This window comes from Brachybacterium fresconis, from assembly GCF_017876515.1.
GTDB classification, from domain to species: Bacteria; Actinomycetota; Actinomycetes; order Actinomycetales; family Dermabacteraceae; genus Brachybacterium; species Brachybacterium fresconis.
Genome location: NZ_JAGIOC010000002.1, coordinates 1 through 57,057, shown reverse-complemented (window position 1 = coordinate 57,057; position 57,057 = coordinate 1). Strand labels below are relative to the sequence as shown.

Sequence of the window (57,057 nt, the reverse complement as noted above, 5' to 3'; positions counted from 1 at the left end):
CGAGTACATCGCCGCTGCAACCTCCCAGGGCGTGCGCATCTCGATCGGCCACTGTACTCCCACCCCCGAGCAGGTACGCGTCGCCGTCGACGCCGGCGCTGGCCTGAGCACCCACCTAGGCAACGGCACCCACGCCCGGCTGCCGCGCCACCCAAATCACCTGTGGACCCAGCTCGCCGAGGACCGCCTGACCGCGATGCTGATCGCCGACGGCCACCATCTGCCGGCCGAGACCCTCACCGTCATGATCCGCGCCAAAACGCCCGCGCGTTGCGTGCTCACCTCCGATTCGGCCGCGCTCGCGGGAAGCGAGCCCGGTCTGTATACCACCCCCGTTGGGGGCAGCGTCGAGGTGCGGCCCGACGGGAGCCTGAGGCTTCCCGACACCGAGCTGCTGGCCGGCTCCGGCAGCTCCCTGCACGACTGCCTCGCCTGGGCCACCGCCCACCTGCCCCTCAGCTCCGCCGAGCTGCTGGCGATGGCGACCACCCATCCCGCAGAGCTGATGGGACTGGGGGAGCGGGTCACCGGCGGCCAGGACCGGGTGGAGCTGGTCGGGGACCGGGTGCTGGCCACCACGGTGGCAGGAGCGCTCGTCCACAGCACCTGATCACTGCCACGCGATTCGGGTCCCTGAATAAGCTCGGAGGAGGTGGGGCGGCTGCAGCAGCTCAGCGCCACCGTGCGTGCCAAGGAGCACCTCGACCCGTTGCTTTACCACGCCCTCACAGGCCAGTTCGTCGTCGTCGAGCTCATCCGATCCGAGACCAGCGCTCACGATCTTCCGAGCCCCGACCCACCGGGGCTGGAGGGTTGCTTGTTGCTGCCGTGGCGCAGGAATTGGCCCCGTTGGTCAAGAGCGTTCCTCGGCCACGGCCATGCCGCAACCAAGAAGCCTTGGTGGTCCTTCCTGGTTGGCGGTGAAGGAGGGGCCGCGCCGTCCGCGATATTCGGCAGCGCTTACCCGATATGGCACATCGGCCCGACGGGACCGTGGACCTCCAATCCGAGCGCCGCGAGCTCGGTGTCCGCATCGCAGCGGAGCGGGCCGTCGATCTGGACTTCCGTCATCTGAATGCCGAGCGGACCTGTCTGATCCTGCTTCAGGTACACCGGGCCCTGCACGGTGGTGTCCTGCAGGGTCAGCGCTCTCGTGGTGCCCTGCAGCTGAAGTGGACCGCGCAACTGGCTGTCCTTGACGTGTACGCTCTCCGCACTCTGGGAGGTCACAGGCCCCCGGATCGTCGTGTCGAGGACCAGCACCCGTGCCGCTTCACCGATTCGCACCGGCCCATTCACCGTGGCGCCCTCAAGACAGGTAGTGCCGGCGCCGATCTCGAGAGGGTCGGAATGCTCGCCCGTCACCGTGGTGTCGCAGGTCGTTTCGGCCTGAGCGGGGACGACGCTGTACGTCCCATAAGCGATGCTCCCCTGCGGGCTCTCCAGCGTGACGGAGATCCACGGGGCCGACGAATCGATATCTTCGACATCCAGACGGAAGCGCACCGCCTGCAGAGCGGCCGGATGCGCGGCGGGACGCGACGACCCGTAATCAGGGAAACTCACGCTGGCCTCAGGCGAGATCTCAGCACCCTGCTCGCTGCCGTCGCTACCTCTCCAGGACACGGTGCCGGCCACTCCGTCGAGCTGGTAGCCGGTCATCAGCGCAGTGCCGCCCGGCTCGAGGGTCACACCGGTGGGAACGGGACGCTCCTCGTCAGCGGCGAGCTGTTCCACGAGGGCGTCCTTGCCTGGGACCTCACAGAGCATCGCGTTGTCCCAGTCGTAGCCGATCAGCTTGGTCACCGTATCGCCAGCAACCGAGACCTGCGTGGCGATGCGTGCCGAGTCCGCCTGGCCGCGGTTCACACCGGGGATACACACCGGCTCTCCCTCCAGTGGCGAGGGCTCCATGAGCTCGATGTTCGCCCACAGTTCGAAGGCATCGCCTCCTGCGGCCTTGCCACTCTCCAGAGCGGCCGTGTAGTAATCATGGGAGGTCGCGCCGCCAAACGCCTCGTCGTACGTCATCGCGCCTCCAACCACATCCTGCAACCGTTCGAGCACGATGTCGTCGGCCTGGTCCGGGAAGTAGACGCCGCCCTTACCGGTCCCTCGGCCGTCCTGCGGTGCGAGAATCAGATGAGCCCCGTCTGCGGAGTCGACCAGCCGCTGGGTGAAGAGTTCAACGGCCTCGACCGGACTCCCCATGTGAGGGCGCCCATCGATGTAAGGACTGACGAGGATCGAACGGCCGGGTGCATTCCGGGCGACGACGCTATGCTGGGCGTCGTACAGCGCGAACTGGGCATCCCAAGCGTCGTTCCCCTTCATCGGCATCTCGGAGCTTTGATACAGGCCGCCATAGGACTCCAGATCGCCGTACCGCGATTCCCAGTCCTGCACGGTGCGCTCGGTGAACCGGGTCACCGTGTCGAGGTAGGAAGTGTCGATGAGCCACGGCTCGTCTGCGTCCTGCCCGGGTCGCGGTAGTCCCAGATGGAAGTCGATACCGAAGGTGTCTGCCGCAACAAGGACGGTGGCGACATCAGTGTTCGCGTCGAGCGCGCCATTCGCGATCAGCACGAGGTCGTACTGGTCTGCGTCGCACCCCTCCCTGTCCACGGGCAGGAGCACACGCTGGAATCTTCTGTCCCCGGAGATAATCTCCGCGTCCAACTCTTCACAGGCCAGCATCTCGGAGCCGAAGCGCTCGGCCCCTGAGTAGGTCAGGACCCGGCGGATTTCGGCGTCGCCGGCGTCCTGCCGAGCCGTCTCCACGCACGGAACTCCCCCCTCGAGGCAGTCGAAGCGCTCGTCGACTACGCCGTCGGCCGTGAGGATCCGGTCGGACTCGTCGAGATCACGCAACTGGAGGCGGTATCCGAAGGTGATGAGTGTGTCGCCACCCGACTCGTAGACGTCCTGCATCGTCGAGAGCGCTCGGCACATGTCGGTCGTGTAGAAGGTGAAAAAGCCGGAAATCAACCCGCCCCCAGGGTCCGAGAGATCCGGTGTCGGACATTCACCGGGATCTCCGACACGCAATCCGTGAGTGTCGACGAGCGATGACTCCGTCGGCGCCTCTGCGGGCGCTGTTGCGGGTGGCGCCGTGGACGGCTCTGCGGTGGCTGACGCGGCACCCCCGAGCATCAGCAGTGCAGCCGCTGTCAGACCGATGACTCGACGGGCCCAACCCATATGCAACTCCTTCGTCGGGCGGCTTCCCGAGAGGCTGCCCTGATCGAGATCACTCCGCGCTGTGATCGTCGAACGTAACCGACCCGCTCAACAACCGCAACCGATTGCATCAAGTCGGCCGAAGTTGTCGCCGGGCGCCTTGCACCCCGCCTTCCGCTCCGCAGGTACGCACGCCTCCCTGCACGCCAAGTCGTTTGATCTCGTAGTCCTCGCGGCCGCGTACAGCGCCATCACCGCAGGCCACGATGCCGTAACCAAACTGCGACCCGGGGATTGTTGACTCGCTCACACGGGTGACATACGGTTATTCAACCGGTTGCAAACAATGGCGTACCGACTCGAGCGTCGGCGAGGTCCAGCCCTGAAAACAACGCGATACAGGAGCGCTCAATGCGACAGAACCAACCCAGAAAGACCCTCTCCCCTTCCCGCAGATCCTTCTTCGGACTGCTCGGAGCGGGCGCCGGGGCTGCCGCTCTAACCAGCTGCGGGGACTCCTCTTCCGGCGACAGCTCGGCGGCGAGCGGTTCCAGCGAGTACCTGCCGACCTACAAGGAGCTCGAGATCGTGGAGCCGGATTATCCGGCCGTCAACGGTTCGACGCCGGGGTTCCTGACGATCCCCGCGGAGCTTCAGGAGACCTATCCGGATCCGATCGGTGACGGCTCGGAGGCGACCGCTATGGTGCCGCTGTGGAGCGCCATCCCCGACCTCTCGGGCAACAGCTACATCGACGCCCTCCGCGCCAAGACCGGCTACGACTTCGCCTTCCAGATGACCGAAGGATCCTCCTATGGCGACAAGCTCGCCACCGTCCTGGCGTCTCCAGACAACGTCCCGGACTGGGTGGCGATGCCAGCGTGGAACATCCGCTCCAACTTCCACCAGGCGATCGAGGGTGTCTTCCAGGATCTGTCGCCATACCTCGGCGGCGATGCGGTGCTCGACTACCCGCACCTGGCGAACCTGCCGACCTCGTCCTGGCAGTTCTCGAGCTTCGGACAGAAGCTCTACGGGCTGCCGAAGCCGGGCGGCGTCGTGACCAACGCTCTATTCACCCGTGGGGATCTCCTCGACGAGATGGGCATCACCCCAGAGATCACCGACGGCCAGGAGCTCATCGATCTCGCCGTCGAACTGACGGACGCGAAGACGAACCGTTGGGGCGCGAATGATCTCGGCGTCCTGGCCTACCTGATCTTCCATGTTCCTGAGAAGTGGAAGCTGGATGACTCCGGCGAGCTCATCAACCGCGTCGAGACCGAGGAATTCAAGCAGGCGCTGGACTGGCTGAAGAAGCTGTTCGACTCCGGCGCGGTCCATCCGGACGCTGTCGCCGGCAACGTCGCCGCGGCCAAGCAGCGCTTCGAGTCGGGCAACGTGTTGCTCACCGTCGATGGCCTGGGCGGCTGGGCAGAGGCATACAACCGACAGCGCCCCTCGAATCCCGAATACCGCCAGGACGCCGTGAAGTGGTTCTCGGGCGATGGCGGGGACCCCTGGGTCTACGTCAACCGTCCCGCCGAGATGGTCACGTTCATCAAGCGCACGGACGACGAGGAGAAGATCAAGAACTTCCTGCGGGTCGCAGACCTCCTCGCCTCACCGTTCGGGACGACCGAGTACCAACTCATCGAACGCGGCGTGGAGGGCGAGCACTTCACCCTGGCCGATTCGGGCGAGGAGATGCCGACCGAGCTCGGGCAGTCCGAGGTGATCACCACGTTCCGGAGCCTCTGTGCACCTCCGCAGACGAACGCGATCGTCTCCATGCCGGACTACGTCGAGGCGTTCTGCACCTGGCAGGCCGATGCCGCGAAGAACGCGGTCGAGCCACCACTACACGGTGTCCAGATCGCCGAACCGCCCCAGCTCGCGCAGCTCAGCCAGCCCTTCTCCGACCTCCAGGCAGATGTTCCGCGGGGCCGCCAGAGCCTGGCGGACGTCGATGCCGCCGTCGAGGAGTGGCGCAAGAACGGAGGCGAAGAGCTGCGCGCGCTGTACCAGGAAGCTCTCGACTCGGGGAACTACTGATGGCTCAGGCCGACGTCACGGAGCGCGAGATGCAGCCGGACAGCAGCACCGGAGACTCCTCCGCCGCGACACCGCCGGTGCGACGCGCCAAGGCGTCCTTCGCCAGTCGGCTCCGGCGCGACCGCTCGCTGCTGCTGATGGTCCTGCCGGCGGTAGCGCTCGCGCTTGTGTTCAAGTACGTGCCGATGCTCGGCAACATCGTGGCGTGGCAGCAGTACTCTCCCTACGTCGGCATCACCGAGAGCCCCTGGGCGGGCTGGGAGAACTTCCAGCGGCTGCTGACGGACTCCAACTTCCACAGCGCCGTCATCAACACGATTTCCATCACGACGTTCCAACTCTTCTTTTATTTCCCGATCCCGATCGTGATGGCGCTGCTGCTGAACTCCGTACTGACCCCGTGGATCCGCTCGACCATCCAGTCGATCGTCTACCTGCCGCACTTCTTCTCGTGGGTGCTCGTGGTGACGGTCTTCCAACAGATGCTCGGCGGCGCAGGCCTCCTGAACCGGGTGCTGCGGGACAACGACGTGGCCCCTGTCGACATCATGACCAATCCGGACACCTTCCTCCTCTTGATCACCAGTGAAGCAGTCTGGAAGGACGCCGGCTGGGGCATGATCATCTTCCTCGCAGCCCTGGCCGCGATCGACCCGACGCAGTACGAAGCCGCTGCGGTCGACGGAGCTAGCGGGTGGCAGCGGATGTGGCACGTTACGCTCCCGGCGCTCAAACCAGTCATCATCCTGCTGCTCATCCTGCGCCTCGGGGATGCCCTGACCGTCGGCTTCGAACAGATCCTCCTGCATCGCGATGCCATCGGCACAGCACGCGCCGAAGTCGTGGACACCTACGTGTACTACCAGGGCGTCCTCTTCGGGGACTGGAGCTTCGCCGCCGCGGCAGGCCTGGTCACAGGCATCATTAGCCTCCTTCTCGTGCTCGGAGCGAACAAGCTGGCCCATGTGTTCGGCGAGGCCGGCATCTACCAGAAATCAGACTCATGACACACACCGGATTCGACGGCAAGCCGGGCTTGACATCGGCGGCTCCGATTGTCGCACCACCGCCCAAAGACCACCCTGAGAAGCGACGGACTACGAAGCGGCGCTCCCGTCACCGGCCCGCGTGGCAGGAGCCCCCGTCCCTCCCCAGCCGGATCGGGAAGACCGCTGCGCTGGTCGTCATCACCCTGGTGGTCTTGTACCCGATGTACACCGTCATGCTCACGAGCATCTCGCCGCAGGGGTCCGTGAACAAGTCCGGCGGGATGGTGACCGTGCCTCGCGGCATCACGTTCCAGGCGTACGCGCAGATCCTCACCGGCGGCGTGGTGACTCAGTCGGTCCTGGTCTCGATCTTCGTGACTGGCGTCGGCACGCTGCTGGCCACCGGGGTGTCGATCATGGCGGCCTATGGACTGTCTCGACCCGGGTCACTATTCCACCGCGGGCTGCTGCTGTTCTTCGTGATCACCATGTTCTTCGGCGCCGGGATGATCCCCACCTACCTGTTGGTATCGAACCTCGGACTGATCGATTCCCTATGGTCGCTGATCCTTCCCAGCACCGTCTCAGCATTCAACCTACTGATCCTGCGCAACTTCTTCATGGGGATTGACCGCAGCATCACCGAAGCGGCGCGCATCGACGGGGCGAGTGACTGGCGGATCCTCAGAAGCATCATCATCCCCATGTCGAAGGCGGTGATCGCCGTCATCACACTGTTCTACGGCGTGATGTACTGGAACAGCTTCTTCAACGCGATGCTCTACCTCAACGACAGTTCGAAGTGGCCGCTCCAACTGGTGCTCCGCTCGTACGTGCTCCAGGGACAGCCTGTCCCCGGAGCGGATGCCGTTGACACCGGTGGCGCGGAGGTCGCCGGGCTGCCGATCAAGATGGCGATCACGGTGGTCGCGGTGATCCCGATTCTCCTGGTGTACCCGTTCATCCAGCGGCACTTCACCAAGGGCGTCATCTTCGGTGCAATCAAGGGGTGAGCCGACGGCGGGCAACCCAGCTCAGCTAGCTGCCTGCCACCTTCACGGTGCCACCAGCAGCACCGTGAACGCCTTGAGGGTCTCCTGCCGCCGCGCGATGCTCTTGGAGCAGGAACCGGCCCGACGGATGCGGACGCGAGGCGGCGGCCAACGGCGCGGGAGCGTCAGCCTTTATAAGGGTGGGCCGACGAAACCTCTCCGGTGGGCTCGACCATGCTTTCCTCGGCGTTTGTGACGCCATTGCGCCCTTTAACCGAACCGTTCACTCCAAAAGCCTCCGACCAGTGGGATCACTTTTTCGCTTACTCTCGCGCATCCGTGCGATGCGACCCGCCCTCTGACGACGACGTACGAAAGCAGGTCTCCCGTGGTATTGCCCATCGCCTCCATCCAGCTCTACACGCTGGCCGCCGAGTTCTCGGCGGACATGAACGCCTCCCTCGACAAGCTCGCCGGGATCGGCCTGCGCACCGTCGAGGCCTTCGACTTCGTGGGCCGTCCGACCCAGATCCGAGCGGCTCTGGACCGGGCCGGCCTGAGCTCCCCGACCGGTCACGCGCCCCTGCTCTCGGACGAGCTGTGGACCCCGGACGGCTCGATCCCCACCCCGGCCAACGAGGTCGTGTTCGAGGCCGCCGCCGAGATCGGCATGAAGACCGTCATCGAGCCGATGGTCGCCGCGGACCGGTGGCTCACCGAGGACGGCGTGAAGGATATCGCCGAGCGCCTCAACGCCGCCTCCGAGAAGGCGAAGGAGTACGGACTGAGCGTCGGGTACCACAACCATGCGCAGGAGTTCGTGGCCTCGTTCGACGGTCAGACGGCCTATGAGCGCTTCCTCGATCTGGTCGACCCCTCCGTCGTGATCGAGCTGGATCTGTTCTGGGCGCTGGCCGGCCAGCAGGACGTCGTCGGCCTCGTCAAGAAGCTCGGTGACCGCCTCGCCGCGATCCACGTCAAGGACGGCATCGCGCCGGCCTCGAACCCCTTCGCCCCCGACGCCCCCGCCTTCGACTCCTCGAGCCTGGACCAGCGTCACGCCGGGGAGGGCGAGGTGCCCACCCTCGACGCGATGCGGGCGGCGACCGCCGTGCAGTACGCCGTCATCGAGTACGACAAGGCACCCGGCGACGTCTTCGAGGACATCGCCGACAGCTACACCTTCCTGATCGAGAAGGGCCTGGCCGCATGAGCACCTCCACCCCCGTCGGCGTCGGATTCATCGGCGTCGGCGTCATCTCCGACACCTACCTCGAGAACCTCGGCTCCTTCCCGGACGTCGACGTCCTGATCCTCGGCGACCTCGACACCGAGCGCGCCGCCTCGCAGGCCGCCAAGCACGGCGTGCCCGCCTCCGGCACCGCGCAGGATGTGCTGGACCACCCGGACGTGCAGGTCATCATCAACCTCACGATCCCCGCCGTGCACGCCGAGATCTCTTCGGCCGCCGTGGCCGCCGGCAAGCACGTGTGGACCGAGAAGCCCCTGGGCCTGGACCGCGAGTCCACCTCCTCCCTGCTGGCCCTGGCCGAGCAGAACGGGGTGCGGGTCGGCTGCGCCCCCGACACCGTCCTCGGCCCCGGCGTCCAGACCGCCAAGCGCGAGATCGCCAAGGGCACCATCGGCCGCCCGCTGTTCGCCCAGACCTCCATGCAGTACCAGGGCCCCGAGGTCTTCCATCCGAACCCCGGCTTCCTGTTCGCGAAGGGCGCGGGCCCGCTGCTGGACATCGGCCCGTACTACTTCACCACCCTGGTGAGCCTGTTCGGCACCGTCTCGGCGGTCGCCGCGATGGGCGTGACGGCCCAGGAGGAGCGCACCATCCAGGTGGGCGACAGGGCCGGGGAGACCTTCCCCGTCGAGGTCCCCTCGACCATCTCGGTGCTCACCCAGTTCGAGGCCGGCCAGACCGGCACCTCGCTGGTCAGCTTCGATTCGCCGCTGGCCCGCCAGGGCGTCGTGGAGATCCACGGCACCGAGGGTTCGCTCGTGGTCCCGGATCCGAACATGTTCGAGGGCCGCATCGCCTACGTGCGCCCCTTCGAGTCCTTCGGCGAGCAGCCTCCGGAGCAGGAGTGGATCGAGGTCCCCCAGGAGGGCATCGTCACCGGGCGCGGCCTGGGCCTGCTGGACATGGTCCGCGCGATCGCCGAAGGTCGCCCGCACGTGGCCAGCGGAGAGCTCGGCTACCACGTGCTGGACGTGATGCTCTCGGCCGAGGAGTCCGCGGCCTCCGGCGAGTTCGTGACCGTGGACAGCTCGGTCGCCGATGTGCCGCTGCTGCCCGAGGGCTTCGACCCCTTCGCCCGCACGATCTGAGCGTCCGCAGCACGAGGCCTCCATCTTCTCGAACTGTCAGGATGTCGTGACCCGCGGCGGTCATAAGCTCGGCAGAGGATCACCAGCGGCAGTCCATGGCCGTCGACGAGCTGGTGTGTCTTCGTCGAGAGCCCGCCGCGGGAGCGGCAGGCACAAGCTTAGAAGGCACGCCCCAGGCGAAGGTTGAGCGAAGGCTGTCGAGAACGGCTTCATGGACAGTGAGATTTACGGCGACGTGAAACAGCGCCGGCTTTCCGCAGACCGCGTGAGCGATGTGACTGGCCGTCTCACGGGAACCTCTCCGGAACCGTCCTTCTGATCAAGTCACGGCAGGAGCGAAATACGAGGAGCGCCAACCGTTCTAATGCTCATAATAGAAGGTATGCGGACTGGCGCAGGAGGTTGAGCATCCTCGACGGTACGGAGCGATGCCAGCGGCGGGCACCTGCGCTGTGCGCCGGGGGCATAGCGCGGCCCGGGGGAGGGGCGTAGACTGGGGGTTACAACGGGCCGGCTACCGGAACGTTGCCAGCCTAGGGCCCCGCTTCGGTGGGGCCCTAGTTTTATGGCCGCCACACCCACCGGTGGACCGTAGCCGGGTAGATCAGACTGGTGAGCCGGTCCGTCGTCGCCTGCGCCCTGGGGTGCTGATTGACGACGGTCTCAGCGCGGCGGTGGATGTACGTGGCCATGTCAACGGCCTGCAGACCTGGCGACAAGCGGGAGTCGGCGAAGTTGATGGGCGAGGAGATGTTCGCCAGGGTGCTGGATCGGTAGCCGTCGGTGCCAATGCGCTGGTAGTCCTCAAACTGTGCTTGGTGCTGTTCCTGGGTCGCGATCTGGTCGGCGACCACGATGGTCTGCTGACCGCCGCCGTGAGCCCTGCTGTAGTCATTCAGGCGCTCGAGAAGATGGCTCAGGACAATCGAGTGCGGCGGACGTGGATAGGCATAGCGGGCGTTCAGGCGGCGAACGTCGACGCCGCGGAAGAGATATCGAACGCCCGCGTCGAGACTTGCTTGGAGGGCAGCTGCGTAGATGCCAGCCGCCTCACGGTGCTTCCCTCGCAGGGCACGCCAGTCGCCGCGTCCACCCATGAGTTCGTGGCCATGGAACTCGGCGTTGGCGGGCACCGAGTGTCGTGGAGTCGTGCGCTGACGCACAGCCTCGAAGCCTTCGGCAACGAGCTCCCAGGTTGCCTCGTCGGCCACGGCGGCACCGATGAAGTAGGTGTCGTGGTCGTAGGACTCATCGACGTAGGCGATCAACACACAGGCCATCCTGCCAGTGCTCCGGGACGTCAGCGTACAGCCCGGCTGCAGGGGAGGGAGGCGTCTAGTGCGCATAATCAAGATTATGCGCACTCGATGGAGTGTTGCCGCGGCGGTGGGGCTGGCTGCGGCCTAGCTGTTGCGGGTCATGACGTTGTGGACGCCGCGTAGGGGATGAAGGAACGGGCCCCTGGACTGCACGATGGGTGGTGCTGAAGCCAAACGTCGAGCAGGAGGAGACCCGTTCCATGCACCACCGTAATGCCCCGCTGACCGTCGTTGGGAGGCAGCGAGCCGTTGCCCAGGTCGTCGACTCCGGTCGTCCGATCGCCCATGTCGCCGCCGAGTTCCGCATCGCGCGGACGACGCTGTCGAAGTGGACGGCCCGCTACCGCGAGCACGGCGATGCCGGCCTGGAGGACCACTCCAGCGCACCTGCGAACCGCCCCTCACGGCTGCCGGCCTGGGTGCTGGAGAAGATCGAGTTCTGGCGGCGTCAGCACAAGTGGTCCGCCCGGCGGATCGCCCGCGAGCTCGCCGACGCGCACGGCTTCGCATGCTGCGTCAGGACGGTGACCCGGTGGCTGGACCGCCTCGGGCTCAACCGCCTGCGCGACATCACCCCCGACGGCGAGAACCTGCGCTCACCAGGAAAGATCACTGCCCGCTATCCAGGACACATGGTCCACATGGACGTCAAGAAGGTCGGACAGATCCCCGACGGCGGTGGCTGGTGGATCCACGGGCGCGGCAGCGAGCAGGTCCTCGCCGGCAAGCGTGCCCGCAAACAGCAAAAGGTCGGCTACACCTATCTCCACTCCATGGAGGACGGCTTCTCCCGCCTGTCCTACACCGAGCCGCTCGAGGACGAGAAAGCCACCACGACGATCGGGTTCTTCCACCGCGCGAGGGTGTTCTTCGCCGAGCACGGCATCACGCGGATCACGCGCCTGGTCACCGACAACGGCAGCAACTACACAGCCTCTGCGTTTCGTCGCTCGACCTGCGCGTTCATCGGCAGGCACCAGCGGACCAGGGTCTACACGCCCCGGCACAACGGGAAGATTGAGCGCTACCAGCGGATCCTCGCCGAGGAGTGCCTCTACGCCCGTCCCTACGCCTCCGAGGCCGAGCGGCGCGAAGCGATCGCGGTCTGGGTCCATCACTACAACTACCATCGGCCCCACACCGCCTGCGGCGACCAGCCTCCGGCCTCACGCCTTCACGCCGGCGTCGACAACGTCATGACCAACTACACCTAGCGTGGCGGGATGAGCGAACTCTTCGTCGATGCGGCCCGGGACTGGATCGCGGAACGCCGCGCGGTCGGACGCACCATCAGTACCGAGACGGCCAAGGCCTACCGTGGCGATATCGCTTCGTGGCAGCGCTACCTAGAGGCCCAAACGGGTGCCTCTGTGAGGGTGCAGGACCTCACGAGCCCCGTCATCAAGGCCGCGCTGGCCGAGATGAACAACGCTGGCCTCGCGCCGGCCAGCCGCCGCCGCCTGGTGACAACGCTGCGCGGGCTATGCCGGTACCTCGTCCTCGAGTCCCGGCTGCCCACCGACCCTACGGCCGCGATCCAGGCGCCCCGCGCCCCCGCGCGCCTGCCCGTGGCGTTCACCGACGGCCAGATCTCCGCTCTCCTGGAGACAGCGAAGACGGAAGACCCCCAGGCGCGCCCAGCAGCGCCGTTGCTGGACGTCGCGATCGTGCTGATCCTCGCAGCCGGAGGACTTCGTGCCAGCGAAGCCGCCGGCCTGCGGGCCCTCGATTACCGGCCCGGTGATGAGCCCTCGCTCCGCGTCGTCGGCAAAGGACGCAAGGCCCGTACTGTGCCGCTGGATCCTGGCGTCGCCGCGCAGATCGACACCTACCTGCCCTGGCGCGCCGAGCGGCTGCCCGAGCAGAGCGACTCGTCTCCCCTGCTCATCCGCCCAGACGGCCGAGCGCTGACCCGCGACACGATCTCCTACCGCGTCAACCGCCTCTACGCCCGGGCCGGTATCGCCAAGCCCGAGGGCGAAGCAGCTCACGCCCTGCGCCACACCTACGCCGTCTCCATGGTGGATGTCGGTGTCCCGATCTCCGAGGTGCAACAGCTGCTGGGTCACGAAAGCATCGCCACCACCGGCATCTACCTCAAAGCCTCAGCCACCCACCTCAGGGCTGCCTCCGCCGCGCCCTCAGCCGCCCGCCTGCTTGCCAGCAAGCTGACATGACAGCTCCGTAGTAGAGTTCCCGAATCTCTCGCGCGGGACTCGCGAGGAGCAGCTGCGTTCCCGGGTCAGCGCGCCGCGGCGTACGCCTCGCGGATCTCCTTCGGGATTCGCCCCCGTTCGCTGACCTCGTAGCCATGTTCGTTCGCCCAGGCGCGAATCTTGCCGGCGTCGCTTGGAGAGCCTGCGCTCTGGGTGCCACTGATACGCCGACCTCCGACACGGCGGGCTTTACCGGCCCACTCGCCGAGCTGATCGCGCATCCGCTGGGCGTTGTCATCATTGAGATCGATCTCGTACGCGACGCCATCAAGACCGAAGCTCACCGTGCTGGTGGCTTCCGAGCCGTCAATATCGTCGGTGAGGATTACCTGAGTCTTACGCGCCATTCTTGTACTCCCTGCATAGCTTTGACCTGACGAGCGTGATCGTAGCGAAGAGATCTCCGAGAATCCTGCTGTGCCGCCGTAGACTTCCTGCATCGCCCCGACGGAGGTTCAACAATGTGTGGACGATTCACGCTGGCATTCGGTCTGAGCATCGTTCACTGGATGCAACCGTGGGTCTCTGCTGGCCGTGATCAGTCGAAGTGTGCCGGTTCGGGGTTCTGCCAGTGGCGGTGCAGCATCTGGATCTGCTCGGGCAGTACGCGTGCGATGGAGAGTTCAGGCAGGTCGTCGACGGGGTGCCAGGCCACTTCGCTGGTCTCGTTGCTCACGAAGTCGGGATCTACGTCGCCTAGTTGATCGCAGACGAAGAAGAGCTTGTAGACGTGTCGGTCATAGGGCGGGTGGTGTGGCCACGCTTCCCGGTCGAGGAGGCCGGCTAAGTGGATCGCGCGGACCCTGATGCCAGCTTCTTCGAGGATCTCTCGCTCTACGGCCTCACGAGGCGTCTCGAGGACGTCGCACCAACCTCCGGGCAGCGTCCATTGGTCGTCCGAGACCTCACGGACGAGCAGCACCCTGCCGTCCGGGGCGAACACGCCCCCACGGACATCCAGTTTCGGAGTGGTGTAGCCAGCAACTGAGGCGACCGCGCGCTCGTAAACGGGTAGGTCCTCGGAGGAGACGTGATGCATGAGCTCTCGGGCGATAGTGCCGAGGCGGTGGAAGCGCTCGATGTCGAACTGATCGCGGCAGTAGGCGAGACCGGACTCCGCGAGAGCGGTCAGCTCCATAGCGGTGCGGCGGACTTCGTCGGCGGGGCGCTCCGTCGTCATCAGGACAGGGTAGAAGCATGACGCCACTCAGACAGCAAGATCGTTCATGTACCGCATCATTGTTGCGATAGATGCAATACTGGGTCGATGGCCCAGGACTCGCGTGGCGTCTCGCCACTTCAACAGCTCCGCAACGTGAGGGCGCTGGACGAGGGGCGCTTCGTGTTCGAGGCGATGCTCTCGGGTTGGGGTGATCAGCAGAGCAGCCGGGGCTTGGCCGAGCGGACCATCGGGAGTCGCGAGCTCGTCGTCCGGAGGTTCGAGGAGTTCGCCGGCCGCTACCCATGGGAATGGTCACCGGGCGACTTGGAGGACTTCACGACGCAGGCGAAGTCTCGGCAGCGCCCGGCGACGCCCTCGACGATCCGGGGATATCACTCCATCATCCGCCTGTTCTGCGATTACCTCACCGATCCCCGGTACCGGTGGACAGTCGACTGCGAAGAGCGCTTCGGAACCGCACCGCAGCAGATCTGCCACGAGTGGAACACGCTCGCGCACCTGGTCGACTATGAAGGCCGCCCACAACGGCGAGCACTCACCTACGACGAGCTCGAGCAGCTCTTCGCGGTGGCTGACCGCCGCGTCGAGGCGATCCTTCAGCATGGCAGGAAGGGAGCCCTCGCCGCGCTGCGGGACTCCCAGATCTTCAAGACCATCTACGCCTACGGACTGCGCCGGGCCGAGGCAGCCGGTCTCGATGTCGCTGATCTGCGACCCAACGGTGCTGCCCCGCGGTTCGGACGCTTCGGGGCGGTCGACGTGCGCTGGGGCAAGGGCTCTCACGGATCGGGACCGCGTCGCCGTTCCGTGCTCACGCTCCCCGAGCTGGACTGGATCACAGAAGGGTTGGCGCAGTGGGTCGACCAGGTGACTCTGTCGGGCTCATCCGACAGCGTTAGTCGGCTTCGTTCGACACCGTTCCTGGCTGGGTCCAGATGAGTGTCGGTGAGTCGTGACACCACCTGGCCTCGGTGGAGTGGAGTCGACACCGTATTGGCGCGGCAGCTGGGCTGCCCGTGGTGACACGGCCCGGCTTGACGCGTAGGTTTTTTCCTACCTATAATTTCGGCATGGCTATCAACACAGTGAAGACAGTGACCGTGTTCGTCTCCGACCAGGACCGTGCCCGCGACTTCTACGTAGGCGCGCTCGGGCTCGAGGTGAAGGACGACCAGACATTCGGCGAGAACCGCTGGCTCGAGGTCGGCGCGCAGAGCGGTACGACCCTGGTCCTGCACAAACCGTTCCCCGGCATGAGCGCCGGTGGCGGGCAAGGCACTCTGTTCGAGAGCTCCGACCTCGATGCTGACGTCGCAGGCCTGCAGGAGGCCGGGGTGGTCGTGGATGGACCGAACGACATGCCGTGGGGTCGGCAGGCCACCTTTTCCGACCCGGATGGCAACGGCTTCGTACTGCAGGGCTAAGGCGACGCACTGTGCCTCGGCGACTTAAGAGCGGACCGCTGGACGAGGTGTTCGGCGCATTGTCCAACCCCACTCGTCGGGACATCCTCGATGCGCTGCTCGGTGGTGAGCACACCGTCGGGGAGCTCGCCGGGAAGTTCGACATGGCCCGACCCAGCGTCTCAGAACATCTTCGTGCATTGCGCGAGTCCGGACTCGTGGACGAGCGACAGGAGGGCCGGCACCGCTTCTACCGTGTCACGGGCGAACCGTTGGTCGAGCTGATCGACTGGCTCACACCGTATGAGCGCTTCTGGCGTGGCCGCATGACTGCGCTGAGCAACGTCCTCGACGGAATGGACAACGATGACCAAGCATGAAGACCTGTCCCGGATCGAGGTCGATCAGTACTTCCAGCATCCGTCATCCAAGGTGTGGCGTGCGCTCACGACCCCGGAGCTCATGGCCCAGTGGCTGATGCCCAACGACTTCGAACCCATCGTGGGCCACCGGTTCACCTTCTGGGCGCGACCGGTCGCGAAAACCGGGTTCTCCGGACAGATCTCATGCCAGGTGCTCGATCTACGGCCCCAGAAGATGCTGCGGATCAGCTGGGCCGACGCCGACAACACCGACGGGATGGCGACCACGGTCACCTGGATGCTGCAGCCCGAAGGGAAGGGCACTCGCCTGTTCCTCGAGCACGCCGGGTTCGACCTCGATGACCCCACGCAGCAACTCGCCCGCAAGTTCATGAACGGCGGCTGGCGAAGCCACGTCCTGCGCCGATTGAGCGAACTGCTCCAGCACCTGCGGTGACCGGACCGAATCGACCCGCACCACCCGACCACGGCTGACACATTTCAGCGAACGGATAAGAACAAGGAAGGCCAACCATGGCACGCACTATCGCGGAGAAGCTCCAGATCAAGCCCGGTACCGAGCTGCTGCTCGGCCATTCCTCGCCCGAGCAGCGAGGGCTACTCGACCCCCTCCCCGAGGATGTCACCGTCATCGACGGGATAGACCGCGACACCACCGACGTCGTGGTGACGTTCGCCCACGATGGCGACGAACTCGACACGCTGCTGAACAGCGTGTTTCCGCTGCTCTCGTCGCCGAAGGCCGTGTGGATCGGCTACCCCAAGGGCAACAAGGCCGATATCAACCGCGACAGCATCTGGAAGCGCGCCGAGGAGTCCGGATGGACTCTCAACGGCAACATCTCGCTCTCGGACACTTGGTCGTCGGTTCGCCTCAAGCCCATGAAATGACCGGGGCACGACATGACGATAGGACGGACGGAACCGACGCCGAGCGCGGACATCGCGATCCAGGCGCGAGGTCTACGGATTGAGTACCCCAAGCGCACGGTGTTCGAGACATTGGACATGAGCGCTCCCGCCGGAAGGATCACAGCGGTCCTGGGACGCAACGGGTCGGGGAAGACCACGCTGGTGCGTGCACTCGCGACCCTCCAGCCTTACCAGGCTGGGTCGTTGTGCGTCCTTGGTCACGAAGTGAAGGATTCGGCCCAGACGGTCCGGGGGATCGTCGGACTGGCAGGACAACACGCCGCCGTCGTGGCCGAGCTGACCGGAGTTGAGAACCTCCGCATGGTCGCACGCCTCTACGGGCTATCCCCGAAAGAGGCAAGCCGAGCCGCGGCCGTGGTGATCGACGAGTTCGCACTCAGCGAGTTCGTCGACCGGCGCGTCGCCACCTACTCCGGCGGACAGCGACGACGCCTCGACCTCGCGGCGACATTCGTGAACAGGCCGGCAGTGTTGCTGCTCGACGAGCCGACCACTGGACTGGACCCTCACAGCCGCAACAGCCTCTGGGAGTCCATCCGGACCTTGCCCGCGAACGGCACGTCAGTGCTGCTGACCACCCAGTACCTGGAGGAGGCACAGGTCCTCGCCGACGAAGTGGTGATCATCGACGACGGCCACGTCATCCAGGCCGGGACGCCCCACCAGCTGCGCCGCACGATGGCCAACACGAGACTGCGCCTCGTCACCCACGAACCGCTGTCCGACGACGAGTCCACCGCGCTGGCCGCACGACTGCTCGGCGAGGTCAGCGAACTGCGGGACAACGAGCTAACGGTGACCGGACAATTCGACCTTGACGCCGCGCATCGCGCGGTGACCGAGCAAGGGATCTCCTCCGATATCGCTGAGTTCTCCGTGTCGCCGCCGACGCTCGACGATGTCTTCCTCTCCATGACCGGAAGCGAGGCAAGCCCATGATCGCCACCGTCCCCACGACATCGGCGACCCCGCCCATCTCAGCGGGCCCTGCTGCGACCAGCGCCACGATCGCATTGAAGACTCTGAAGGTGTTCCTCCGCGACCCGCAGGTCGTGTTCCCCACCCTGCTGCAGGGCGTGCTCTTCCTGCTCGTTTTCCGGTACGTCTTTGCCGGCGCGATCGACTCCGCTCCGCTGGCGTACGTGGACTACATGACGCCCGGCATCATCACCACCACGCTGCTGTTCGGCTCGTCCCAGGCAGCGGTCACCGTCGCCAGGGAACGCTCCGCCGGGTTCACCGACCGCGTGCTGTCACTGCCGGTGGCCCGCGTCGGGATCACGATGGGACGGCTCGCCGCCCAGTCGACGATCGTGGTCGCCGCAGCCCTCACAACGCTCCTCGCAGCCGTCATCACCGGGTTCCGGCTCCACGCGGGCGTGACTGAGATCGTCGCGGCGCTGGCGATGCTGGTGCTCTACTCGGTCACGTTCGCCGCGCTGTTCCTCGCGCTCGGGGCAGCAGCCTCCAGCCCGGAGGCTGCCCAGGGGCTGGCGTTCATCGCGATTCCGCTCACCTTCATCTCCAGCGCGATCGTCCCCACGGCCTCGATGCCCGGGTGGCTGGCAGCGGTCGCCGACTTCCAGCCGCTCACCCCGATGATCGACGCACTGCGTGGCCTCACCCAGACCGACCTGATCGGCGTCGACCAAACCTCGCTGATGGCCGCCATCGCCTGGTCGGCCGGGATCCAGCTGGTCTCGGTGATCATGGCCGTCCGTCTCGCGCCGCGGACCAAGGCGCTCAACTAGCAGCGCCAATCCCGACACCGATGTCATGGCTCGTGATGCACGAACGTCCCGTGTCGACCTGTACGCAGCAATTCGACGCGATGCCAAGGCGGGCCTGTCGAAGCGGGCACTGCAACGCAAGCACGGGGTCGGATACCGCACTGTCACCGCAGCCCTGGCCTCAGTGTGGCCCAAGGAGCCCAAGCCGCCACCGAAGCGCGGGTCGCGCCTCGACGAATACAAGTCGGTGATCGACGGTTGGCTGCGTGACGATCTCGACGCGCCGAGGAAGCAGCGGCACACCGCGAAACGGATCTTCGACCGGCTCCTGGACGAGCACGACGCCGCTGGGGTCGTGTCGTACGGGATGGTGCGCGACTACGTCGCGACTCGTCGACGCGAGATCCGCATCGACGCCGGGCGGGACCCCGTCAACACGTTCATCCCGCAGACCCACCTGCCCGGCCGTGAGGCCGAGGTCGACTTCGGCGAGGTCGTCGTCCGGCTGCGCGGAGAGTTGGTGACCTGCACGCTGTTCAGCCTGCGACTGTCCTACTCCGGGAAGGGCGTCCACAGGATCAGCGCCTCAGCCGGACAGGAGGCGTTCTTCGAAGGCCACGCCCATGCCTTCCGGGTCCTCGGCGGGGTGCCGACGGGGAAGATCCGTTACGACAACCTGAAGGCCGCCGTCGCGTCCGTGATCGGGTTCTCCCGTCAGCGGGTCGAGGCGGATCGGTGGACTGCGTTCCGCTCCCACTACGGGATCGAGGCGTTCTACTGCCAACCCGGGATCACAGGTGCGCACGAGAAGGGCGGCGTCGAGGGCGACATCGGCTGGTTTCGCCGCAACCACCTCGTCCCCCTCCCAGAGGCCGACTCGATCGAGGAGCTCAACGCGATGGTCGACGTCTGGGACCGCGGCGACGACGATCGTCGGATTTCGTCGCGTGCGCACACCATCGGCGAGCACTTCGCCACTGAACAACCACTCCTCGCACCGCTCGCGACAGAGGAGTTTGAGACCGGCCGGTGGTTCACCCCGCGGGTCGACAGGTTCGCTCAGGTGAGCGTGAGGATGAACAAGTACTCCGTGCCCGCCCGTTACGTCGGTCGCCACGTCAGGGTCCTGCTGCATGCCAGCGAGCTGGTCGTCTACGACGGCCAGACAGTGGTGGCGCGCCACGAGCGGCTGATGACCAAGGGCGGTGTCCAGCTCGACCTGGACCACTACCTCGAGGTCCTCCTCCGCAAGCCCGGGGCACTCCCCGGCGCGACCGCCCTCGAGCAAGCCCGGAAGGCCGGCCGGTTCACCCCGATCCACGACGAGTGGTGGGGCGCGGCCTGCAAGACCCACGGCGATGCCGAAGGCACCCGCGCCCTGATCGAGGTTCTGCTCCTGCACCGACACCTCGCGCACGAGCATGTCGTCGCCGGACTCGCCGCCGCACTGCGAGCCGGTGGCCACACCGCGGACGTCGTCGCCCTGGAAGCCCGCAAGGCCGAAGACAGCACCCATGACAACGGCGACATACCCAGCGCAGGCGACCCCGCGGACTCGACTCGCAGCAACACCACTGGGATCGCGTCGCTCACCGAGCGACGACTGCGCAAGCCGTTGCCCGTCGACACCCGACCGCCGCCGACCGTCGACCAATACGACCAACTGCTACACAGCCGATCACGCGCCCAGGAATGAAGGAGCCCCGCATGAGCACCCGCCGCCGCGGCATGACGGAAGAAGCCGCCGACGCATCTATTGATCAGGCGTGCCGCATGCTGCGGCTGCCGACCATCCGCCAAGGCTTCGCCGACGGTGCCGATCGGGCCGCTGCTGAGCAGATGTCCTACCGCGGGTTCCTCGCCGAACTCCTGCTGGCAGAGTGCGACGACCGGGCGCGACGACGTTCCGAACGACGGATCAAGGCAGCCAAGTTCCCGCGCGAGAAGTCCCTGCGGGCGTTCGACTTCGACGCCAACCCCAACATCGACCCCGCCACTATCCACACCCTCGCCAAGTCCGAGTGGGTCAAGAAGGGCCAGCCGCTCTGCCTGATCGGCGACTCCGGCACGGGCAAGTCCCACCTGCTCATCGCCCTGGGAACCGAGGCCGCCATGGCCGGATACCGGGTTAAGTTCACTCTGGCCACCAAACTCGCGAACGAGCTCGTTGAGGCCGCCGATGAGAAGACCCTGTCGAAGACCATCGCCCGCTATGGACGCGTCGACCTGCTCTGCATCGACGAGCTCGGCTACATGCAGCTTGACCGACGAGGTGCCGAGCTGCTGTTCCAGGTCCTCACCGAACGGGAGGAGAAGGCATCAGTGGCGATCGCGTCGAACGAGTCCTTCTCCGGGTGGACCAAGACGTTCACCGACCCGCGGCTCTGCGCCGCCATCGTCGACCGCCTGACCTTCGGCGGCACCATCATCGAGACCGGCACCGACTCCTACCGTCTCGCCCACACGAACCGCCAACTCGCCGAGCAGTAGCACGCTGCGAACTGGTGTCGGAGGAAGCGGGCACTTCTCCTCAATCCAAAGCCCAAGTGGTGTCGAGCGAGACCGACAAACGGTGTCAGGCGAAGCCGTTATAGCCAACCAGGCCCGGCCCCGCTTCACTGCGGACTTGTCGGGACCGCTATGGCCGACTGAGCGAGGTACGCGCGTCTCGCTGCGCTACATCGACCTGCGCTTCGCGCAGCTCCGCGACGAAGCGGGGCTGCCGCCGGAGCTCAGTGTCCACGTACTGCGCCACACGTACGTCACCAACCTGATCGAGTGGGGATACGCCGAGAAGTTCGTGCAGGACCAAGTCGGGCACGCCTACGCCTCGACGACCGCCATCTACACGTCGGTCGGTGACGACTTCAAGAACCGCATGATCAACCAAGCCCTCTCCCGGATCTATGGAGGACCCGATGCCGAACACCCCCGACTCTGACGCCCCGATCACCTGGAACCTGCGCCCATTGATGGCTGCGGCCGGGATGTTCCAGACGACAGATCTGATCGCACCACTGCGCGCTCAGGGAGTGCAGCTCTCCCGCGAGCAAGTGTTCCGCTTGGTGACGAAGACGCCCGAGAGGCTGAACGTCGAAGTGTTCGCCGCCCTCTGCCGGATCCTCGAGTGCACACCCAATGATCTCATCGAGGTCCCGAAGGTCCAGAGTGTGCGTCCTCGTCGAGCTGCTGGCGCTCCAGAGGCCTCCGGACCGGCGATTGGCGAGCTGCGCCCCATCCCCGCCAAGCTGCGCCGCCCGCACGAATGACCCCGCCCGGGAACACACGGGGCCACCAGGTCAGCTGCGACAGATGTGCTCGCCATGTCACAGCCCGTTACTCGATCCTCGAACAGCAGATCTGCAACGCCTGCTACTCAAGACTCCGCCGGCATCCCGACATCTGTCCCGGGTGCGCTCAGCCTGGATCCGCCGGTCGGGTAGGCGGGTCGTGACAGCCAAATGCTCCTGTGGCCAGCGATAATGGGACTGTTCGAAGGTTCCATGACGCTGAGCAACAGGAGCACTGGTAGTGCGAGTATCCCATGATTTCTCTGCCGAGTTCGATGATGACAATCTGGTTGGTCGGGCGGGGCTGGTGCCGGTGATGGCGCTCGCGGAGTCGGCGGGCCTGCCGGGCCTGGTCGCCGAGCACGTCACGGTGCCGGGCAGCATCGGTTCCAACGCCGATGTGAAGGTCCCCTCCCTGGTCGCGGGAATGCTCGCTGGCGCCGACAGCATCTCGGACATGGACGTTCTGCGTCATGGCGGGATGGGCCGGGCGTTTACCGCGCGGCGGGCACCCACGACGCTGGGCACCCACCTGCGCGGATACACCTTCGGGCACGTGCGCCAGCTCGACGCAGTCGCCTCCAGGGTCCTGACCGGGCTGGCGGCCCGGGTGCCGGGCCTGTTGAGCGGTGGCGACCGGGTCGCGTTCGTCGATATCGATGACACGATCCGGGCCACCCACGGCTACGCGAAGCAGGGCGCCGGCTACGGCTACAGCGGGGTGAAGGGTTTGAACGCCCAGGTCGCGACCCTCTCCACGCTGCAGGCCGTGCCGGTGATCGCCGGGATCCGGCTGCGTCGGGGCGCGGCGGCCTCGGCCCACGGCACCGCGGCGATGATCGGCAGCGCGTTGGCCACTGCGAAGCGCGCCGGCGTCTCCGGGATGGTGACCGTGCGTGCGGATTCGGCCTACTTCCAGCACGCCACGGTGGCCGCGGCCCGCCGGGGCGGGGCCCACTTCTCGCTCACCGCGAGGATGAACCCGTCCGTGGTCGGGGCGATCTCTCGCATCCCCGAGGACGCATGGACGCCGATCAAGTATCCGCAGGCGATCTGGGAGGAGGCCGAGCAGCGGTGGATCTCCGATGCCGAGGTCGCCGAGGTCGAGTACACCGCGTTCACCTCCCGCAAGCAGGCCGAGCACGTCACGGCCCGGTTGATCGTGCGTCGCGTGAAACGCCTGAACCCACGCCACGGGCACAGTGAGCAGGGCGGGCTGCTGGATGCGTATCGCCACCACGCGGTGTTCACCGACTCACCGCTTTCGATGCTGGCCGCGGAGGCCTCCCACCGAGACCACGCGATCGTCGAGCAGGTCATCGCCGACCTCAAGGGCGGGCCGCTGGCTCACTGCCCCTCCGGGGTGTTCACCGCCAACAGTGCCTGGACCGTGCTGGCCGCGATCGCGTTCAACCTCGCCCGCGCTGCCGGGGTGCTGGCCTCGAGCTTCCATGCCCGCGCCCGCTGGCAGACCCTGGTCGATCATCTGATCGCGGTGCCCGCCCGGATCGCGAACCGCGCCCGCTCCTGGCGACTGCACCTACCGCGGAACTGGCCCTGGCACACGGCCTGGGAGAACCTCTTCGACACCACCCGGGTGATGATGACCTGACCAGCAGCGATCTGTCCCTACGAGAAGGAACCGAAGTGGAAATGCCGGGCAGACCGGCAGCACCCGCACGCCCTCACGCCGGCATCAGGGTCACTGCTCGACCGCAACCATCGAAAAGCACCCCGGAAACCCGATCGGCGCATCGAGGCTCAGATCAAGGTCCTTGCCTTCTACGACTCGGAGCGACGCATCGTCTGCGCGCCCTGCGCTGGTGAACTGCCGCGGTTCGCGTGCGTCACCTGCGGAAGCGAGGAGCAGCTCACAGGATCTCAGTGCGGCACTTGCCGCCTGGCCGAACGCCTCAACGAGGTCCTCGCTGACGAGAACGGCGATATCCACCCTGGCCTCGCTAGCCTCTACGGCCACCTCATGACCGCGCGTGACCCACGCTCGGTGGTGCGATGGCTGCGAAGACCACCAATCGGAAAGACCCTGAGCGCCATGGCCGCGGGCGAGGTTCCAATCAGCCACGACACACTCGATGCCCTCCCGCCCTCGCCCCGAGTGCGGTATCTGCGCCACATGCTCATCAGTGCAGGAACCCTCCCTGAGATAGATGTCCGGCTCAACGACCTCGAGATACTTGCCGAGCAACTCATCAAGAACCTCCCCGCTCACCACGCGCAGATCATTAATCAGTATTTCCGTTGGCAAGTCCTCCGCCAGACCCGGCAACGACACGCGGACGAGCCCCTGACTGTCGGCATGTTCAACGCTCGATGGTCCGCATTGCGCAAGATCGCCTCCTTCCTGGCCTGGCTGGATGAACAGGGACTTCAGCTAGAAACGTTGGACCAGCATTCCGTAGACCTCTTCTTCGCCCGGCACCGCTCTCAGGCAGCCGTCGCCATCTTCCTCAACTGGACCATCCAGCAAAACCTCACCAGACCCATTACGCCGCCCCATCGATCACAAGCCCATCCCGCCCCCTCCATCCCGGAGGACACCATCTGGCGGAAGGTCGATGACCTGCTCGACGATGAGTCCATCCCGCAAGCGAGCCGCATCATCGGCCTGCTGGTGCTCGTCTTCGCCCAACGAATCAGCGACTGCGTCCGCCTCCGCCGATCAGACGTCTCCGAAGACGAGACAACTATGCGCATCACCTTCGGGCGCACGCCCCTCGTTCTGCCACCGCCGATCGCCGAGCTCCTACGCAACTACATCCGCGAGCTCGAGGGACAACGACCCTTCGTCAACGGAGGCCCGGATTGGCTCTTCCCTGGAACAACGCCCCATCTGCACGTCAGCGAAGGAATCATCAGGATCCATCTTGCGTCACACCAGATCCAGGCCCGCAAAGCCCAGAACGCACGTATAGACCAGCTCGTCCAAACCGTGCCGGCCAGCGTCGTCGCAGACACACTTGGGGTCAAAATTGGAACCGCGATCAGGGCTGCCGCGCGCACGAATTCGAGATGGGGCAGCTACCCCGAATTCCGACATTCCCCCTCTCGCGAAAAACGCAGAGACTGATGATGCCTTTCCCGGCGATTGGGTGCCTACCCCTCGGGCGTAACGGCATGAAGTGTTCGGATATCCTTTGAGTAAAGCAAACGCAGGTGTCAGGTGGTCCGTGGCGTCTGAGAGTTGGTGCCGGGCGAGCTGGCGCTACTGGGTGCTTTCTGAGCAAGGCCAGCGAGAAGCAAGTCTGCGCTATAGGAGAACTGCGTTCCCCATCGACCCGATTCGGTTGAGAGGTCTGCCATCGCGGGATAGGTTTCTGCGTTGGCATGTAGGTGCTCGTGAACGGCTTGCCGAGCCGATGACTCATCGCCATTTTGCCATGACGTTTCGGTGGCGACGGAGCCGATTACTAGATTTGAAACAGCTGCGGCTGACGCCGCGAGTTCATCTCCGGTGAAACCTGCCCGCGCCAACGCGGCATAGACGAACTCTGAGCGTGCCAAAGCCTCGGGTCCTAGCAGGGGCCGGCTGCTTGCGAGCGCTCCTGACCAGGGGTGGGTGAGCAGGGCTGCGCGAAGGTTGTGCATGAATGCACGGACGTCCGCTAACCAGTCGTCAGAGGGCTGGGACGGGAGTGGCAGCTCGGCGAATACTGCGTCGACGGCTAAGTCGAGGAGATCGTCCCGCGCCGATACGTGCCAGTACAGGGTCGTGGGGTGCACATCGAGGGCGGCCGCAATGGAGCGCAAGTTCAGTCCAGCGGGGCCGGCCTGGTCGAGCTGGGACACGACTTCGGCGGCGATGCGCTCTCGGGTGAGGCCGTGCTGGCCTCGTCGTGGCGGGCGTGGGCGTAGCCACACTGCTCCGGGAATCGAGGGGCCTGAGACTGCCTTCTTCGGACTCATAGTCCTGCATGGTAGGGCTATGACTTGCGCGCAGGCAGCTTGGTCCTACACAGTAGGACTCTGGCACTCGTCGTCTGCGAGTGCCAGACCGGATGGGGTGAGAGCGGCCGCATCAGGCTGGTCGTCCGTCGCGGGCACCCCGTCAGGTCACATCCGCTCGGAGGAAAGGGTCCTTAGTTATGGCAAAGCTAATTGCGTTCGATGAGGAAGCGCGTCGCGGGATGGAGCGAGGGATGGATCAGCTCGCCGATGCCGTCAAGGTCACCCTCGGTCCCAAGGGCCGCAACGTCGTGCTCGAGAAGTCTTGGGGATCTCCCACCATCACCAACGATGGCGTGTCGATCGCCAGGGAGATCGAGCTCGACGATCCCTACGAGCGGATCGGTGCCGAGCTGGTGAAGGAGGTTGCCAAGAAGACTGACGACATCGCCGGCGACGGCACTACGACGGCAACGGTGCTTGCTCAGGCTTTGGTTCGAGAGGGGCTGCGCAACGTTGTTGCGGGGTCGAATCCAATGGCACTCAAGAAGGGAATCGAGAGGGCTGCTGCCGCGGTCAGTCGTACACTGACCGCCACTGCACGGCCCGTCGAGAACCGCGAACAGATCGCCGCGTCTGCGTCGATCTCGGCTGGTGATCGCGGGATCGGCGAGCTCATCGCCGAGGCCCTCGACAAGGTCGGCAAGGAGGGCGTGATCACGGTCGAGGAGTCCAACACCATGGGCCTCGAGCTGGAGCTCACCGAGGGCATGCGGTTCGACAAGGGCTTCATCTCGCCGTACTTCGTCACCGACGCCGAGCGCCAGGAGACCGTGCTCGAGGATCCCTACATCCTCCTGCTCTCCTCCAAGGTGTCCTCCGTCAAGGATCTGCTGCCGCTGCTGGAGAAGGTCATCCAGGCCGGCAAGCCGCTGGCGATCATCGCCGAGGACGTCGAGGGCGAGGCTCTCGCGGTGCTCGTCGTGAACAAGCTCAAGGGCTCCTTCAAGTCCGTGGCCGTCAAGGCCCCCGGTTTCGGCGACCGCCGCAAGGCGATGCTCGAGGACATGGCGATCCTCACCGGTGGCCAGGTCATCTCCGAGGAGGTCGGCCTCAAGCTGGAGACCGCGGGTCTCGAGCAGCTCGGCCAGGCCCGCAAGATCGTCGTGACCAAGGACGAGACCACCATCGTCGAGGGCACCGGCGACGCCGACCGCATCGCCGGCCGCGTCTCCCAGATCCGCGCCGAGATCGAGAACTCCGACTCGGACTACGACCGCGAGAAGCTCCAGGAGCGCCTCGCGAAGCTGGCCGGCGGCGTGGCCGTCATCAAGGCCGGCGCCGCGACCGAGGTCGAGCTCAAGGAGCGCAAGCACCGCATCGAGGACGCGGTGCGCAACGCGAAGGCCGCTGTGGACGAGGGCGTCGTCGCCGGTGGCGGCGTCGCGCTCGTCCAGGCTGGCATGAGGGACGCGGTCGAACAGCTCCGCCTGGAAGAGCCCGATGAGAAGACGGGGGCAGCATTAGTTCTCGTCGCACTCGATGCTCCGCTCCGACAGATCGCGGCCAATGCCGGACTGGAAGGGGGAGTGGTGGTGAACGCCGTTCGCAACCTGCCAATCGGCGAGGGGCTCGACGCTGCGACTGGTGAGTATAGGGACCTCGTCGCTGCGGGCATCATCGACCCCGTCAAGGTCACCCGGGCGGCGCTAGAGAACGCAGTCTCGATCGCCGCACTCTTCCTTACTACCGAAGCTGTGATTGCTGACAGTCCTGAGGACTCCGCGTCGCCCACCAACGTGGATGCTGGCATGGGAGGAATGGGCTTCTAGTAACAGACGGCCGTTGGGGCTGGCGGGATCCCGCCAGCCCCAACGGTGGGATGGCCGGCTAAACCGCCTGCACTCGGAGCGGCCCGAAGAACAATGCTCGCTCTAACGATGCCGGTCCCCGGTAATCTGAGCAGATCGCTTGCGGTACCGGGCTCGGCAGAGCGGTGGTCGGAGGGCTTAATCCGGTGCTGCGGTGCGTTCTTCGGGAGTATCGGCGGACTTCTGTCGGCGTAGCCCGCGGGCTGCGGTTACGGCCGCAGCCCCGGCCATACCAGCGGTTATGATCAAGGCCACGGAGCCGCGTCCTGTGCCTGACAGGGCCGCCAGAGGGCTGTTCAGCAGTGCCGGCGGAGCGAGCTGGACGATGGCCATAAGGGACTGGAATCGGGTCAGCTGGTCGGGAGGGGCCATTCGAAGAAGTGTGGGCGCGATATGGGTGGTGAAGATCGCGGTCCCCACTCCTGTGAGGACTGACAGTGCGATGGCAGCCGGCACCGAGACCGGCAGGGCCAGCGCTACCAGAGCGGCACAGATCAATGAGGGTCCTCCAACCATCGGGACTATCTGCTTGGGGATCGTGCCGGTGTAGGAGATCAGCAGCGTCACGACAAGGGTTCCCGTGGCCCAGCCAGCTTCAAGGAGACTTGCTTGGGCAGCGGTCCATCCGTGCGAACGGGCCATGCTCGGCATGACGACCGCGACCGTGGGAAGCACTGCTGCGCTGATCAGGGCCACCGCAGCCAGTAGGGGCCAGATACGCAGTTCGTGAACCGACTTGATCCCCGTGGCCAGCGCAGTCCAGATGCTTGCGCCGCTGTTCGTTGCCGATTCTCTGCCGTGGTTGGATCGGGGGTGGATCGAACAGAGCACCACGAGAGATAGGCCGACCACTGCCGCGCTGGCCCCGAAGATTGCGATCAGGGGCAGTGCTGTGATCGCAAGGCCGCCCACGCCGACACCGAGAATTCGAGCGGCGTGGAGGCTGCCGGAGATGCGAGCCAGGGCCCGCGCGAACTGGTCCTCGTGGGTGATCAGGAGCCGAGGGAGCACAACCGCGGCAGGCTGCTGGAAGGCCGAGATGACAGCAGTTCCACCGGCGGCAGCTGCCAGGAAGACCACGCCGGAGGAGACCATCGACAGACCTGCGAGCACTACCAGGGCCACGAACTGGATCGCGGTCGTGGCGATGAGGAGGCGGCGTGGCCCGTGCCTGTCACCAAGCGCGCCACCAAAGAGCATGAGCAGGATGCGGGGAACGACGGCGAGGGTGCTGACGACCGCGACAGTTGCGGGGCCGTTGCTCGTCGCCGTCCAGATGAGCGCGAAGGCGAGCATGGAATCTCCAGCCGCCGAGAGGGTCGAGACGATCCACCAGAGGTGGAACTGTGCCGGGAGCCGCCGAGATGCAGGGAAGGGAGTCGACATGCCCACCACCGTGGGGTTTCGAGCTACTTGAAGGTCAAGGCCGCATCGGCATCACGAGGCACGTCATGGCGTCCTGGAGCGGCGACTGGACGCGGACCGGTGTGCTCTCGTCGACGAGGCCAAGCAGTATCTCGGGGCCCTGGCAGATCGACACGGCCGACGCGAGGAGCGCCGATTGCATCTGGATCCGTAGGGCCCCGGATTCGCGGGAAGCTGTGGAGACCCACCCTTGAAGGCGGTGTTCGTCGTTTCCCACGATTTCTCTGCGGTGGGCGTCGATGAGTACGTGGTCGTCAGCTGAGGGGCCCTGGAGGAAGTCTTTGAGCGCCAGCGAGGCGAACCCCGCGATCGTGCGGGTAGGAGGTTGTGTCGAGATGAGCAGGCTGAGGTCGGGAACAGATCGCTCGACCGAGCGCGTCTCCGCCATGACCGTTCCGTAGGCGTCAAGGAGGCGCAGACGGCTTTCGACGATCTCGAGCACTATCTCTGCTCGCTGCGCGCATGCCGATGCTGCGGCTGCTGCTGCTTCAGGAGTTGTCATCACGCGCGCCGCGCCGTCGCTCTCCCTCGGGCGGAGTTCTCGGTAGGCCAGCCAGTACCGATCGGTGGCAATGAGCTCGAGACGGCCGTCCTGCAAAGCCCATACGAGACCGGAGACATCATCGGATGCCGCTGAGGTGGCGGCGGCGACCTGGTCGATGGCGGAGGCGAGCACGGTGCCCGGAAGCGTCGCCCGAGCGGCCTGAGGGGTCCGTTCGGCTTCCAGAATGCTCTCGCGAAGAGCAGCCAGTTCCAGCCCACGTCGATGCGACTGAGCGCTGTGGGCCGCGATCATCCTGTCGATGATCCGAGTCGCCTCCGGCGCTGAGGCGTCCAGGAAGTCCCTCATCAAGGGCACCGCGACGCCCGCGGCTCGCATCCTGGCGACGAGCACACCAGCCTCGATCTGGCTCGGAGCGTAGTAGCGGTACCCGGTGAAGGAGTCGACCTCGGCAGGGACGAGAACACCTTCGGCGGCGTAGAAGCGCAAGGCACTTCCCGGGATCCCGACCGCTCGAGCAAACGTGCTGATCGTCAGAAGTCGTTCGTCGCTCACCGCAGAAGCGTGACACACCAGCGGCGCACGACTCAGTCCGAAGAATAATGCTCGATCGAACGATGCCGTCCCCCGGCAATCTGAGCATCAGTCCCGCCTGCCGTTGTGCGCGCTCAATCGTAGTCGCCATGTGATGCAGTCTTCATTCCCGGCGCGAGCTGGCTGCAGGTAGGGAGTTGCGGCGTCCAGCCACTGTGAGGCTGGCTGTGATGAGTGCCAGGGGGGCCAGGAACAGCGCCGAGGATGCTGTGGCGACGTCGATGATGACTCCGCCAGCGGTGTTGCCCACGGAGACCGCAATGAGGTTCGTGGCGACCATCGTCGTGAATGCCACGGTAAGTTTCGAGCGGGGGACGGTGGTGTCTAGCAGAGCGGACATGGCGATTCCTGCGGGTGTGCCCATCGCGCCGAGAAGGAACATGCCTAGTACTGCGAGCATCGGCCAGCTGATCAGCGACGCCAGGAGCGTCGCGGCGAGGGCGGCGCAAAGTAGGGATGCCAGTAGGTGCTTCCGCAGTGTCCCGGGCCAGTTCCGGCTCCCGTAGACCACGCCCGCAGCGAGATCGCCGAGGGCGAGGGCGCTGAACGCTGTCCCGACAAGGCCGGGGCTCGTCGCATCGAGTACCGCGGGAAGCCCGACGGTCACCACTCCGATCGACACCCCAAAGCCGACAGTGCCGAGGAGCACCGTGATGTAGCCCTGGGTCAGCAAGGGGCGGTCGTGATGGGCCGGAGTCGGTGGGCGGGATGGTCCGGGTACAGCGCGTGAAGACGTGGGGGAGTGTGGCGCGGGGTTGCTGGGGTGGGGCAGCCGGGCGAGGCAGAGTGTGGCCGTGGCCGCGAACCCAGCGATCACGAAGAAGGCGTAGCCGCTTTCACGCAGTGATGAGAAGGCGACGGCTGCCATGGGCCCGACGGCCATCCCGGCCTGAAACGTCACAGCGATTGCCGAGTACAGCCGCAAGTGGAGTCTCTGGGGGTACATGCCGGGCACGGCTGCGCGCACGACACCGGTCACTGCCGGGAGCGACAAGCCGGCAAGGAAGAACAGCGCGAGGTAGACGATGTGCTGGGTCGAGTGCCACAGGGCTGCTGTGCTGAGCGTGGCGCAGAACAGGGCGGTCGCTGGATAGAGCACCCGGGGTGGAGAGAACCTGTCGATCAAGCGGCCCTGGACGACAAGCCCGGCAGCGTTACCCAGAGCGAAGGCGCCGACAACGAGGGCGGCGGGGGCGTAGCTCCCCAGTCGAGCAGAGACCATCTGCAGTGCAGCCAGGTTTACCGCACCGATCGCGGTCGCGCACAAGAGGATGGCCAACAGCCCCAGGAGGCCCCGACGATGGACGCTCTTGGTAGTTGTTGATGGTGGTGAGCTTGGGGTGGAGGACGGCATAGAGAAGTCCTTGCGGTTCCCACCCACCCGAGAGACATACTCTCTATGTCTTCAGCCTAGCAAGGTGGTCGACTCCGGACCCCCTCGGTCCCACCCAGGCCGAGTCAGCTCCGCCTCCAGTACCCGTAGCACGGCCACGAACACGTTGAGCAGCACCGTTGCCAGTGCTTCTGCGAATTCCTCAGTCACCTTCTCACCGTTGCGTGCGGGTCAGCCTGGGGAATAATTCTCAACCGAACGATGCCGGTCCCCGGTAGTGGAGATCGGCTGCTGCACGGCTATGTGGCCACAGGGCAGGACCGCGCGGCGCAGTGGGAGGCGGTCTACAGCATCGCGCCGCGTACCAAGGCGCCGGTGGTGCGCGAGTTCGTCGACGACGACGGCGAGGTGCAGCGGAGTCTCGAGCTGGCGTGCTGGGGTCTGTACCCCGCGTGGGCGAAGGACAAGGGGCCTCGCCCGATCAACGCGCGCCTGGAGACGATCGCGACCAACGGCATGTTCCGCGGACCGTTCTCGAGCGGCCGCGCCATCGTGCCCATGACCGGCTACTACGAATGGGTCGAGGCCGACGACGGCGGCAAGGACCCGTACTTCATCCACCACCCCGACGGGCAGCTGCTGCACGCCGCCGGCCTCACCTCCGCTCGCAAGGCCGAGGACGGCGACGGCTGGGACGTCACCTTCACCATCGTCACGCGCGAGGCGCGGGACGCCAGCGGTGAAGTCCACGACCGCATGCCCGTCTTCCTCACCGAGGATGCCGTCGCCGACTGGCTCGTCCCCGGGAAGCTCGAGCCCGAGCAGAAGGACCCCCTGCTCGCGCAGCTCGACCAGGTCTCCACCACCATGGCCGCCGAGCTGGTGACCGTGCCGGTGGACCGCCAGGTCAACAACGTCCGCACCCTCGACCGCACGGACCCCTCGCTCATCGCACCGCTCGACGCCGACTGAGCCCACCGGCGCCTGGCTGTCCGGCCCCGAGCGCACACTGAGCCCCGTGAGCCCCCAGCCCTTCACTCCCTATCCCGCTCCGCCCGCCGGGCGGTCGAGCGAGATGCGCGCGAGATACCCGCGGTACTACGCGCAAAAGGACCTGCTCGGCGCGGCCGAGTCGGTCGTCGCCGGTTACCAGCGCGCCGTCGCCGGTGGCACCCCGGTGTCCATGAGCCACAGCTGGCGGGACCCCGATGTCCCGGACGAGTCTGTGCAGGTGATCGTGGGCGGGGAGCGGCTGCTCCTCACTGTCGAGGAGTGGCTGGACCGCATCGAGCTCGCGCAGCCCCACTTGATGTCCTGGGTATCCGCCCGGGTGCACCTCGAGGGCGCGAAAGACCGCGCCGGACGCGGACGCGTGGAGCCGTACTGGCACGAGGCGATCCGCCGCGCGAACCCCGGTCGACGCTGAGCGAGGAGCACGACGGGTGAGGCCGGGGAGCGTGGTCGGCCTCGGGTCGAGGGATGTGGGGCGCGTCGGGAGCCGTACCCGACAGGAGCGTCCCCGACTTCCGAGGGCCGACCGGCGATTCCAGCCCGGTCCGGGGTCTGTGGTCCCGAGGGGGAGTGCGATGAGTGTCCTGTCCATGACCGAGACCGAAACTGCAGGGGTGCGGGGGGTCGCGGCAGTCGTTCCGGCGTGGGTGGCCGGCGCTAGCACCCCAGCAGTCGGAGTCAGGGTCCTCGCCCAGCGAGCGCTGAGGCCACATCAGCGCGGCCTGACCTGCGGTGACGCAGTTGGAGAGGCTGGCGTGAGGGTAAATCTGCGCATCCTGACCTGGGGTGATGCGTACGGAGTGCCCGGCTTGAGGGTAAATCTGCGCAGTCTGACCAGGTCTGATGCATGCGGAGCTCTCACATGACTCCCCGACTAGCTCTGTCCGAGGGTTGTGGGCTGGTGGATACGATCGATTTGATGGCGAGTGGCGCCCGGGGAGGAGCGGATGCGGTGCGCTTCGGAGGCAGGGTGCTCTCGGTCCGGGAGCTGATCGAAAAGGCTCAGTCTGCTCCCGGGGTGGATTGGCGCGCTCTTTCGAGCGGCGGCCCCGTGCGTCACACGGCTCGGAGCAACGCGCGGGAGTGCGCCCGGATGTTCTCGGAGGGCGACTCCCTCGCTGCGTGCTGGCGCTTCGGGGATCCTCCAGTCCCTCGATGACTACGCCTCGACCGTCCGACGCAGGGGGCTGGACCTTGGGGCGATGGTCTTTGCGCGCGAGCCTGAACCGACTGGGTCGCACGAGATCGACGCGGCTTTCGCGGCACTCGCGGACCACCTCTCAGGGCGTGATGGGTGGACTGCCCCGGAGTGGGTGAGGGACCCGGCGCGGGTGACGCCACCATGGCTCCCGGACGTGCCGGCAATCTTCCGAGACGAGGCACAGCAGCAGAGCCCTCGCGCGTTCCATGAGCGCGGAATCTTCATCACCGCCGCGTCACTGAACCGAGCATGAATCATCCAGTGGCAAGACGTTCCAGTGCAGATCGCGTCAGCTGCCTCTGACGCGCGGCCGCGTCTCCACCTCCCTGATCGATCCAGGCTGAGGCCGAGCATCCGTCAGGTCAGCTGCAGGCCTGTCTCCGTCGCGGAGATACGCCCTGCAGCGCCGGAGGACCTCGTGCAGAGCTTCCGGCAGGGCTCGGGGCCGTCCGAGCCAGCACTGAACCTGCCTGCTTAGCAACTGTCGCATTTGAGCCAGTTGCTAAACGGCGCCCCGCGGGGGCCCGGCCCCGGAGCGATGAGCCCCCTGCAGTCGAGATGCCCACACGAACTGCCGACGCGGAAGCCCGAGCACTCCATCCAGAACAACGGCACGAGCTCCAGAGGAGACCGACCAGAACCCAGGCAGAGCACGAAGCATTAGCTCAACACCCCGAGACAGACCCCACCGAAGACACCCTCAGCACGCCCACAGGCAGAGACACGATCCCCAGCACCAGGCACACCCCCAGAACGCAGAAGCTCAGAAGTAACAGGACGACGGACCTCTGGCACCAATGCGTCCCCGGGGGACAACGTAGTACCCCCGTGTAGGGTGTTAGTAGGTGTTCTTGAGGGGGATGGAGATGGGTCGACAAGGTCGCGTGAGATGTCCTGTGTGCGGTAAGCAGTTCATTGCCGGGCGCCGTACCTACTGTTCCGATCAGTGCCGCAAGCGCGCACAGATGCGCCGCTACCGTGCCCGTCAGGCGGGGCGACTCCCCGCCGCCTCACATACCCCGCAGGCCCCCGTCGCGGTGCCCCGGCCACGGCGCCGGGTCGAGGGCCTGCCCGAGGACCTGCAAGCAGCCCGCGGCCGGCCCATGACGCATGAAGAGCTGCACGACGAGCTCTACGACTTAGCCGAGATCTCAGCCCAGATCGCAGGCCTCTCGCGTCAGATGAGAGACCGCATCGAACGTCTCCAACGCGACGAGCTCTGGACACAGGACCCAGGCTTCACGAGCCTGGACCAGGCTCTGGGGCACGCTCTCTTCCTCGCGGCGTCCGAGGCTCCCCCGTTGCTAAAGGCCATCACGGCGGTCACCGGCACCACACCGAAGCCCTCCCCGTACGGCAGCTGAAGCGCCATGGTCGGTGACGTGGTCGACCGGCAGAGTTCAGCTCTGATCCCAGAGATCGACCTGGATTCGTCGTTCGGGATCCAGGCCTCGCAGCCCCTCGACGGCGAGGCGCTGAGCCTCCTCCCCATCTACTAGACGGATCCCCTGTGGATGCTCCTGAGTACGCTCCGCTCCAACGCCGCGAACTCGGAAGAGATGCGGCGGGAGCTGCTCGAGCCACTCCGCGATTGCCTGCGCCGTCCCCACATACGTCAGGGGGTAACCGCTCCAGTTCGTCTGCTCGAGGATGCCGCCCTCGACCAGAGCATCGAGCCCCCGGACATCCAAGAGCGTGCCGATCGGAGGCAGCCGCTCCCCCGTCTCCGGGTCCGTCGTGTACCCCGTGAATGCCAGCATGGACACCGTCCTTCCGCGACAGATACCTCCAGCATGCAGTACCACTCGGCAGCGGGGCTCCAGCGGATCGGCGCAGTTGATCTGGCTTGCCTGCTGGGTGGACCGGAAGGATGTGTATAGGGCGTTCCCTGCTTTGCAGGGAGCGACACGCCGCCTGGTTCTGTTCCAGGAACGTTGGTCTCCGTGTAACGTGATCCGCATGGCACAGAAGCGAAGTGGAGGTCGTCCGAGCAAGGGCGACCGTGCGGATATCAAGACCCGCATCCCGACCACCAGCCGCGACAAGCTGTACGAGTATGCGGAGCTGGTTGGAGAGTCGGTGACGGACCTTACCGCTGCCCAGCTCGTGCCGTGGATCGCCAGTCTGGACTTGGAGAAGGCGCGCCTAGGCGCAGCTCAAGAGAGCCTGGAGATAGATCGAAAGACCGCATAAAGACTTCACCCCCGCAACCTGTTGGCGCAGGTCCGGGGGTGGTGAAAGAAGTCTTGGGGGCCAGTTGGCGCTGGTGATCCCCGAGGTGAGATGAAAGGAGGTTCATCAACTTGGTACCCCCAGAGTACGGGGGGCGCGCCGCCGTAGGCAAGTACGGCGAGCCTGGCGTGTCTACCCCCCCCTATACGGCCCTCTCCCCCGAGACCTCTTGGTCGCTCACCGCGTCCGTGATCGCTGGCCAGCCCCGCATGCGCCTGGGTAAGCCCCAGCGTGAGAACCGCGTCAGCTACCCCGCGAGGACCGAGCAAGCCCTCACCACTGATCTGCCGTCCAAGCCGGCCGCTGTCCGCCTCTACAGCGACGCCGGACAGTGCAACGTTCTCGCTCTCGACTTCGATGCGAAGGACCGCACTACCGAGCAGATCGCCGACGTCGCGTACGACGTCTTCCAGACCGAGGCGATGCTCGACCAGGCCGGTGCCTGGTTCCTCACGGACCACGCTCACGGTGGCTCCCACGTCTACGTCCTTCTCGAGCAGCCGCTGGCCTTCCTCGAAGCGCGTGAGCTCGTCGAGGCGATGGCCCAGCGCTGGGCGACGCTCGACCCCTCCCCCCACCAGTCGATCGCCCGAGGCTGCATCACCGTCCCCGGCAGCGTCCACAAGCTCGGCGGCCACCGCCAGCTCACTATCAGTGAACGCTCCCTGCGCGAGCGCGTTGACGGACTCCGCACACCTGCCCGCGCCGTCCGCCGGCTCCGCCTCACGTTCCGCGACGAGATCCGCCTCGTGCAGGCCAAGCGCGCCGCGACCGCCGCGGCCGAGCCCCACAGCACCCCCGTCGTCTACGAAGCCGGCGCCGGCCGCGTCATGGGCCAGAAGTACCTCTCCCTCGCCCTCGAGGGCGACTGGGCGGCCTACGGCTACGACAGCCCCTCAGAAGCCCGCTGGGCCGTCCTCTGGTCCGCCATGGCCACCGGCCTTAGCCGCGAGGACGTCGCCGCGCGCATGAGCGACGGACGCTGGCCCGGCCTCTGGGCACTCCACGCCCACCGCCCCCGGCCCTGGCGCTCCTTCGCCGGCGACTGGACCCGCATGGAGCCCCTGTTCAGAGCCAAGAACGAAGCGCAGGGGGACTCCGTCCATACATCTGACACAAGCGCCGTCTCTCACACGGGGGAGCCCTCCGTCCGTGACACCCACGGCACGATCCGCACCTGGCGCAGCCTGCTCCACGAGGTGGAGACCCGAGAATTCCCCGGTGCCCACGGCTGGACCCGTCGCCTCCTCCTCCGCGCAATCGCCAAGCAGTCCCACGAGATCGGCTCCACCCTCACCGCGACCGGCATCCGCGGTCTCTCCCTCGCCACCGGGCTCAGCATCCAGACCGTCGCCACACTCCTCCGCGAGCTCTCCACCCAGGACGACCCCTGGATCACCCTCACCCTGCGCGCCCACGGCCGCGACGCCGCCGCCTACGAGCTCCGCATCCCCGACCGCCACGCAGCCACAGCCGAGACCGTGCGCTGGATCCGCGGGAAGGCCCACGCCCTCCGCCCCGTCTTCGAGCGCCTCGGGATCCCCGCAGCCCTCACCTACGAAGCCATCGAGCACGGCCATGGCTCCTCCCCCGCGACCATCCAGGCCCGCACCGGCCTCTCTCGCACCGCCGTCACCGACGCCCTCGCCACCCTCACCGGCTGGAACCTCATCGACGGCCACGCCGACGAGGGCTACTGGCTCACCAGCGACGACCGCGAGCTCGAGCGACTCGCCGAACGCTTCGGCGTCACCCACGCCCGCGCCACCAAGATCGCGGCCTACCGCGAACACCGCCGCATCTGGTGGGCCTACCTCGAGCGCCACCACATCGCCCTCCACGCCGACGACCTCGAAGCAGACCGCGAGATCCGAGCCCTCCTCGACGAAATGCGCCTCAACGACCTCGATCCACCCCCACCCAACGCCAGCAGGCCAGCACGCCAGCACGCACTAGAAGGTGTCGCATGACCCCCACCCAAGCGCGGAGACACCGCGCGCACCTTGCACGCCGCCGACGAAGCATCCGAGTACTGCGCGCTCTATGGCGACCGCTCCGACTTACCACCCCGGGAGCTATCCCCCACAGCACCGCATGGGCACTCCTCGGCGGGCTCTACAGCACCACGTGGCTCACAGCCACCATCGCCGCACTCATCCTGGCCTTCTACCCCCAGCCCGGCCCCGCCGGCACCCAGGACGCCTGGACACTCTTCAACAGCCTCATCCCCGCCCTCGCCCTCACCTTCGCAGGCCTCGCCATACTGCAGCTCCTCGCCAAGACCACCGACACCCCTCCATCCACCATTGGCGCTGGCATGCCAGCAGGCTGGCGCGGCAGCGTCGCCACCTTCCTCCTCGCGACGCTGATCTTCCAGATGCGAGGCGTCATCACCAACGCACTGGAAACGATCCCCGGACTACCGGACCAAAACTCCTTCCCCTGGACTCCCCCGAGCAGCCCCGATGCCGCGGCCCTCCTCGTCTACGACAGCATGCTCAGCGGCGCCGTTGAAGAGATCATCGTCCTCGCCGTCCCCGTGGTCGCCCTGCGCGCCGCCGGCCACCGCTGGCCGACCATCCTCATCACCGCCGTCCTGCTGCGGACCGCGTTCCACGTCTACTACGGCGTGATCGCGATCCCCGGCCACCTCGTCTGGGCTCTCGCCCTCGCACTGCTTTACATCGCGACCGGCCGCATCTGGCCCCTCTTTCTAGCCCACGTGATGAACAACGGCATCGCCTCGCTCTACTACGTCATCCACCAGAAGCACCCCAACGCAGCCACCACCTTCCTCGGTGCAGCACAGGCCGTCGCGATCCTCTGCGCCATAGCCGGCCTACTCCTCGCGATCCTCCTCTGCAGCGCCCTTCGCGCCGCACGCCGCCAAACCCGGCCGACACCGGCATGACGGCATGCCGTCAAGATGGCGCGCTGTCTTGCCAGCACGCCAGTATGGTGGCAAACATGAAGACGATCGCTGTAGTGAACCTGAAGGGTGGCGTCGGCAAGACCACGGCCGCCATCCTCATCGCGACCCAACTCGCCGAACTTGGGCACACCGTGACCGTGCTCGACATGGATACCCAAGGGTCCGCCACCGACTGGGCACGAATCGCCGACGAAGACGGCACGCCCCTGCCGTTCGAAATCCGACCCGCCAACCACGCCAGCCTCCGCAGCTACAAGCCGACCACCGACTTCACCGTCATCGACACGCCCCCCACCGACCCGAGCGTCGTGGATGCAGCCGTGAAGGTCGCCGACCTCATCATCGTCCCCACACCACCGGGGTTCATGGACACCGACCGCACCTGGAGCACCGTCGAGGTCACCGCCACCCAGGTCCCCACCTACGTGCTCCTATCCCGCTTCGACGGACGCACGAACGATGCCGCCGACTTCGCCTCACTCCTCGATGAGCGAGGCGTCGGCCGGTTCGAAACCGTCATCCCCGCCAGCGTCTCTATCGGGCGACTCCGCGGCACCATCCCGAATCCGAGCAAGTTCCGCTTCGACGACCTCACCACCGAACTCCTGGAGGTGCTCTGACCATGGCCACCAAACCCGCAGACCGCTTCGCCGCCCGCCCTCGAGCCAACGCCCGCTCGACCGGCAGCGCCAAGGACGCCTTCATCGACCCGTCCTCGCTGGCAGCCGACGAGATGAGCAAGCTGACCATCCGACTCCTGAAGTCGCTCCACAAGGACGTGAAGGCTGCGGCTCTCGCCGAGGACGTCAGCGTTCAGGAATGGATCCAGGACGCCATCAATCAGAAGCTCGCCAACAAGACAGCTCACTGACAACCCAGCATGCCAGCACGCCAGCACACCCGAGGAAGCCGCGATGAGCGCCGCCGCAGTCATGCCGACAAGGCTGGCGGGAGACGCCTCCCCCTCCTGGTCGTCGCCCCGGCCGTGGTGATCGCGGGCGCCGTCGCTCTCGTGCTGGTCCTGCAGTAGCCATCATGACGGCATGCTGGCCCCTCCAGCATTCCGGCACCGCATCCTCAGAGGAGGCCCGTCATGGACCGCACACCCCGCCTACCGAACTGCGACAACACGCGCCGTTGGCTCAGAGCCTCTCGGTACAGTGATGGTCGTCTCTGTAACTGGCCTGGGGGATCCACGTGGCACGCCGTACCCGCAGAGCGAGCAAGGACCAGCTCGCCGAACGCACCCAGGACGTCTCTGGCGACAAGTTCACCATCCAGCTGCACGACCAGACCTACCGCGAACGCGTCAAAGCCGGCGAGGCCATCACCCACTGGGTCCGCGACACCCACTTCCGCGCCGAACACATGAACGACCGCGACCTCGGCCAGATCGGCACCCTCGCCGGCCACTCCATCCACGCCACCGTCATCGGCACGGTCAACAGCGGCCAGCCACCCCACAACCCCCGCATCCACCTCCACGTCCCCGGCACCCTCGAGGACCACGCCGTCAAGATGACTGCCGCCGACCTCGCCACCACCGACCACCGCGTCATCACCAGCCTCGAATCCCGCATCACCGCCATCGGCCGCGACGCCGCCGGCTTCGAGCGCCAACTTCCCCAGCGGGAGACCGAACTGGCCGAAGCCGAGAAGAACCTCGGCCAGCCCTTCAAGCACGCCCACCTCCTCACCCTCACCCGCGAACAGCTCGCCACCGTCGACCAGAAGATGGCCGCCCGCGACGACGACCACGCACCCGAGGAACCCACCGAACCCACGCTCCCTGCAGCACCATCGGCCAGCACGCCGCCACGACAGCATGACAGCATGCCGGCACGCCAGCACTGGCGACAGCCCACCCCCGCCAACGACCAGGGCTACGGCCGCTGACAAGGAGAAGGCAAGGACGCTTGCGTCCGCGGCAGCACCACAGTCGGGCCAGGAGCTCCACACCACGCAGCTGGCGCGATGTGACTACCCCACCTACGGGCGGTGCATGGGCCTGAAGGTCGAGCTGAGGCGGTAGTGCTTGCTCTCGTTACGGGGCATCCCCTCCAAGCGGTGAGCGCTGCCCGAAGTGCTCAGGTCCAGCAAAACTCCCTGCATAACTAGCTCCTGCAGCCCCCGCTTGCGGGTGGCATCCGAGATCCCAAAGACCTCCTTGGACGTCTTGGGGCGAAAGACGACCGACTCAAACGAGCCAGCCTCTCCATCCCATCGTGAGACCGAAAGCGCGGCAAGCAGCATGGTCAGCCCCGGCGTCTCAAGCCGAGCGATGACCCCCTGGGTCCACAGCACCTCCGGGACCCGGAAGTAGAGGTCGTTCTGCTCTTTGGCCCCGGTGGGGATCGTGTAGTCGCGGCCACTGCCGTCCTCGCGCAGCAGTTTGATGCGTCGAGTCTCCCGGCCAGCCCCTGTCGGCTCGGCGAAGAAGTTCTGCGCTACGAGCGTCCGCTGAGCGTTCCGCACCGACCTCGCGCCAGCAGTTGTCGGGTCCGGAAGCCCCAGCAGTTCCGCCCACATGCTCGGCGTCCGGAACGTCTCGAACGGAGAGCGGGAGCCCGCCACCCAGATCGAAGACAGCAGCAACCCCAAGCGGACACGACCACCAGGACCACCCCTCCCGCGCGAACCAGCACTGATCACAGTGATCAGCGGACTCGGAGCACCCTGCTTGTCGGGGGAGAGGACGAACTCTCTCCGCACAGGCGCTCCAGCCCCCTGGCGTCCCCGCAAAGAGGAAGCCAACTGGGAAGCAACCCTCACCTGGGCCTGCGCAATCGACTCCATCACAGCAACCTCCACGGCTAGCAATTTTTGCATCGAGGGACTACGCTAAGTAGTAATAAAAGTTCTAATATTAAGGGTGCTGACTCTGCCTACAGCGGATCTGACTCTACCGTTGGGTGTTGACTTGGCGCAAGAGCCGCTGCATACTTGAGGGCGGAGACATCCAGTAGTGATGGGTGGCGCTCCGGTTGACTCTTTCGCCCCCAGGTACGGGGTGAACCGAACGTCACCCGGCCTGTGAAGCGGCCAGGTATGTCGCGAAGTACAGGCCGGCACAGACGGTCGAGTCCCCGGAACTGCCTTTGCTCTAGAAGAGGCGGTGCAGCAACGCTGCACCGCCTCTTCCTGCATCAGGGGTATCGCGGCTAGCTGTACTGACCGGGGACATTGATCGAGGAAACGGTTGACCTTGTCGTAGCGTCAACGTTTACGGTCGCTTGTCATGACCATTTCAATGATTGACAGTGCCTCGAGCATGAACCGAGTCCTGACGGCGGACGCGAAGGATCGCGCCGACCTCATCCGTGACATGTGGGCTCCGATGGCCGGGATGTACCACTTCATCCCCGGCGGCGTGGACATGGCCACCGTGCACCAGCAGAACTTCGGCTTCCGTCCGGACTCCGCGATCGAGCAGGTCCGCGAAGGTCTGGAATCCCTTGTCGCGGCCGATGCGTGGACCCGCATCGAGAAGGCCCTCGAGGACGGGGTCGCAGCGTTGACGTCTGCCGATCCGGGTGTGACCATCCCCGACCTGAACGTGCTGCTCGTCCTGGGAGATCCGACCAGCCAGCACTTCGTCGACGAGGTGCAAGGGATGTCAGGGTTCGGCGGCATCAGCGGCTACATCGCCATCACCGTCTGGCCCACCTCGCGCGTTCTCGATCGCCTTGAGGCGATCGCGGTCCACGAACTGCACCACAACGTGCGCTATTCACCCGGCGGGATCGTGTGGGACCCACAGACGGTGATGGTTGGCGAGCACGTTGTGTCCGAAGGGCTCGCCGACGTTTTCGCGTCCGAGTTGTATGGCGACGCCGGCTACACCCACTTCGTGCGCGATGAAACCCGCTCCGACGACCAAGTCTTGGCGAAGGTTGCCAGCGGCCTGGGTGTCACAGGAATGGCAGACTTCGCCGCCTGGGTGCTGGGCGACTCCAGCGCACAACTGTTCGGTGCCGTGCCTGTCGGCTTGCCGACCGGGGCCGGTTATGCAGCCGGTGCTCGGCTTGTCCGCGAATACCTCGACGCCACGGGCACCACGGCCGCCCAAAACGTCCGCGCTCCCGCGTCCGGGATCCTGCGCGTTGCGCTGCCACGGCTGGGCCTGACCACAGACGCGGCACACTGAGCAGCACGTCGATCGACAGGAGCCCGGTGATGGAATGGACGGTGCACGAGCTCGCTGAACGCGCAGGCATCAGCGGCCGCACGCTGCGCCACTATCACCGCATCGGGCTGCTTGAACCCGATCGCGTCGGGTCCAACGGCTACCGCTACTACGGTCCCGACGCGGTCGCGCGCCTGCAACGCATCCTTCTGCTTCGCGACACGGGTATGCCACTGGCCGGCATCTCCGCAGTGCTCGACGCCCCCGAGACGCCGACCGCCGAGGTCGAAGCGCTCGAGGCCCACCTGACACAGCTCGCCGAGGACCGCGAGGCCCTGGACCGGCGCATCAGCGCGGTCGAGCACACCCTGCAGATGCGCCGAGAGGGCCGTGAACCGCGCATGGATGTGATGCTCGAAGGCTTCAACGACCGCTACGAGGCCGAGGTCGTACGCCGGTGGGGGCGCGAGGCCTTCGCCGCGTCGAACCGGTGGTGGCATGCCAAGTCCGTGGAACAGCAACGCGACTGGCAGGCCAACGCCCAGGCCCTGCTCACACGGTGGGCAGAAATCCACGAAGCCGGCCACGTACCTGGCTCACCAGTTGCTCAAGCGCACGCTGCCGACCACGTGGCCTGGTTCGCTGACATCCCCGGGACACCCACCCACGCCGGCGATGCCGAACGATCCGCCGCAATGCTGCGAGGCATGGCCGACCTCTACGAAACCAACCCCGACTTCCACCAAACCTTCGGCAGCCCAGAAGCCGCGCAGTTCGCCGCGAACGCACTGCGAATCCACGTGCAGCATCCGGCCTGACAGCGGCGGATGCCGCGGCGCCGTCCCGGACCGAAAGATGCCATGTCCCATCCCAACGCTGCCCTCACACCGCGTCACCGTCTGAAGGTTGCCCAACTCGTCGTCGAGGAGGGCTGGCCGATCAGTGAGGTCGCCGCCCGATTCCAGGTCTCGTGGCCGACCGTGAAGCGCTGGGTCGACCGCTACCGCGCCGGCGAGCCCATGCACGACCGGTCCTCGCGCCCGAAGAGCTCGCCGAACAAGACGAGCAAGCCCGTCACGAAGCGGTGCGTCAACCTGCGGATCAGGTTGCGGGAAGGGCCAGTTCAACTATCAGCGAGGCTCGGGATCGCGCCCTCCACCGTCCACCGCATCCTCACCACTGCTCGATTGAATCGGCTGTCGCACGTCGACCGGGCGACCGGCGAACCGATCCGTCGTTACGAGCACGCGCACCCCGGGTCGCTGGTGCACGTGGACGTGAAGAAGCTGGGGAACATCCCCGACGGCGGTGGCTGGCGCTACGTCGGCCGACGCCAAGGCGACCGCAACCGCGTCGCCACGCCGGACAAGCCACGCAATCAGCACGGCGGACCCAAGCTGGGCTACGCCTACGTCCACACCGTGATCGACGACCACTCCCGCGTCGCGTACACCGAGATCCACGACGACGAGACTGCTGTCACTGCCGTTGGCGTCATGCACCGAGCTGTCGGCTGGTTCGCCGAGCGTGGGGTCACGATCGAGCGAGTACTGTCCGACAACGGCGGTGCCTACCGGTCGCATCTGTGGCGCGGTACCTGCGAGGCGCTGTCGATCCGTCCGAGGTACACGCGCCCATATCGCCCGCAGACGAACGGGAAGGTCGAGCGCTTCCACCGCACAATGGCCGACGGGTGGGCTTACGCCCGCTGCTACCGCTCAGAGGCAGAACGACGCGACGCTCTCGAGTCATGGCTGCATCACTACAACCATCACCGACCCCACACGGCCTGCGCCAACCAGCCGCCCTTCACGCGGTTGATCAATGTCCCCGGTCAGTACACCTAGGGCATGTCTGACAAATGTGCGGTCCAGGCGATCACCGCGTTGAGCACCACCGCGGCCCGATAGGTCAGCGCGTGCTTGTCATAGCGAGTCGCGATCCCGCGCCACTGCTTGATGTGGCAGTAGCGGCGTTCGACGACATTGCGGCCGCGGTAGGCGTTCGGGTCGAAGTTCGGCGGCCGGCCGCCGGCTGATCCGCGCCGCAGCCGATGACCTTTCTGGTCCTCGGGCTCGGGGATGTGGGCGGTGATGCCCCTGGCGCGCAGGTGCTTGCGGATCGCGCGCGAGGAGTAGGCCTTGTCGCCGCAGAGTGCATCCGGCCGGGTCCGTGGCCGCCCGAGGCGGCGGCCGACCTTCAACTGCTGCAGCAGCGGCAGAAGCATCGGCGAGTCGCCGGCCTGACCGGGACTCAGCAGCACCACCAGCGGCAGCCCACGGCCGTCGACGAGCTGGTGGATCTTCGTCGAGAGCCCGCCGCGCGAGCGGCCCAGGGCATGATCAGGCGGCTCTGGGGCCGGCCGGTCCGGCTGGGTCTGGGGCTGGGTCTGCTGATTCGTGTAGTTCGATCCAGCCCCCTGTGTGGCGGCTGACGTTGGTCGCGTGCTGATGGGCGCGAGCGATCGTCGAGTCCACCGAGACCGTCCAGTCGATCTGTCCTGCTTCGTCGGCTGCCGCGGTCAGCCGCTCCAGCACCCGGTCCCAGGTGCCGTCAGCGGCCATGCGCCGGTGCCAGGTCCAGACCGTCTGCCAGGGACCGAAGACCTCGGGCAGATCGCGCCAGGCGATGCCGGTCCGATACCGGTAGATGATCGCCTCGACCATGGTCCGCGCGTCGGCGAAGGGCCTGCCCTTGCGGCCTGTGGGGCGGGGCAGCATGTCGGCGATCATCGACCACTGGGCATCGGAGAGCACCTGGAACCTCGACATCTGGCCAGTCTCGCAGGACGGGCGCTGCATATTTGTCAGACATGCCCTAGGTCAGCTCCGAGACCACGCTCTTGCGAACTTCGCCCACCGCTCTTCCGAACGCACCCTGTTCGACCCCAACGGAGAGACACCAGATTGACACGAGGCGCACCGCGCCAAGTAGCGCTGCGAAAACCCCGCCATCAACCGTGCACACCCACACGCGCAGGGCCTTCGAGGGACCGGTGTCGCAATGGGGTATACCCCAACATGACACCTCGCGATCAGAGCGCTTGCGGTTCCCAATAGGGTCGCTGGTGGCGATTTCATGACACATCTGCTTAGCCAAAGGCGCCGACCATCCTTGTGCGACACACTGGCCCCATGCCAACCACGCAGCGCGTCGCCTACGTCCGAGTCTCATCCGCCGGCCAGAACCTCGACCGGCAGCTCGAGGCCGTCGGAGAGGTCGACAAGACCTACAGCGAGTACCAGTCCGCCGCCACCGCCTCCGAACGCCCCGAACTGCAGAAGGCCATCAAGTACGTGCGCGAGGGGGACACCCTCGTCGTCGCCTCCATCGACCGGCTCGCCCGGTCCCTGCGCGACATGCTCACGATCATGGAAGAGCTCGAGCAGAAGGGCGTCACCGTCGAGTTCTGCACCCAAGGGCTCACGATCCGACCCGGTGGGGGAGACCTCACCACCCGACTGATCCTCCACATCATCACCGCGGTGGCGCAGTCCGAGCGCGAGATGATCCGGGAGCGACAGGCTGAGGGGATCGCGATCGCGAAGAAGACCCCCGGCAAGTACCCGGGACGCAAGCGCCGGCTCAACAATGACCAGATCCGCGAGATCCGCAACGCCGTCGCCGCCGGAGTCCCCAAAGCCCAGATTGCACGTACCTACGGCATCAGTCGAAACACGCTGTACCGGTACCTGGAGCATCCATCCCCCGGGCCTCTCTACCCCTAGTCGCTCTATCATTTGAGCCGAGCACATAACTCGGCTACGACGATTGGAAGACTCGTGCAGATAGAAATTTCGACGGCAAAGGGCAAGCAGGTTACGCGGCTCGGCTGGCTGACCCCTGGCGACGGGGACAGAATGATTGAGTTGGCAAGTGTCGACATCCTTGAGACTGGCCTCATGATCACCTCGGGAGGGCCGGCGCAGCAGCACGACGGTTCCACAGAGTCTCCCCAGTCGCTCATCCGGCGCATTGGGAGTATCGCGATGACCCATCGCGACACGTTGCTGCGAGTCGAGTGCCTCGGGGGCACGACGGTCCTTCACCTGCCGGGCAGACACCCGGCGATCACATTCGAGGCGTAACGCCAATTCCGCGACGGGTGCCTCGCCGCTGCCGGGCACTTCGCGCAGGTTCATCTCCCGAGACGCTTCCTAGCCGTCATCCGGGAGAGGCCCAACGACACGCCATGAGGTAGATGCCAGAGAAGTGGGCGTGAGGCCTTGTGACCAGCACAAAGAAGCGCCCCCGGCTCAATCGAGCGGAGGGCGCATTCTGAAACGTCACGGAGTGTACAGCAATGTGATACACTTCTCCATGGCCCAGTGTGCAACCACTCGGGCCATGTCTTACACCCACCGAAGGAGGTCGTATTGATGTCTCTCGCTGCGGCGGGGGCGATGCTAGTCAGGCGTCTCTCCTACTGTAGCAGTCTCATCACCTGCAAAACAAGCGTTTTTGCTCGTATACCAGGCAACGGCTCCTTCCTGACAGATAGGAGCAGGCTATGACGATCACTGTGATCCTCATGCTCGATCCGGTCACTGTGGCGGCGATGATCACGCTCATCGCTGCACTCGTGCCCGTGATCGACAAGCGTGTCACCGCCTCACAGCGCAAGGACTGACGCACAGCAAGTGCCCGCGTCTCCCCATTGGGGGAGATGCGGGCACTTCGCGCGGAGCCTCAGCTGGACGGCTCCGTGGCCATCGCGGCGTACTGGTCGAACAGCAGCTTGCTGCGCTCGTCGTTCGAGGTCATCTTTCTCTTCGCTCCGAACGCTCGATCGACCAGTCTGTCCAGGGCATCGTGAGCCTTCACCAGAGCAGGGTGGGCTTACCCTTCTGATGTTGACGCCTGAGATAGCGGGTCGTGCTGGCCTGCGGGATGGTTGTCGTGATGAGCAAGCGGAAGAGGTACACGCCGGAGTACCGCCGAGAGGCAGCAGCTCTGGTGCTGGATACGGACCGGCCGATCGCGCATGTGGCCGAGGAGATCGACGTGGGTGCGCAGTTGCTGGGTCGCTGGGTCCAGCAAGAACGCGAGCGCCGGGGCCCGGCTCCGGGCCCGGAAGTGCCGTTGGCGGCCGACGAGCGGGAAGAGTTGAAGCGTCTGCGGCGGCGGGTCCATGAGCTGGAGACGGACAATGAGTTCCTGGGAAAAGCAGCCGCCTTCTTCGCGTCGAAGCCACCACGGCGGAACGGTTCGAGCTGATGGACGCGGAGAAGGCGAACTTCGAGATCACCCGCATGGCGCGGCTTCTGGGTGTGACTCGGCAGGGCTACTACGCCTGGCAGCGCCGTCGCCAGCATGGCCCCGGGTCGAGGGCTCAGCGGCGGACGGTGATCGACCGGAAGACGGTCGCCGCGTCCATGCGTCGTCAGGGACTGGAGGGCATCAGCCCGAGCATGTTCACCCCGGTGACGACGATCCAAGATCCCGCCGCCCGAGGCTTCGCGGATCACGCCCAGCGGCGATGGGACCAGGGACGCCTCGATGCCATCTGGATCAGCGACATCACGTATCTGCGAACCGGCGAGGGCTGGCTCTACCTCGCCGCGGTCCGTGACGGGCACTCCCGGCGCGTGCTGGGCTGGGCGATGGACGAGTGTCAGGACGCCGGTCTCGTTGACCGCGCGCTGCGGATGGCACGAACCCTGCGCAGGGATGTCCCAGATGACCTTGTGTTTCACGCTGATCGCGGCACCCAGTACACGTCAAAGACCCTGTTCGAGACCTGCGAGGAGCTGGGGATCCGCCAGTCCATGGGACGGACCGGGGTGTGCTGGGACAACGCGATGGCCGAGTCGTTCTGGGCCACGCTGAAGACTGAGTTCTACGACCGGCGCTCTTGGCCGACCCGGGCCGAAGCGCGTCGCGAGGTCGCTCGCTGGATCGAGATCGTCTTCAACCGTCGCCGGCTGCACTCCAGCCTCGACTACACCAGCCCGGTCGCGTTCGAGAACGCCATCGACCGCGACCAGGCCGAGACCGAAGAACACACAGACCAGGCTCAAGCAGCTTAACCTCGAAATTTCATGACGCCCGTGAGTGGGGTGGGCCGGCGTCGTTGCCGGTGTTCAGCTGCTGATTCTGGCATCTGGGTGTGACGATCTGTCGCAGTGTCCGTTGCGGGCGGTCGGGTTCCACGCCCGAGGTCGTGCAGCTGGAGATCGTAGGGACGGCTGAGTCGTCTGGTCAGGTCTGGGCGACGGCGGTGCGGAGCCGGTTGACGCCGGTCAGGACGGTGGAGGCTTCCGGGGCGTGCCGGGCGAGGTGGAGGACCTTGTGTCGGCAGCGCCGCACGAGCGTCGCGGGGATCTCGAACAACCGCGCGCGGAGTCGTTTGGGCTCCCATCTCCTTGCGTCGCCGCTGGTGAAGGCGATGGTCTGCATCCAGGCGACAAGCTCAGAGGCGAGCTGGACGATCTGGCACCAGATCTGGTTCTGCGCGAATCCCTGCAGCGGGAACTTCTCAAGGCCCATGTCCTTCGCGTTGCGAATCCGGTCCTCGCAGCGCGCGCGGCGACGGTGACGCAGCTCGAGAACGGGGAGCTGTCCGCGGCTGGTGTTGGTCGCGAACGCGGTGATCCGCATCCCGTCGTGGTCAGTGATTCGCAGCTGTGCCCCGGGGTGCGGTCGTTCTTTCCGCACGATGACGCGCATCCCGTCGGGCCAGCCTGCGAGGTCCAGCAGCCCGGTGAGGTCTGCGACCCAGGCCCCGTCTCGAATCCCGTCATCGTCGCTGTCATAGGCCGGCGTCCACGCGTCTGCTTCGTCAACTCGTTTCAGCAGGTCAGGAGTATGTGCGGGGAGGGTGAACCCGACCGAGTAGGCCAGACGCCGCGTGGTCAGCCACTGGATGTAGTCCTTGGTGCCGCCGGCTCCGTCGGTGCGGATCAGGATCTTCTTCGACCCCCGCCCGCCCCGGCCCAGCAGGGCTGGCGGGAGCTGGGCGAGAGCCTCGCGCGTGACGGCGATGTGATCGGCGGCGGTGTTCGATCCCGCGTTGCCCGGGCGCAGGGCGATGGCGAGGGGTTCCCCGGTGCCGGCCTGTCCGTGATCGAGGAACGCGCATAGAGGGTGATAGCCGAACCCGCGTTTGAACGTCGGTGAGGCCTGCTCCTTCTCACTGTGAACGTTGATCAGTGTGGCATCAAGGTCGATGACCAGCGGGTTCTTCGCGCTGACCCCGTGGCCAGGGGCGTGGTCACCGGCCATGGTCCAGGCTCGTTCGCGCGCGGCACGGCGAGCCCTCGAGATCGCCTCGACCACCGCCGGGGCGTCCTGGGCCAAGGTAGTGAGTGTGCGGGAGATCGTCGGCGCAGAGGCGACGGACCCGAACAGTCCCGGCTCGCACCGCAGCAGGTCAGTGTCGCGGGCGACTTCCCCGCCGATCGCGAGAGTCATCGCGAGGTCCAGCAGGACTTTCGCGGCGTGATGCTCGGCCAGCGGTTTCGTCCAGGGACCCAGCGCTTCGCGCAGCGAAGCGGCCAGGCCAGTGGCATGGAGCGTGTCGGTCAGCAGCACCGCACCCGCCTGCGAGACCGCCGGGACCTCAGCGATGTCCACGCGCGGACGGGGGTAGAAGAACAAGGTAGGCTGGGACACCTGAAAGGTGCTCCTTCCGGTGGATCGATACGAGCTTCAACACCCCGTATCATTCCAGGTCAGGAGCACCTTTCTCCATGCCGTCCGCCGGTCGGGACCACGCCCCCATGAAATCCCGAGGTTAATCAACCGTCAACAACTTGCGGGCAGGCCCAAGGGTCCATCGCTAGAGGGTTGTAGTGCTCAGCCAGTGATCGTTCGGGATGGAGCGCGCGTGCCTCTAGCACTCCGTGACCGGCCGTCGCGATCGCCTCGCGAGCGGACGGCGACACAGAGGGTAGGGGGAGGGTGTACCAGGTCAGCGTCGAAGCGAATCGTAGGCTCGACCCCAGGCGGCCACCGATGGCCTTCTGCCAGGTGATGAACATGCTCGAGGACATGATGGCGAACTGGAACCCGTCCGGATCGTTCATCACGAAGTTGGCGTTGCTCGCGATGACGTCTGCGTCGAATAGGGCGACTGGGTAGTAGCGCCGGCCCTCGCCCACATGGATCGGTATGCATGCGTAGTTGGCGTCTTTCTTCGCGAGCTGCCGGAAGAGATGGTGGTGCGGGTACTCGCGGGTAGCGGAAGCTCGGGACGCGCCGCGGAACTCGCGAACGGCTTCAACCCGATCCCGCAGAGTGCGTGACCGGTTCAGGTCCGCGGGGTCCATACCATCCAGCCACAGGCACCAGCGATCCTCATCGTGGATGAGCTCGCGGGCGCCGACGTACTTGCGGACGTACTTCGCTGCAACGGGATCAGCGATGACCTCCGCATACTGGTCGGGCTCGATGATCAGGTTGCCGTCGTCGGTCGGCTTTGATCCGTACTCCACCACAGCAAGGGCCGAGCTCAGAGGCGCCGACCGCTTCTCAACCAGGATGTTCTTCGCGTCCTGGAGGTAGGCGTTGATCCCGATCCTGACCGGAACCTCGTGAGGCTCAGCCTTGGGTCGTTCGTACTCGAACAGGCGCGGATTGGCTTTCGCGTTTTGGGTGTGGCCGACGATGACGCAGTGGACGGCGGCGGCGCCGGGGGCCTCGCTCGACCAGGCGAAGGTCTGGTGGGCGAACTTGATCCGCCAGCCCGCCTCGAAGATCCAGCCGTACAGGCGCGGGACCTGATCGCCCTGAGTGATGGAGTTGGTAGTGACAAAGGCCCACTCGCCCCGGTATCGCGGGTCACGGAACAGGGTGAGGGCCTTGGCGTGCCAGCCGGTCACGTAGTCCATCCGGGACAGAGTCTTGTCTCCGCCCCAGGCGTTATGCAGGTCAGCGAGCTGGTCCGCACCGCGCGTGTTGTCGCCGAGGAAGGGTGGGTTGCCCATGACGTACAGGGAGGTCGTCGGCGGAATGATCTGGGACCAGTCAGCGTGCAGCGCATTGGCGACGGTGATCCGGGCGGAGTCTTGCAGCGGGAGCATCGGCACGGCGTAGCCCAGGGTGAGGTTCACGGCCTGGTTCGCCTGGTGCTCGACCAGGAACATCGCCGTGCGAGCGATGGTGGCCGGCCACTCCTCCAGCTCGATCCCGTAGAACTGCGTCAACGTCACGTGGACGCGGGCGCCGGCGTCTAGCGACAGCTGCGCACGCGTGGGGTCAAGCTGCTGCAGGCGCTCGTGGATACGCAGCTCGAGGCCGCGCAGCTCCCGGTAGGCGATGATCAGGAAGTTCCCGCACCCGCACGCCGGATCGAAGAACGACAGCGACCCCAGGTGCTCAAGCAGCTTCTCCAGCTCGCGCTTCTTCGCGTACGCCTTGGTGAACCGCTCCTCGAGCTCATCGAGGAACAGCGGACGGATGAGCTTCAAAATGTTGGTCTCGGTCGTGTAGTGCTCACCCAGCTCGCGCCGGGCCTTCTTAGACTTCACCGACTGGAACAGCGAGCCGAAGATCGCCGGCGAGATGCTGGACCAGTTGAAGTACGCCGCCTGCAGCAACAGCTCCCGCGAGGCACGGTCGAAATAGGGAATATCGACGGCCTCGCCGAACACCGAGCCGTTGACGTAGGGGAAGGCCATAATCAGGTCGTCGGCGCGCCCGTAGCGGTTGTCCTCCGGACGGTTGAGCGCCTGGTACAGCGTGGTCAACTGCGCGCCGAGGTCGGAGCCGTCCTCGCTGGTGCGCTCCTCGATGTAGCGGGAGAACAGGTCCCGCTCCCACAGACCAGCGTCGTCGGCGTAGAGGCAGAACAGCGTGCGGATGAGGAAGATCGACGCTTGGTGGTCGTCGTAACCGGTGGACTCGAGGTGCTCGTACAGCTTCGCCATCAGCTGCGCGGCCTTGATCGATGCCGCTTCCTGATCGGTCGAGCCGAACTTCGCGCGCCGGTAGCCGGCCAAGAACATGAGGTCCTCGACATGGGCCGGCAGCTCCTCGAGGGAGAACTCGAGCAGCCCATCCTTGCCAGCATCGGCCGTGAGGTCGAGCAGGCGGAAGCTGCGGAAGTCGCTGGTGATCACGAAGTCAGGGCGCTCGTGCTGGGTCAGCGACTCGATGTAGTCCAGTGCCTGCGCCTCGGCCTTGACGAGGTCTGCGCCCGCGGACTTCATCTCGATCAGCGCCGTCCCGGAGATCAATGCGTCGATGTATCCCTGACCGCCCGTGGAAGCGCGCTGCGCGCGCTTCTCGTACACGGCTGCGGTCGAGCGGGTGATGCCGAAGACGCGCAGGAGGTCCCGAACGAACGACTGCGCCTCCCCGCGCTCGTACCCCTCTGCTTCGCGCCACTGCGCCACGAAAGCTCCTGCTCGGGCGCGGATATCGGACAGCACGAGGAGCTTGTGACTCATGGGTACATGATTCCAGCTCCCGGCCCACTCCATGCCCGCTTTGCGCGAGTGCCAGGCGCGGCGGAGCGGTCTGTCACCAGTCGGCCACAGAGCACCGCCTGCTTGTTCACGCTTGGGATCGGCTGTAAGTGTTCGTGGTGCCTGCGTGATTAACCGGAATGTCCCGAGCCGCTGGGGGACGGATCGACCGGTCCAGTGGGACGGTTCAAGGTTCAGTCTTACGAATCCACCGGCCCCCAGAACCTCGCGACCAGGAATGGCGGGAGGCTGAAGCCGAAGGCGATGGTCAGGGGTGCCAGCGCCCACAGCGGGACCACCGTGATGATCGTGGCCGGAGCCAGGAGCGCGCGCACCGGTCGGCGCATCATCAAGGTGAGGGCTGTTCCGGTGACCTCACCACTCGAGGCGGTCAGGTCCTTCGATGCGGCGGTGACCACGTAGGCGCTCAGGGCCGAGACGGCCAGCCAGGTGGGTGGTAGGGAGATGCCGACGAGGAACACGCGGGTGCCTCCTGTCGCCAGGTCCGTGAGGATCAGCGCGTTGGCCGCGATCAGAAGCAGCAGTGCCCACAGTGCGAGCGAGAGGGCCCAGTCGCGCCGCAGCAGGACAGTCGAGGCGCGCAGGGTCTCCCGGAAGGCGCGGTCGGCGTGGGAACGCAGGTCCATGGTGGTGCGGGTGGCGGCGACCAGGGCGGGGACCGTCCCGATCACAGTGAGAATCAGCAGTATCGCCGCCCAGTTGGTGGCAAAGAAAGCTGCCGGGACGGTCAGAGCTCGCACGATCGCGCTCGGGTATTGCGCACCAATCCTGGCGCGGACAGGCTGCTCGGCCCCTGGGTCGGGGGCCGAGCAGTTCACGGGCGTCTCACTTGATGCCGGAGTTGACAAAGCCATTGACGAAATACTTTTGGAAGATGGCGAACAGGATGATCATGGGCACGGCAGCGATGGTGGTGCCGGCCATCAGCAGATGGAAGTCGGTGCCGGCTTCCTGACGGAACACGGATAGGCCCAGCTGGATCACGCGCAGCTGCTCCGAGGTGGTCACCAGCAGGGGCCACAGGAAGTTGTTCCAGCCCTGCTCGAAGGAGAGCAGCGCCACAGTCAGCAGGCCGGGCTTGATCAGCGGGGTGATGATCTTTGCCCAGATCCCGAGCTCGCTGACGCCGTCGATGCGGGCGGCCTCGATGAGCTCCGTGGGGGTGGCGACGTAGAACTGACGCAGCAAGAAGATGTTGAAGGCACTGATCGCCCCTGGGACCACCAGCCCCCACCAGGTGTCGATCCAGCCGCTGCCGCCCTGACCGAAGAGGTTGTTCCCACCGAACAGGGGCATGAACCGCACGATCAGGAACTGCGGGATGACGGTCGCGTAGAAGGGGATCATCATCGAGGCCAGGAAGGCGCCGAAGATCCACGGCGCGGCCGGGAAGCGCATCTTCGCGATTGCGTAGCCGCAGGCTGAGCCGAACACTAGGGTCCCGGTCGTCTGCAGGGCCGCCAGTAGGAAACTGTTGCGGGCGTAGATCGCGAACGGAGCCGCGTTGAACGCCTCGAGGTAGTTGCCCCAGGCCCACTCGCGCGGGATGAGCCCCATATTGGGATCAGCCAGTTCCTGCGGGGTGCGCACCGAGGTCAAGAACATCCACAAGAACGGAGCGGCCATCAGTATCGAGGTGATCGCGAGGACGATGAACAGGATGATCCGGCTGGTGCGTCGTTGGCGGCTCCTGCTGGGGGCCCGGCGGGCCCGCTGCTTCCGGGTGCCGACCGCGCTGTGGTCGAGTTCTTCGGCCACGTGCTGCTGCATGGCGGGCATGTCAGTCATTGTCCGTGCCTCCCACGAGCTTGCGCGAGATGATCGTCAGGACGACCAGCATGATCAGCAAGATGACCGATTGAGCGGTGGCCAGACCCATGCGGAACTGCTGGAAGGCAGTCTGGTAGATCTCATAGGTAATCACCGTGGTGGAGTTGGCGGGGCCCCCGGCGGTGAGGTTGAAGATCAGGTCGAAGGTCTGGAAGTTCCCGATGATGGAGGTAACCAGCACGAAGAACGTGGCTGGTCGCAGCATCGGAACGGTGATGTGCCAGAACTTCCCGATCGTGCCCGCCCCGTCGATCTCCGCGGCCTCGTACAGGTCGCGCGAGATCCCCTGCATCGAGGCTAAGTAGATGAGCATCTTGAGCCCGATCCCCTGCCAGATGGTCACCAGCAGCACCGACATCAGCGAGGTGTTGGGGCTGGTCAGCCACGCAGAGTTCTCGAACCCGAACAGACCCAGTGCGATGTTCGCCAGACCGTTGTCGGTTGGAGCGTAGATCCACAACCAGATCATGGCCACCGCGACGGTTGCGGTGACATGCGGGAGGAACACCATCGTGCGGAAGATGCCCTCACCCTTGAGCCCCTGGTTCAGCATCACGGCCAGGACCAGGGCGATGATCATCGAGATAGGGATGCCCACCACGGCCAAGATCAGGTTGTGGCTGACCGCGCGCCAGAAGATGTCGTCGCGGAAGATCTCCAGGTAGTTCCCGATCCCGTTGAACTCCGGCCGGCTGACCATGTCGTAGGAGGTGAAAGAGAGCACGATCGCAGCGACGACCGGGATGCCGGTCCACAGAGCGACATGGAAGGTGGCTGGGGCAGCCAGGATGAGCCCCCAGCGCTTCTCAGCGCGCCGAGGGCTCCTGCGTCTGCTGCCGGGCGCCCGCCCGCGATCTGTGGCCGTGGGCGGGGACGGCGCTGTCTGAGCAGTAGTCATCTATGGACCTCCAAACGTGGGGCTGATCTCGCACTTCAGCGCACGATGCCGCCCTCGAGAATGCCGAGGGCTGCGAAAAGTGATGACCTTTTACAGACGCGCGATGGCGTCTTCAGCAGCACTCTTTATATTCGAGATTGATTCGGCAGGTGTTTGCGCTCCTGTCACCGCCGACTCGACCTGCGGTCCAATGACTTCGCGGACTTCCATCCAAGCCGGGCTGCCACCCTCGGCGACGTCTGCATAATCAAGGTTGTCCGTAAGAAAGGTGGAAAACCGGTTCGCGGCAAGGTCGGGATCATCCGGGACCTCAGTGATGGAAGGAGCGTTACCGGTGAGCTTCGAAGCGCTGACCAGGTTATCGGGCGAGAACATGTGTTTTACGAAATCGAGAGCTAGTTCTGGATTAGTGGCGTTCTCACCCAAGCTGATCAACGTCCCGCCCAGTAGGAGGCTGGGCTCTTCGCCCGCCACTCCAGGCGTTACGAAGATGCCCATCCGCTCCTCTGTAACGAGCTCGGGAGTTTCCTGTGCCAGAAGGGGCCAGGCGGCGCTTCCAACTAGCTGCAAGGCAACCTCTCCACGTTGGTACGGAGAAGGCTGCCCCTCCGTACCGCGAAGGTCAAAATCCGCAGAACCATCCTCAATGAGGTCGATCATGTACTGCAGTGCTGCCTCACCAGTGCCATCATCGAAAGCCACGGCATCGCCAGCGTCATTGAATAGCGAGCCACCAAAAGCGCCTAGGAACTGGAT

Annotated in this window: 55 protein-coding genes (1 of these 55 only partly in view); 36 read left to right on the top strand and 19 right to left on the bottom strand. The window is 65.9% G+C overall.

What is annotated here, in order from left to right:
* A protein-coding gene (locus tag JOF44_RS20510; RefSeq protein WP_209896381.1) for an N-acetylglucosamine-6-phosphate deacetylase crosses the window boundary here: on the top strand, window positions 1–610 show its 3' portion. The gene continues 416 nt to the left of window position 1, outside the view; 610 of the gene's 1,026 nt are visible here — the last part of the coding sequence; its start codon lies off the left edge, out of view; its stop codon occupies window positions 608–610.
* 350 nt (window positions 611–960) lie between these two features.
* Here the strand turns inward: JOF44_RS20510 and JOF44_RS20505 are convergent, their stop codons facing one another.
* Window positions 961–3,201, bottom strand: a complete 2,241-nt coding sequence (locus JOF44_RS20505; RefSeq protein WP_209896379.1) for a DUF4434 domain-containing protein — start codon at window positions 3,199–3,201, stop codon at window positions 961–963.
* Window positions 3,202–3,591: 390 nt separating this feature from the next.
* On the opposite strand from JOF44_RS20505, the gene JOF44_RS20500 reads away from it, so the two are divergent.
* From JOF44_RS20500 to JOF44_RS20480, 5 genes are all read left to right on the top strand, one after another.
* The gene (locus JOF44_RS20500; protein ID WP_209896377.1) at window positions 3,592–5,235 is read left to right on the top strand and encodes an extracellular solute-binding protein; all 1,644 of its coding nucleotides are present in this window, start codon (window positions 3,592–3,594) and stop codon (window positions 5,233–5,235) included.
* On the top strand, window positions 5,235–6,242 hold the full coding sequence (locus tag JOF44_RS20495) for an ABC transporter permease (protein WP_245349654.1): 1,008 nt from the start codon (window positions 5,235–5,237) through the stop codon (window positions 6,240–6,242). The genes JOF44_RS20500 and JOF44_RS20495 overlap by 1 nt, the downstream gene beginning before the upstream one ends.
* A 245-nt stretch (window positions 6,243–6,487) precedes the next feature.
* Window positions 6,488–7,237: a carbohydrate ABC transporter permease gene (locus tag JOF44_RS20490; protein WP_342591897.1), complete on the top strand. Its 750-nt coding sequence runs from the start codon at window positions 6,488–6,490 to the stop codon at window positions 7,235–7,237.
* Window positions 7,238–7,604: 367 nt separating this feature from the next.
* Window positions 7,605–8,429, top strand: coding sequence for a sugar phosphate isomerase/epimerase family protein (locus JOF44_RS20485; RefSeq protein WP_209896373.1), 825 nt, complete (start codon window positions 7,605–7,607; stop codon window positions 8,427–8,429).
* Window positions 8,426–9,556, top strand: a complete 1,131-nt coding sequence (locus JOF44_RS20480; RefSeq protein WP_209896371.1) for a Gfo/Idh/MocA family protein — start codon at window positions 8,426–8,428, stop codon at window positions 9,554–9,556. The genes JOF44_RS20485 and JOF44_RS20480 overlap by 4 nt, the downstream gene beginning before the upstream one ends.
* Before the next feature lie 563 nt (window positions 9,557–10,119).
* Here the strand turns inward: JOF44_RS20480 and JOF44_RS20475 are convergent.
* Complete coding sequence (locus JOF44_RS20475; RefSeq protein WP_209896369.1) at window positions 10,120–10,827, bottom strand: DUF3800 domain-containing protein; 708 nt, start codon at window positions 10,825–10,827, stop codon at window positions 10,120–10,122.
* A gap of 248 nt (window positions 10,828–11,075) precedes the next feature.
* Between JOF44_RS20475 and JOF44_RS20470 the strand changes: the two genes are divergently transcribed.
* Together JOF44_RS20470 and JOF44_RS20465 are read left to right on the top strand one after the other, a co-directional pair.
* Complete coding sequence (locus tag JOF44_RS20470; RefSeq protein ID WP_209896367.1) at window positions 11,076–12,089, top strand: IS481 family transposase; 1,014 nt, start codon at window positions 11,076–11,078, stop codon at window positions 12,087–12,089.
* A gap of 9 nt (window positions 12,090–12,098) precedes the next feature.
* Window positions 12,099–13,052: a tyrosine-type recombinase/integrase gene (locus JOF44_RS20465; protein ID WP_209896365.1), complete on the top strand. Its 954-nt coding sequence runs from the start codon at window positions 12,099–12,101 to the stop codon at window positions 13,050–13,052.
* Between the two features lie 65 nt (window positions 13,053–13,117).
* Here the strand turns inward: JOF44_RS20465 and JOF44_RS20460 are convergent, their stop codons facing one another.
* Together JOF44_RS20460 and JOF44_RS20455 are read right to left on the bottom strand one after the other, a co-directional pair.
* Window positions 13,118–13,438: a histone-like nucleoid-structuring protein Lsr2 gene (locus JOF44_RS20460; protein ID WP_209896363.1), complete on the bottom strand. Its 321-nt coding sequence runs from the start codon at window positions 13,436–13,438 to the stop codon at window positions 13,118–13,120.
* Between the two features lie 191 nt (window positions 13,439–13,629).
* Window positions 13,630–14,271 (bottom strand): NUDIX hydrolase, encoded by a 642-nt coding sequence (locus tag JOF44_RS20455; RefSeq protein WP_209896361.1) that lies wholly within the window; start codon window positions 14,269–14,271, stop codon window positions 13,630–13,632.
* Between the two features lie 87 nt (window positions 14,272–14,358).
* On the opposite strand from JOF44_RS20455, the gene JOF44_RS20450 reads away from it, so the two are divergent.
* From JOF44_RS20450 to JOF44_RS20395, 12 genes are all read left to right on the top strand, one after another.
* The gene (locus JOF44_RS20450; RefSeq protein ID WP_209896359.1) at window positions 14,359–15,213 is read left to right on the top strand and encodes a site-specific integrase; all 855 of its coding nucleotides are present in this window, start codon (window positions 14,359–14,361) and stop codon (window positions 15,211–15,213) included.
* 131 nt (window positions 15,214–15,344) lie between these two features.
* Window positions 15,345–15,698 (top strand): VOC family protein, encoded by a 354-nt coding sequence (locus JOF44_RS20445; RefSeq protein ID WP_209896357.1) that lies wholly within the window; start codon window positions 15,345–15,347, stop codon window positions 15,696–15,698.
* Between the two features lie 11 nt (window positions 15,699–15,709).
* On the top strand, window positions 15,710–16,057 hold the full coding sequence (locus JOF44_RS20440) for an ArsR/SmtB family transcription factor (RefSeq protein ID WP_209896355.1): 348 nt from the start codon (window positions 15,710–15,712) through the stop codon (window positions 16,055–16,057).
* Window positions 16,044–16,496: an SRPBCC family protein gene (locus tag JOF44_RS20435; protein ID WP_209896353.1), complete on the top strand. Its 453-nt coding sequence runs from the start codon at window positions 16,044–16,046 to the stop codon at window positions 16,494–16,496. The genes JOF44_RS20440 and JOF44_RS20435 overlap by 14 nt, the downstream gene beginning before the upstream one ends.
* 77 nt (window positions 16,497–16,573) lie before the next feature.
* A complete protein-coding gene (locus JOF44_RS20430) occupies window positions 16,574–16,951 on the top strand; it encodes a DUF3052 family protein (protein WP_209896351.1) in 378 nt (125 codons plus the stop codon).
* A gap of 117 nt (window positions 16,952–17,068) precedes the next feature.
* Window positions 17,069–17,932 (top strand): ATP-binding cassette domain-containing protein, encoded by an 864-nt coding sequence (locus tag JOF44_RS20425; protein ID WP_209896349.1) that lies wholly within the window; start codon window positions 17,069–17,071, stop codon window positions 17,930–17,932.
* A complete protein-coding gene (locus JOF44_RS20420; RefSeq protein ID WP_209896347.1) occupies window positions 17,929–18,744 on the top strand; it encodes an ABC transporter permease in 816 nt (271 codons plus the stop codon). The genes JOF44_RS20425 and JOF44_RS20420 overlap by 4 nt, the downstream gene beginning before the upstream one ends.
* 25 nt (window positions 18,745–18,769) lie before the next feature.
* Complete coding sequence (gene istA / locus JOF44_RS20415) at window positions 18,770–20,419, top strand: IS21 family transposase (RefSeq protein ID WP_209896345.1); 1,650 nt, start codon at window positions 18,770–18,772, stop codon at window positions 20,417–20,419.
* Window positions 20,420–20,430: 11 nt separating this feature from the next.
* Window positions 20,431–21,213, top strand: a complete 783-nt coding sequence (gene istB, locus JOF44_RS20410) for an IS21-like element helper ATPase IstB (protein WP_209896343.1) — start codon at window positions 20,431–20,433, stop codon at window positions 21,211–21,213.
* Window positions 21,214–21,295: 82 nt separating this feature from the next.
* The gene (locus JOF44_RS20405) at window positions 21,296–21,664 is read left to right on the top strand and encodes a tyrosine-type recombinase/integrase (RefSeq protein WP_342591896.1); all 369 of its coding nucleotides are present in this window, start codon (window positions 21,296–21,298) and stop codon (window positions 21,662–21,664) included.
* Window positions 21,642–21,992: a helix-turn-helix domain-containing protein gene (locus tag JOF44_RS20400; RefSeq protein WP_209896341.1), complete on the top strand. Its 351-nt coding sequence runs from the start codon at window positions 21,642–21,644 to the stop codon at window positions 21,990–21,992. Before JOF44_RS20405 ends, JOF44_RS20400 begins: the two co-directional genes overlap by 23 nt.
* Before the next feature lie 262 nt (window positions 21,993–22,254).
* A complete protein-coding gene (locus tag JOF44_RS20395) occupies window positions 22,255–23,625 on the top strand; it encodes an IS1380 family transposase (RefSeq protein ID WP_209886296.1) in 1,371 nt (456 codons plus the stop codon).
* Window positions 23,626–23,715: 90 nt separating this feature from the next.
* On the opposite strand, the gene JOF44_RS20390 is transcribed toward JOF44_RS20395, so the two are convergent.
* Entirely contained in the window at window positions 23,716–23,964 is a 249-nt protein-coding gene (locus JOF44_RS20390) for a hypothetical protein (protein WP_209896339.1), read from the bottom strand.
* A 102-nt stretch (window positions 23,965–24,066) separates the two neighbouring features.
* On the opposite strand from JOF44_RS20390, the gene JOF44_RS20385 reads away from it, so the two are divergent.
* Window positions 24,067–25,101 carry a site-specific integrase gene (locus JOF44_RS20385; protein WP_209896337.1) on the top strand — a complete coding sequence of 345 codons (1,035 nt, stop codon included), beginning with the start codon at window positions 24,067–24,069 and terminating at the stop codon, window positions 25,099–25,101.
* Between the two features lie 89 nt (window positions 25,102–25,190).
* Here JOF44_RS20385 and JOF44_RS21285 read toward each other — a convergent pair whose 3' ends face one another.
* The gene (locus tag JOF44_RS21285; protein WP_209896335.1) at window positions 25,191–25,937 is read right to left on the bottom strand and encodes a TetR/AcrR family transcriptional regulator; all 747 of its coding nucleotides are present in this window, start codon (window positions 25,935–25,937) and stop codon (window positions 25,191–25,193) included.
* Window positions 25,938–26,116: 179 nt separating this feature from the next.
* On the opposite strand from JOF44_RS21285, the gene groL reads away from it, so the two are divergent.
* On the top strand, window positions 26,117–27,748 hold the full coding sequence (gene groL, locus JOF44_RS20375; protein WP_209896333.1) for a chaperonin GroEL: 1,632 nt from the start codon (window positions 26,117–26,119) through the stop codon (window positions 27,746–27,748).
* 177 nt (window positions 27,749–27,925) lie between these two features.
* On the opposite strand, the gene JOF44_RS20370 is transcribed toward groL, so the two are convergent.
* The 3 genes from JOF44_RS20370 to JOF44_RS20360 form a co-directional block, all read right to left on the bottom strand.
* Entirely contained in the window at window positions 27,926–29,173 is a 1,248-nt protein-coding gene (locus tag JOF44_RS20370) for an MFS transporter (protein WP_281067195.1), read from the bottom strand.
* A 34-nt stretch (window positions 29,174–29,207) separates the two neighbouring features.
* On the bottom strand, window positions 29,208–30,269 hold the full coding sequence (locus JOF44_RS20365) for a MerR family transcriptional regulator (RefSeq protein ID WP_209896329.1): 1,062 nt from the start codon (window positions 30,267–30,269) through the stop codon (window positions 29,208–29,210).
* 142 nt (window positions 30,270–30,411) lie between these two features.
* Window positions 30,412–31,662, bottom strand: a complete 1,251-nt coding sequence (locus tag JOF44_RS20360; RefSeq protein ID WP_209896327.1) for an MFS transporter — start codon at window positions 31,660–31,662, stop codon at window positions 30,412–30,414.
* A gap of 240 nt (window positions 31,663–31,902) precedes the next feature.
* Between JOF44_RS20360 and JOF44_RS20355 the strand changes: the two genes are divergently transcribed.
* The 3 genes from JOF44_RS20355 (at window position 31,903) to JOF44_RS20345 (ending at window position 35,217) form a co-directional block, all read left to right on the top strand.
* Window positions 31,903–32,613 carry an SOS response-associated peptidase gene (locus tag JOF44_RS20355; RefSeq protein WP_245349652.1) on the top strand — a complete coding sequence of 237 codons (711 nt, stop codon included), beginning with the start codon at window positions 31,903–31,905 and terminating at the stop codon, window positions 32,611–32,613.
* Between the two features lie 46 nt (window positions 32,614–32,659).
* Window positions 32,660–33,067, top strand: a complete 408-nt coding sequence (locus JOF44_RS20350; RefSeq protein ID WP_147271506.1) for a hypothetical protein — start codon at window positions 32,660–32,662, stop codon at window positions 33,065–33,067.
* 1,889 nt (window positions 33,068–34,956) lie between these two features.
* Window positions 34,957–35,217 (top strand): hypothetical protein, encoded by a 261-nt coding sequence (locus JOF44_RS20345; RefSeq protein ID WP_114306456.1) that lies wholly within the window; start codon window positions 34,957–34,959, stop codon window positions 35,215–35,217.
* Between the two features lie 36 nt (window positions 35,218–35,253).
* Here the strand turns inward: JOF44_RS20345 and JOF44_RS20340 are convergent, their stop codons facing one another.
* Window positions 35,254–35,613: a hypothetical protein gene (locus tag JOF44_RS20340; RefSeq protein WP_114306457.1), complete on the bottom strand. Its 360-nt coding sequence runs from the start codon at window positions 35,611–35,613 to the stop codon at window positions 35,254–35,256.
* A 199-nt stretch (window positions 35,614–35,812) separates the two neighbouring features.
* On the opposite strand from JOF44_RS20340, the gene JOF44_RS20335 reads away from it, so the two are divergent.
* The 6 genes from JOF44_RS20335 (at window position 35,813) to JOF44_RS20310 (ending at window position 40,913) form a co-directional block, all read left to right on the top strand.
* Entirely contained in the window at window positions 35,813–36,046 is a 234-nt protein-coding gene (locus tag JOF44_RS20335) for a hypothetical protein (RefSeq protein WP_114306458.1), read from the top strand.
* Between the two features lie 167 nt (window positions 36,047–36,213).
* Entirely contained in the window at window positions 36,214–38,055 is a 1,842-nt protein-coding gene (locus JOF44_RS20330) for a hypothetical protein (protein WP_209896325.1), read from the top strand.
* Complete coding sequence (locus tag JOF44_RS20325) at window positions 38,052–38,996, top strand: CPBP family intramembrane glutamic endopeptidase (protein WP_209896323.1); 945 nt, start codon at window positions 38,052–38,054, stop codon at window positions 38,994–38,996. Before JOF44_RS20330 ends, JOF44_RS20325 begins: the two co-directional genes overlap by 4 nt.
* The gene (locus JOF44_RS20320) at window positions 38,993–39,637 is read left to right on the top strand and encodes a ParA family protein (RefSeq protein WP_209896321.1); all 645 of its coding nucleotides are present in this window, start codon (window positions 38,993–38,995) and stop codon (window positions 39,635–39,637) included. The genes JOF44_RS20325 and JOF44_RS20320 overlap by 4 nt, the downstream gene beginning before the upstream one ends.
* A gap of 2 nt (window positions 39,638–39,639) precedes the next feature.
* Window positions 39,640–39,888 (top strand): toxin-antitoxin system HicB family antitoxin, encoded by a 249-nt coding sequence (locus JOF44_RS20315; protein WP_114306462.1) that lies wholly within the window; start codon window positions 39,640–39,642, stop codon window positions 39,886–39,888.
* A 326-nt stretch (window positions 39,889–40,214) separates the two neighbouring features.
* The gene (locus tag JOF44_RS20310) at window positions 40,215–40,913 is read left to right on the top strand and encodes a hypothetical protein (protein WP_209896319.1); all 699 of its coding nucleotides are present in this window, start codon (window positions 40,215–40,217) and stop codon (window positions 40,911–40,913) included.
* Between the two features lie 93 nt (window positions 40,914–41,006).
* On the opposite strand, the gene JOF44_RS20305 is transcribed toward JOF44_RS20310, so the two are convergent.
* Entirely contained in the window at window positions 41,007–41,546 is a 540-nt protein-coding gene (locus JOF44_RS20305) for a hypothetical protein (protein ID WP_209896317.1), read from the bottom strand.
* Window positions 41,547–42,255: 709 nt separating this feature from the next.
* Here JOF44_RS20305 and JOF44_RS20300 point away from each other — a divergent pair.
* The 3 genes from JOF44_RS20300 to JOF44_RS20290 are packed head-to-tail and all read left to right on the top strand — an operon-like array spanning window position 42,256 to window position 44,990.
* Window positions 42,256–43,164, top strand: coding sequence for a DUF2268 domain-containing putative Zn-dependent protease (locus JOF44_RS20300; RefSeq protein ID WP_209896315.1), 909 nt, complete (start codon window positions 42,256–42,258; stop codon window positions 43,162–43,164).
* Window positions 43,165–43,193: 29 nt separating this feature from the next.
* A complete protein-coding gene (locus JOF44_RS20295; protein ID WP_209896313.1) occupies window positions 43,194–43,961 on the top strand; it encodes a MerR family transcriptional regulator in 768 nt (255 codons plus the stop codon).
* A gap of 42 nt (window positions 43,962–44,003) precedes the next feature.
* Window positions 44,004–44,990, top strand: coding sequence for an IS481 family transposase (locus JOF44_RS20290; RefSeq protein WP_209896311.1), 987 nt, complete (start codon window positions 44,004–44,006; stop codon window positions 44,988–44,990).
* Here the strand turns inward: JOF44_RS20290 and JOF44_RS20285 are convergent.
* Window positions 44,987–45,914 (bottom strand): IS5 family transposase gene (locus tag JOF44_RS20285; RefSeq protein ID WP_209896308.1). Its coding sequence is split into 2 segments (ribosomal slippage): window positions 44,987–45,562 and window positions 45,564–45,914, totalling 927 coding nucleotides; the frame shifts between segments, so codons are not numbered across the junction. The genes JOF44_RS20290 and JOF44_RS20285 overlap by 4 nt on opposite strands.
* A 363-nt stretch (window positions 45,915–46,277) precedes the next feature.
* Here JOF44_RS20285 and JOF44_RS20280 point away from each other — a divergent pair.
* Complete coding sequence (locus JOF44_RS20280; RefSeq protein ID WP_209896307.1) at window positions 46,278–46,871, top strand: recombinase family protein; 594 nt, start codon at window positions 46,278–46,280, stop codon at window positions 46,869–46,871.
* Between the two features lie 961 nt (window positions 46,872–47,832).
* On the opposite strand, the gene JOF44_RS21055 is transcribed toward JOF44_RS20280, so the two are convergent.
* Window positions 47,833–47,967, bottom strand: a complete 135-nt coding sequence (locus JOF44_RS21055; protein ID WP_281067194.1) for a type IIL restriction-modification enzyme MmeI — start codon at window positions 47,965–47,967, stop codon at window positions 47,833–47,835.
* Between the two features lie 66 nt (window positions 47,968–48,033).
* Here JOF44_RS21055 and JOF44_RS20270 point away from each other — a divergent pair.
* A protein-coding gene (locus JOF44_RS20270) for an IS3 family transposase (RefSeq protein ID WP_377785306.1) occupies window positions 48,034–49,172 on the top strand; the annotation gives its coding sequence in 2 pieces (ribosomal slippage) (window positions 48,034–48,316 and window positions 48,316–49,172; 1,140 coding nt in all).
* Window positions 49,173–49,344: 172 nt separating this feature from the next.
* Here JOF44_RS20270 and JOF44_RS20265 read toward each other — a convergent pair.
* The 6 genes from JOF44_RS20265 to JOF44_RS20240 form a co-directional block, all read right to left on the bottom strand.
* On the bottom strand, window positions 49,345–50,757 hold the full coding sequence (locus JOF44_RS20265) for an IS1380 family transposase (protein ID WP_417281547.1): 1,413 nt from the start codon (window positions 50,755–50,757) through the stop codon (window positions 49,345–49,347).
* Between the two features lie 125 nt (window positions 50,758–50,882).
* Window positions 50,883–53,534: a class I SAM-dependent DNA methyltransferase gene (locus JOF44_RS20260; protein WP_209896304.1), complete on the bottom strand. Its 2,652-nt coding sequence runs from the start codon at window positions 53,532–53,534 to the stop codon at window positions 50,883–50,885.
* 218 nt (window positions 53,535–53,752) lie between these two features.
* A complete protein-coding gene (locus tag JOF44_RS20255; RefSeq protein WP_209896302.1) occupies window positions 53,753–54,313 on the bottom strand; it encodes a hypothetical protein in 561 nt (186 codons plus the stop codon).
* An 85-nt stretch (window positions 54,314–54,398) separates the two neighbouring features.
* Window positions 54,399–55,352 carry a carbohydrate ABC transporter permease gene (locus tag JOF44_RS20250; protein ID WP_245349650.1) on the bottom strand — a complete coding sequence of 318 codons (954 nt, stop codon included), beginning with the start codon at window positions 55,350–55,352 and terminating at the stop codon, window positions 54,399–54,401.
* A gap of 1 nt (window position 55,353) precedes the next feature.
* Window positions 55,354–56,127 carry a carbohydrate ABC transporter permease gene (locus JOF44_RS20245; protein ID WP_342591895.1) on the bottom strand — a complete coding sequence of 258 codons (774 nt, stop codon included), beginning with the start codon at window positions 56,125–56,127 and terminating at the stop codon, window positions 55,354–55,356.
* A 264-nt stretch (window positions 56,128–56,391) separates the two neighbouring features.
* The coding region (locus JOF44_RS20240; protein ID WP_209896297.1) for an extracellular solute-binding protein at window positions 56,392–57,057 on the bottom strand (666 nt) is incomplete at its 5' end.

Coding starts and splice junctions, on each gene's coding strand:
- JOF44_RS20505 (WP_209896379.1), bottom strand. CDS start 3,201: ATGGGTTGGGCCCGTCGAGTCATCGGTCTGACAGCGGCTGCACTGCTG.
- JOF44_RS20500 (WP_209896377.1), top strand. CDS start 3,592: ATGCGACAGAACCAACCCAGAAAGACCCTCTCCCCTTCCCGCAGATCC.
- JOF44_RS20495 (WP_245349654.1), top strand. CDS start 5,235: ATGGCTCAGGCCGACGTCACGGAGCGCGAGATGCAGCCGGACAGCAGC.
- JOF44_RS20480 (WP_209896371.1), top strand. CDS start 8,426: ATGAGCACCTCCACCCCCGTCGGCGTCGGATTCATCGGCGTCGGCGTC.
- JOF44_RS20470 (WP_209896367.1), top strand. CDS start 11,076: ATGCACCACCGTAATGCCCCGCTGACCGTCGTTGGGAGGCAGCGAGCC.
- JOF44_RS20465 (WP_209896365.1), top strand. CDS start 12,099: ATGAGCGAACTCTTCGTCGATGCGGCCCGGGACTGGATCGCGGAACGC.
- JOF44_RS20460 (WP_209896363.1), bottom strand. CDS start 13,438: ATGGCGCGTAAGACTCAGGTAATCCTCACCGACGATATTGACGGCTCG.
- JOF44_RS20455 (WP_209896361.1), bottom strand. CDS start 14,271: ATGACGACGGAGCGCCCCGCCGACGAAGTCCGCCGCACCGCTATGGAG.
- JOF44_RS20450 (WP_209896359.1), top strand. CDS start 14,359: ATGGCCCAGGACTCGCGTGGCGTCTCGCCACTTCAACAGCTCCGCAAC.
- JOF44_RS20445 (WP_209896357.1), top strand. CDS start 15,345: ATGGCTATCAACACAGTGAAGACAGTGACCGTGTTCGTCTCCGACCAG.
- JOF44_RS20435 (WP_209896353.1), top strand. CDS start 16,044: ATGACCAAGCATGAAGACCTGTCCCGGATCGAGGTCGATCAGTACTTC.
- JOF44_RS20430 (WP_209896351.1), top strand. CDS start 16,574: ATGGCACGCACTATCGCGGAGAAGCTCCAGATCAAGCCCGGTACCGAG.
- JOF44_RS20425 (WP_209896349.1), top strand. CDS start 17,069: ATGAGCGCTCCCGCCGGAAGGATCACAGCGGTCCTGGGACGCAACGGG.
- JOF44_RS20420 (WP_209896347.1), top strand. CDS start 17,929: ATGATCGCCACCGTCCCCACGACATCGGCGACCCCGCCCATCTCAGCG.
- istA (WP_209896345.1), top strand. CDS start 18,770: ATGGCTCGTGATGCACGAACGTCCCGTGTCGACCTGTACGCAGCAATT.
- istB (WP_209896343.1), top strand. CDS start 20,431: ATGAGCACCCGCCGCCGCGGCATGACGGAAGAAGCCGCCGACGCATCT.
- JOF44_RS20400 (WP_209896341.1), top strand. CDS start 21,642: ATGCCGAACACCCCCGACTCTGACGCCCCGATCACCTGGAACCTGCGC.
- JOF44_RS20385 (WP_209896337.1), top strand. CDS start 24,067: ATGGCCGCGGGCGAGGTTCCAATCAGCCACGACACACTCGATGCCCTC.
- JOF44_RS21285 (WP_209896335.1), bottom strand. CDS start 25,937: ATGAGTCCGAAGAAGGCAGTCTCAGGCCCCTCGATTCCCGGAGCAGTG.
- groL (WP_209896333.1), top strand. CDS start 26,117: ATGGCAAAGCTAATTGCGTTCGATGAGGAAGCGCGTCGCGGGATGGAG.
- JOF44_RS20370 (WP_281067195.1), bottom strand. CDS start 29,173: ATGTCGACTCCCTTCCCTGCATCTCGGCGGCTCCCGGCACAGTTCCAC.
- JOF44_RS20360 (WP_209896327.1), bottom strand. CDS start 31,662: ATGCCGTCCTCCACCCCAAGCTCACCACCATCAACAACTACCAAGAGC.
- JOF44_RS20355 (WP_245349652.1), top strand. CDS start 31,903: ATGCCGGTCCCCGGTAGTGGAGATCGGCTGCTGCACGGCTATGTGGCC.
- JOF44_RS20345 (WP_114306456.1), top strand. CDS start 34,957: ATGACGCATGAAGAGCTGCACGACGAGCTCTACGACTTAGCCGAGATC.
- JOF44_RS20340 (WP_114306457.1), bottom strand. CDS start 35,613: ATGCTGGCATTCACGGGGTACACGACGGACCCGGAGACGGGGGAGCGG.
- JOF44_RS20335 (WP_114306458.1), top strand. CDS start 35,813: ATGGCACAGAAGCGAAGTGGAGGTCGTCCGAGCAAGGGCGACCGTGCG.
- JOF44_RS20325 (WP_209896323.1), top strand. CDS start 38,052: ATGACCCCCACCCAAGCGCGGAGACACCGCGCGCACCTTGCACGCCGC.
- JOF44_RS20320 (WP_209896321.1), top strand. CDS start 38,993: ATGACGGCATGCCGTCAAGATGGCGCGCTGTCTTGCCAGCACGCCAGT.
- JOF44_RS20315 (WP_114306462.1), top strand. CDS start 39,640: ATGGCCACCAAACCCGCAGACCGCTTCGCCGCCCGCCCTCGAGCCAAC.
- JOF44_RS20305 (WP_209896317.1), bottom strand. CDS start 41,546: ATGTGGGCGGAACTGCTGGGGCTTCCGGACCCGACAACTGCTGGCGCG.
- JOF44_RS20300 (WP_209896315.1), top strand. CDS start 42,256: ATGACCATTTCAATGATTGACAGTGCCTCGAGCATGAACCGAGTCCTG.
- JOF44_RS20295 (WP_209896313.1), top strand. CDS start 43,194: ATGGAATGGACGGTGCACGAGCTCGCTGAACGCGCAGGCATCAGCGGC.
- JOF44_RS20290 (WP_209896311.1), top strand. CDS start 44,004: ATGTCCCATCCCAACGCTGCCCTCACACCGCGTCACCGTCTGAAGGTT.
- JOF44_RS20280 (WP_209896307.1), top strand. CDS start 46,278: ATGCCAACCACGCAGCGCGTCGCCTACGTCCGAGTCTCATCCGCCGGC.
- JOF44_RS20260 (WP_209896304.1), bottom strand. CDS start 53,534: ATGAGTCACAAGCTCCTCGTGCTGTCCGATATCCGCGCCCGAGCAGGA.
- JOF44_RS20250 (WP_245349650.1), bottom strand. CDS start 55,352: ATGCCCGCCATGCAGCAGCACGTGGCCGAAGAACTCGACCACAGCGCG.